The following is a 57,671-nucleotide window of genomic DNA, read 5'->3' as shown; positions in this document are numbered from 1 at the left end:
AGACCGCGAGCTTCCGCCATGCCTTCGTACGCTGGAGCGGCGTGGCACCGAGTCAGTTCCGGCCACACGGTTAAACCGTCGAGGGGCGATATCAGGTCAGTATTTTTGGCCACATCGATCCCCTTTTGGCCTCTCTGGCCGTTCTCCGATTCGCCCCGCGCCGCAACACTGGAGCCAACCGAATCAGCCCCTGCGGAGAACAACAAATGCTGACGATCTACTCTGACGATCACCACCTGCACCATGGCCGCTGCGAATTGATCGACGGGCAACTCAAGCCTTGCTTCGAGATGCCGTCGCGCGCCGACCACGTGCTGCAACGGGTGAAAAACCAAAACCTCGGCCCGGTCGAGGCGCCGAAGGATTTCGGCCTCGGGCCGATCGAGCGCATTCACAGCCGCGACTACCTCGACTTCTTCAAAGGCGCCTGGGCGCGCTGGACCGAATTCAACACCGACGGCGATTTGCTGCCTTACACCTGGCCGGCGCGCACCTTGCGTCAGGTCAAACCGACCAGCCTGCACGGCCAGCTCGGCTATTACAGCTTCGACGGCGGCGCGCCGATCACCGCCGGCACCTGGCAAGCGGCGTACAGTGCGGCGCAAGTGGCGCTGACCGCACAAGCGGAAATCCAGCGCGGCGCCCGTGGGGCTTTCGCCCTGTGCCGTCCACCGGGACATCACGCTGCCGGTGATTTGATGGGCGGTTATTGCTACCTCAACAACGCCGCCATCGCCGCGCAAGCGTTCCTCGATCAGGGCCACAAGAAGGTCGCGATCCTCGACGTCGACTACCACCACGGCAACGGCACCCAGTCGATTTTCTACGAGCGCAGCGACGTGCTGTTCACTTCGATCCACGGCCATCCGGAAGCGGAATTCCCGTTCTTCCTCGGCTACGAAGACGAGCGCGGCGAAGGCGCTGGCGAAGGCTTCAACTTCAACTATCCGCTGCCGGCCGGTTCCGGCTGGGATGTCTGGAGCGCGGCGCTGGATCAGGCCTGCCAGGAGATCGACAACTACGGCGCCGACATCATCGTCGTGTCGCTGGGTGTCGACACCTTCAAGGACGATCCGATCTCGCAGTTCAAGCTCGACAGCCCGGATTACCTGGCCATGGGCAAACGCATCGCGGCCCTCGGCAAACCGACCCTGTTCGTCATGGAAGGTGGCTACGCGGTGGAAGAAATCGGCATCAACGCGGTGAACGTGCTTGAAGGTTTCGAACAATGAGCAGACTCAAGCACCTCATCGCGCCGGCGTTGTGCGCGGCGCTGCTGAGCAGCGCCGCACACGCGGAAGAACGCACCCTGCGCGTCTACAACTGGTTCGACTACATCACCCCCAAGGCACTGGAAGATTTCAAGGCGCAGAACAGCCAGACCAGACTGGTCTACGACATCTTCGACACCAACGAAGCGCTGGAGGCCAAGCTGCTGACCGGCAACTCCGGCTACGACGTGGTGGTGCCGTCCAACGTGTTCCTCGCCAAGCAGATCGAGGCCGGGGTGTTCCAGCCGCTGGATCGCAGCCAGTTGCCGAACTGGAACCACCTCGACCCGAAACTGATGAAGCTGATCGAGGCCAATGACCCGGGCAACCAGTTCGCCGTGCCATACATGTACGGCACCATCCTGATCGGCTTCAACCCGGCCAAGGTCAAGGCCGCGCTGGGTGACAACGCGCCGGTGGACAGCTGGGACCTGATCTTCAAGGAAGAGAACATCAGCAAGCTCAAGCAGTGCGGCGTGGCCCTGCTCGACTCGCCGTCGGAGATCCTGCCGCTGGCCCTGCAACACCTCGGCCTGGATCCCAACAGCAAGAACCCGGCGGACTACGCCAAGGCTGAAGCGCTGTTGATGAAGATTCGCCCGTACGTGACCTACTTCCATTCGTCCAAGTACATGGCCGATATCGCCAACGGCGACATCTGCGTTGCGGTCGGCTATTCGGGCAGCTTCTCGCAAGCCGCCAACCGTGCCAAGGAAGCGAAGAACGGCGTGGTGGTCGACATGCGCCTGCCGAAGGAAGGCGCGCCGATCTGGTTCGACATGCTCGCCATCCCGAAAGGCGCGAAGAACCCGCAGGATGCCTACACCTTCATCAACTACCTGCTGCAACCGCAGGTGATTGCGCCGGTCAGCGATTTTGTCGGTTATCCGAACCCGAACAAGGACGCCACCGAACTGGTCGACCCGGCGATTCGCAACAACCCGAATCTGTACCCGACCGATGCGGCGATGAACACGCTCTACACCCTGCAACCGTTGCCGCGCGATGCGGAACGGGCGCGGACCCGGGCGTGGACCAAGATCAAGTCCGGTACGTGAAACCTGACAACTTGAACAGACCCGCACTCGCGGGTCTTTTTCTGCCTGCAAGATCTATGTACCGCATCGCGCCGTGGCCGGGATTTTAGTGTCCGGGTTTTCCCCGTGGACATGACCATGACTGAATCTGCCACCACTGCTGCACCCAGTGCTTCCCCTCTCCTGCTGAAACAGAGTCGACTGGTCGAACTGATCGGCCAGGGCTACTCGATGCATCAAGTCGCCTCGGCGTTGTTGCGCGAAGCGCTGAGCAAAAGCTATCCCGGGCAACACCTCGATCCGGATCGCACCCTGCTCGCGACGCCCCTGCGTGAATCGGACGCCGCCCGGAACGCTGCCAGGGTCTTTACCTTCGAATCACTGACCCACGCCTTTATCCAGCATTGCCTGCACAAGACCACCGCCGACTACATCGAAGGCGAACACTTCCTGACCCGTACACCCGAAGCGATCCCGCCGATCCTGCTGCCGGTAAGCATGGATGACATCACTTCGCTGGTGAACGACCTCGCACCGTTTCTGTTCCTCGAATATCAGCAGCGCCAACTCGATTACTGGAATGAATCCGCCAATCGCCAGCCACGCTGGCAAGAGCTGTCGGATCTGCTGTGTTCGGCTGCGAATGTGCAGTCGGCCAGCGGCTGGGACGCCGACGAATGTGCATTGGCGCAATTTGTCGCGCAGCATCCCGACCGCAAACAACGCTCGACCGTGAATAGCGATTACGTCGGGCTCAAGGCCTGCCTGATGGACATCGACCTGGTCGAAGACGAGGACAGCGCACACCTGCTCATTGCCGGTGCGCTGGTGCTGACCGCCACCGTCAAACAGCGGCAGCGTGTGTTGATGTACACCGTTGCCGATGGCTATGAGTCATTCGAATCGCTGACCAGGCTGGGCGAAACGCTCCCGCAACGGATCGCCCCGGAGTTGTCCGACCGCTCTTTGAAATGGCGCCTGATCGAGCCTGAAGGAAACATCTTCGATGCCGTCGCACAGGCGCTGATCAGCAACCAGCTCAGCGCCATCGAAGCACTGGATCCCGCCAGCCGGTCGATCAGTGCGCACGCCAGCTCCGGGCGACAAAGCCACGGGCATTTCAGTTCGCGTGAACGAGCCCGGCTCGACCAACTGGAGGAGGCCATTCCCGACTGGTTGCAAGACGGCTCTGTTCATGACCTGCAAGACTACAGTCGCTACATTGCCGAGCTCGCAAACCTGCGCAACGACGCCGAGACCGGCGTATTCAAGGACGACGACTTCCCTCTGCTCAAGCCCTATGCCGAACGTCGCATGCGCGAAGCGATCATCGCCGACAAACGTGCCGAGGGCGCTGCCGACCTGCCGTTGGAACACCTGCGCATCAGCGTGACCAACAGCTTCGAAACCGGTGGCTTCACCCTGCCCAATCCATTTGACCGGTTAACCGAGACCCTGGGCGAATTCGCCCTGCAAAATGCCCCGCCCTATCAGGCCACGATCGCTTTCGACAATGGCCGAGCCGTACCGGCCTGGCTGACCGTGGATTTCCTGACCGCCATCGCGGAGAAGGTCGATATCGGCGGTCATTACCCACAACTGATCAAACGCGCTCTGATCGATGACCCGATCCGCTCGGCTGCGCACAAGACCCGCTACCTGAGCCAATTGCCGACGCTCCTGCCGATGCTCGCGCTGGAGTGCAAACTCAAGCATCGGGGCGGCGTCGATGAACGCGGTTATGCCTACGTCTGCCAACTGATGGATGCCATCAGCCGCAAACTGCCCGCAGGCGAACATCCGGTGACCATCCGGCCGCTGGCGTTTGTCCCTCGCCGCCGCTTGAGCCGGCGCTCGGACGCGGTCGCCAACATGTTCATCATCTGTCCGCGAGACCACACTCAAGGTCCCTGCCTGTTGTACCGGCCACTGCTGGACACGCCGCTGACGCAGTTCGCCTCTTTGCAGAACCTGATGTATGCGCTGTATCAGGCCGGCGAATTGCGCAACTCGGTCCTGGCCTGGCTGGGCAGCGCCGCACTGAGTTTCGAATACTCGCAGTACGCCTTTCCGGTCGGCCTGCCCTCGCCATGGATCGTCACGCAACTGGCCACCGAACCGTTCATGCACCTGGACCTCACGGGCCCGCTCGAACTGGAAAACGCGCCCCTCGAAGGCGACATCCTCGCCGCGTTATACGCGGCAAACAGCCAGGCATTGGTGGACCTCGCGAACCGCCAGTCGCAGTCCAACAGTGAGCGACGCTGGGCACTTCTCGCCGACAGCGGCTGGGCGATCTTCAGCGTTGCCGCGAACTTCATGAGCGGAGCGGCGGGCACCGCCGTCTGGGTCTGGCAGACCATCACGCAGATCCAGCAGGCGCTCGATGCCCATGACCGCGACGACACTCTGGTGACCTGGCAATCCACCGCCGATGTCCTGCTGACGCTCGGCATTATCCTGACCCAACACGTCGTGACGCGACGCAACCGTTCATGGCTGCCGCGCCTGAGCGAGCCGTACGAGGCTGGCGAACGGCTGCCGGAGAACGAGGCGTCAACCGGTTTCCCACCATCCCCCCCCGAGGCCCCACCGTCCGTCACGCTGGATCCGCTGACCACCACCGGCGACGTGCCTGTCGGGCATCTCACTCAACTGGAACCTGACACGTTGCTGCGACCGGACTCCAGCGCACGGTTCATTGCAATGCTCGACCGCTTCAAGATCGCAACACCAGACTTGAGCGATCAACGAGCCTCACCGGTCACTCACCTGTACACCCTCAAGGGCAAGACCTGCGCTCAAGTCGGCACGCGCTGGTTTCAAGTGCTCGCCCCGGCAGACGAGCCGGTTCACATCGTCGATCCGGCCGATCCACAACGAATCGGCATGGCACTGAAATACGACGAGACTGCCGAAAAATGGCACTGGGATCCGAAACTGCGCTTGCGCGGCGGCATGCCGAAAAGCCGGATGGAGGCATTCCGTCGCTCCAAAAAAAGGGCCATGGACGACGCCTGGGCAAAGCTGGAGCAATTCGAAGCACGGGAAACCGAAGCGAAAACACAACTGCTGCGAGCGCTGGTAGCTCTTCCACGGGACACCAGCGAAGCGGGATTCGAGGTCTCCGCAGCCACCTATCTGGGCAGGGCCACAAAGCTGGGCAACGACTACACCCAGGCTCTGGCCCAGCTGGAAATCTGGCGCGAGGCCGGGGGCGGTGGCTCGGTTCATCAGGCCAAGCTGATGAGCCTGACCCTGGGTCAGCACCGGTGCTTCGGCTCGTGGCTGCGGGTCAAAATGCGCATGTACGCGAAGGCCACACAGATATTCGTCGACAGCGCGACTCACCAGACACCGGTACCGCGCAAACGCCAGATCGATATCGCCACCGCTGCCACGGCGTTGAGCGACGAGATGATTGCCAACCTGCAGACGCTGGACAGCTCGCTGCAAATCCTGAACAGCCACTCGGCCAAGGCCAGAGAAGTGGCCACAAGACTGGAGTTGCTGCTGCCGGACTTCAGCCCGCTCGATCTCAAGGCCAATGAAATCGGCATGTCCTACGAACGCTGTGTCGTGGAACAGCCGGGGGCGGCCATGAATGCCGCTCGCGTCGCTATCGGGATCATTACGGCCACGGCTGCCGACGCCAGTCATGAGCTGATTCAGCTGAGCAAAGCAGCGGTGACCGCCGACGGACAACCGGCCCGTATCGAGCGTTTGTCGCAGTGGAACGACCTCTTCGCCAGCCTCGGCGAACAGGTGGAACAGTTGCCTGCCGCCCATCCGGGCCAATTCGTCCAGGCCCGGCTCGACAGGGTGCGCGAGCTGATCGGCGAATTCCACGCGGTAGCTCGCGAACGCCTGACCACGGAGCTACCTGAACCGGAGGAACGACCGGCACCCGCCAGGTCCCAGCCGCAGCCCTCTGCATCGCAGCCCAAAGTGAAGGTCTCCAAGAGCCGTCCACGACCCGAAGTGGATGAGCAGGCTCCCACTGCACCGGACAGCAACTCCGGCACAGAGGCCGCATTCGTCAAACTTTCCACGCAACGGCCCGAACCGAAGGTGCCCACGGATGACGAGGACCTCCTTTCATCGGCCATGCAACTTGAAGCGAACATCTACAACTTCAATAGAAAAACCCGCGAGGACGCCAAGCGGCCAGGGCGTATTCCCGCAGACATCCGCGACATGTTCGAGCAGCAAGTCGAACGACTCAAACAAGCGGCCAGCGACGTCGACGAGGCGATTGTCCGAAGAAAAAGCGCGAAAAAGGATCCATGGCCCGTCGCCTCCCTCAGCGCCAATCTGCGCGAAGGCGCAACCCGCACCCGCGCTGAAGGGATCGAGGCCTACGCGGCCATGCTGAAACAACGCAAACCCCGGGAAACCTATTTCCACTGGCTGCACGACAATGCGCAGGTTGAGGTGATCAAGGACCCGCGCGGCCGTATCCGCACCCGACATCGCGGGGACTTTTTTCAGGAGTACCGGATTCTCGACAAGACCAGCGCCGACAAGCCGCTGTGGGTGGCGCACTTTCACTATGACCAGCTCAAGGATGCGGATGAGCTGTACACCATCGCCCACCTGAAATTTTCCGATGCCTATCTGCAGACGCTCGATGACAAGACCCGGCAGACACTCAACACCTTCGATGCCGTCGACAATGCACTACGGCGCATCGTCGATCCGCAGGTGCGCGATCTGTTCCTCAAACCAGAGCCAGAGGAGCGACCGAAAGACCATTAACGGCACCAGACCTCACGCAGACGGGCCAGAGCCGACTTGATCGCCGGCTCCGGCACCGCCGCAAACCCCAGCACCAGACCGGCGCGCTGATCGATCGGCGTCGTTGAGTCCGGCAGCCAGTATTTGCTCAAGCCGTGGACTTCCACCTCTACGCTGGCGGCTTGCTCGATCAATTGCTGCTCACGGGCCACGCTGTCGACCGCCACGGTGAGATGGAGTCCGGCCGACACCGCCGGCAGTTCACCCACACCCGCCAATCCGTGTGGCCATCCGTTGATCAGGGCGTTACGCCGACTCAGGGCTGCCCGACGCATCCGCCGGATGTGCCGCTGGAAGTGCCCGGCCGCCATGAATTCGGCCATCACCGCTTGAGTACTCACTTCGGAGTGCCGGACATCCACCGCGCGCCGTTGCGCAAAGGCTTCCACCAGCCCCGGTGGCAGCACCAGATACCCCAGGCGCAACGCCGGAAACGCGACTTTGCCGAAAGTGCCGACGTACAACACGCGACCCTGGCGGTCGAGCGCAGCCAGCGGAGCCAGGGGCGCGCCGGTGTAGCGATACTCGCCGTCGTAGTCGTCCTCGACGATCCAGCCGCCGGTGCGCTCGGCCCAGGCCAGCAGTTCGAGGCGTCGCGCCAGGCTCATCACCACCCCGGTCGGGTATTGATGAGACGGCGTGACATAGGCCACCCGACAATCTTCGGCGGCCGCCAGTGCCGCGCAGTCGATGCCCTCTTCGTCCACGGCAATGCCGTGCAATCGACCGCCGGCCAAGGCGAACGCATGACCCGCTGCGCGATAGCCGGGATTCTCGATGCCCACCCCCGCGCCCGGCTCCACCAGCAACTGTGCACAAAGGCTGATTCCCTGTTGCGCGCCACTGGTGATCACAATTTGCTCAGCCGAACACTGCAGGCCGCGCGAACTGCGCAAATAAGCGGCGATCAGACCACGCAGGCGTGCATCGCCCGCCGGGTCGCCGTAACACAGTTGCTGCAAGTCGGGTTTACGCCAGAACGCCGCATTCAGCTTGGCCCAGACGTCGAACGGGAACAGATCGAACGCCGGAACACCCACCCTGAAAGCCCGTGGCGGACCACTCGGCGGCGTTGGCAAATGGTTCTGTTCAAGCCGCTGCATCGCACCGCTGTGGATAACTTTGCTGGATAAATCCCCAGTGGAATTGACCGATTTTGTGGATAATGCTGTGGGTAAGCCTGTTGAAAACCCTGTGGATACTTTTGTGGATAATTTTTTCGTCGGTGTCGTCGATTGGGGCAACTGCGCCACATAAGTACCGTCCCCGACTCGCCCTTCGATGAAACCTTCGGCATACAGCTGATCGTAGGCGCGCACCACACTGTTGCGGGAAATCGTCAATGCCGCCGCCAGATCGCGACTAGCCGGCAGGCGTGTGCCGCTGGCCAGGCGTCCGTCGAGCACCCGCAGGCGCAAGGCCTGATAGAGCTGACGGCTCAGGCCTTTGCGGCGGTCGAGCTCAATGCCGGCAGGGTTGAACGGCAGCGACAGCGTGGTCGAATCGGGCATGGCAATGGACCTATGAAATTGGTCATCAATGGCTCTTACAACAGACCAATAGCCTGCCTACGATGCAGGCATTCGCCAAGGAAAATTTCTCCATGTACACGCCCCGCGCCTTTGCCATCGACGACCTGTCCCAACTGCACGAACTGATCCTCGCCACCCGCCTCGCCATCCTGGTGACCCACGGTGAACAAGGCTTGCAAGCCAGTCATGTGCCGGTGCTGCTGCATCGCGAACAAGGTCCAAACGGCACGCTGTACGGACATCTGGCCAAGGCCAATCCGCAGTGGAAAGACCTGCGCGACGGCGCCGAAGCGATGCTGATTTTTCCCGGTGCCGATGCCTACGTCAGCCCGGGCTTTTACCCGAGCAAGGCCGAGCACGGCAAAGTCGTGCCGACCTGGAATTACGTCGCCGTACACGCCTACGGTCATGCCGAAACCTTCAGCGATGGCGGTCGGCTGCTGGACATCGTCAGCACTCTCACCAATCGCCATGAGGCCGGTCGCGCCCAGCCCTGGTCGGTTGACGATGCCCCGGCCGATTACATCGACGGCATGCTCAAGGCCATCGTCGGGTTTGCCATTCCGATCGACCGGCTCGAAGGCAAGCGCAAGCTCAGCCAGAACCGCAGCGCCGAAGATATCGCCGGCGTGCGCGACGGCCTGGCCGCCAGCCCCGACATCAACGATCAAACCCTCGCTCACTTGATGCGTTAAGGAAATCACCATGAGTCAGATCGACATCCGCCCAGTCAGCGCCGCCGATCACGCGGCCTGGCTGCCGCTGTGGCAGGCCTACCTGCGCTTCTACAACACTGAATTGCCGGACGCCGTCAGCCAGAGCACCTGGCAGCGGTTTCTCGACCCGAACGAACCGACCCACGCCGCCCTCGCCTGGGCCGACGGCAAAGCGGTGGGCATGGTGCATTTCATCTACCATCGTTCGAACTGGAGCATCGAAAACTCCTGCTACCTGCAAGACCTGCTGGTGGAGCCGCAAACCCGTGGCACCGGCGTCGGTCGCCTGCTGATCGAACACGTGTACGCCGCGGCCAAGGCCGACGGTTGCTGCAAGGTGCACTGGCTGACCCACGAAACCAATGCCACGGCGATCCAGCTCTACGAGCGCATCGCCGAACGCCCGGGTTTCATCCAGTTTCGCAAAGCCATTTAAGGAGCCACGTGCATGACGAATTCTCTCGCTGACTGGAAAGGCGTGCCGCCACCCTCCACCACCCTGATCGAAGGCCGCTTCATTCGCCTGGAAAAACTCGACCCGGCGCGCCACGGCGACGACCTGTTCAATGCCCTGCAAGGCCCCGGCGCCGACCCGAAACTCTGGGACTATTTGCCCTACGGCCCGTTTCCGGAGCGCAGCGCCTTCAATGACTGGCTGAACAACCACGCGGCCCACAGCGATCCGTATTTCTTCAGCGTCATCGACCGCGCCAGCGGCCAGGTGCAAGGCATCCTCAGCCTGATGTCGATCGTCCCGGCCCAGGGCCGCATCGAAATCGGCCACGTCACCTTCGGCGCCCCGATGCAGCGCTCGCCGAAAAGCACTGAGGCGGTCTACCTGCTGGCCAAAGAATCCTTCGCCCTCGGCTACCGCCGCCTCGAATGGAAATGCAACAACGGCAACGCCCGCTCCAAATACGCGGCCGAGCGGTTGGGCTTCAGCTTCGAAGGCGTGTTTCGCCAGCACATGGTGGTCAAGGGCCAGAACCGCGACACCGCGTGGTACTCGATTCTGGACTCGGAATGGCCGGCGATTGCGGCGGGGTTCGAGCGCTGGTTGAGCGATGAGAATCAGACGGCGGATGGGCAGGTGAAGGGGTTGGTCGAGTGCCGCGGTTGAAACTCGCTCGACACTAAGCGGGTTGCGGGTTCAGCTGTTGTTTCGCCGAACCCGTACCACGCCCATTTTCAACCCGAACGGGCGGAACACGGCATTCAGGGATTTCAGTGTCTGATTACCCTCGCCGTGTTCGATGTGCACCAGCGTGCGTACCGAAATCTTGCACATCTTCGCGAACTGGGTCTGATGCAGCCCGGTCACCTCCACGCGTAAACGGCGAACGGCTTCACCGATTTCTACGGTTCCTTCAGCCAGCGCTTCTTGAATGCTTTCGATGAGCACGGTTCGCTCGGCGACGGTAATGCTCATTTCAGATCCCACTCTTTCAATCGTTGCTCCAGGTTTTTCAGGTGGACGCCCGGATGATTCATTGTCCGGTCAGGCAAACCGCTGGCGCTCAAAATATCCGACAACTCGGCCAGGCACTGCGCATCTTCACGCAGGCGCTCGAAAGACTCCGGCGCGTCGGACAACCCTGCCAATGGATCATCCGGATCGGAAATATCCGCCAATGCGCGACAAACCCCTCGCCAATCGACATCTCCCGCCCTCTCCAGCTCTTTTGGCCACTTGGTGGTGCGGGTCACACCTTCGTCATCCATGACCATGGGGGCCAGATCATAAATGGGGGCCAGACGATACGAATCCACATCACGAATGATTGCGGTGTTGCGACCGTGGTTATCCGAGTTACCAAGAATTTTGTTGATCAGGTCCCGACGTAAATAGTCCGCCACCAGTGCCGGAACCTGATCCGCTTGCCCCGCATCGCGCCAGAGCTTGGCGAGCATGCGAATGACATCCATATGGTTCATCGCGCTTCCCGGCGTCGTCACTTCGGCCAGCGAATAAATCGACTCCACGGCAAAACGCTCTACCCCACGGCTCGTCACCTGGCGATCAAAACGCTGCATCCACAAGCTGGGCTTATTCGCTTCCTCTAACGCCAGACCTTCTGCCGCGACGGTTTCGATACCCAGTGCCTGAAGCGCCTGGTAGTAGTGGAATTCGCTGCGCAGGATGTCTTGATCGGTTTGACTTCCCTTATTCCGGGCGAACTTCACAAACCAGTGCTGATGGACGTTTTCATCATCCAGCACGGCATCGGGATACAAAAGACCGGCGTGGTCCTCTGCCAGAAGAATCTTGGGAGCCTCACCTCCGGCCCCCGTCGCCCCACCAATCGCAGCCCCCATTTCATAGGCATATTCAAGAAACCGGTGGTCACGACTGACGACCTCCTGACGCTGAAAACCGATGGGCTTGCGCTCATCGACAGCCTCGGCCGATTCTTTTATCCGCATGTTGCCGATCGGAGCTGGAGTGCAGCGACCAAGCAGATAAAGATCGGCACTGATGCCTGCAGGTTTCTCCTGCCCCAGACGTGCAAGAAGAAACCTTTTAGCGGCGCCTGCCGGCGCGATGTCATGCACGAATGCAGGCGTGATGGATCGCCGGCCTTCCCAATCAAGGGGAAACAGCGCACTCACGGCCTTGGAAAAAGGGGAACCGATGGCCTCAATGTTCTCGACCAGATACGCCGACTCGTAGCCAAAGCTGCAGCGGCTTTCGAAGCCTTTTCCGGGCGAGTCGAAACTCAACACCATCGCGTCGTGCCATTTGCCGGCGTCGAATATCTGCAAAGTCAGATTGTGCATGAGGCTCTCATCTGCAATTAAATGCATTACTGCGGTCGTTTGGTGAACCATAAGTGCAATATAGTGCATTTCAGAAGAACGAGAGACCGGTAAACATGCAATAAAGTGCAGATAAAGGGTTTAAACCTCGAAATAAACGCAAAATAATGCAGATGCCGCTGAGTACGCCATGGACATCATTCTGTAAAAACCCTCCGCTATACAGGACGCCCCGCTTATAACAAAAAGGACGTTCTCCCCATGCCCTTCCCGCCCCAGCGTCTGTCGCTCGCCATTACCCTGCTGATCGCCACCAGTGCCGCCCACGGCAAGACCGTACAGATCGACACCGCCACCACCGCGTCGCAGACATTGGGCGGCAAAGACACCCTGACGATTTCGGCGCCGGGCAGCATCACCAACAGCGGCAAGGCTGTGAGCCTCAAGGACGGCACCAGCGGTGTCGGCGTGATCATCGACAACGCCGGCAAGATCATTTCTACCGGTGGCCGTGCCATCGACAGCAGCGGCGACCTGACTCAGGCGCGCAACTACGCCATCTATAACCGCAGCGGCGGGCAGATTCTCGGTTCCAACGACGCGATTCGCATCGACAGCAACTTCGTCAGCGGCAGCCTGTTGATCGACAACAGCGGCATCATTCGCTCGACCACAGGCCAAGGCCTGGATCTGGATGCGTTACGCAGCGACGGGGTCAAAACCACGATCATCAACCGCGCGGGCGGGCTGATTCGTGGCGACGCCAGCGACGGCATGAAAACCGGCGCCAATGCGACCATCAGCAACTACGGCGAGATCTCCACTGGCGACTCACACAACGCCGATCAGAAGTTCGACGGCATCGATATCGACACCGCGACCGGCGTCAGCGTGACCAACTACGGCGTGATTTCGGGCGGGCGCCATGGCATCACCACCGACCTGGGAGCGACGCTGGTCAACTACGGGCAGATCACCGGGCGCAACGGCTCCGGTTTCGGTTCCGATGGCGACGGCACGGTGATCAACCACGGCACCATCACTGGTGCGTATTCCGGGTTGCAAGCCAATGGCGACGGCGACGGCGTGGACATCGACAAAATCGCCCACATCGAAAACTACGGCACCATTCAGGGCGTCGGCGCCGGTGGTGTGGACAAGGGTGGCTTCGCCAATGGCAGTGAAGGCATTGCGCTGGGCGGCGGTTACATTCTCAACGCCAAAGGCGCCCTGATCAGCGGCGCCAACAGCGCCATTCTGGTGGACGACGGCAGCGGTGGTTCTGGGCTGGCAGCCACCACGCTGGAGAACTTCGGCACCATCCAGGGCCTCGACGGTTTCGGCGTGAAGTTTGTCGGTGAGTTCGCCGACAACGTGATCAACGGCGGCACCATCAGCGGCAGCAACGGGCTGGCGCTGGATCTGGGCGGTGGCAACGACAGCCTGACCCTGCGCAGCGGCAGCCGCTTCGTAGGCACTGTCGATGGCGGCAGCGGTTATGACCGCGTGGTGATGGACGACGCGGCGGGTGGCAGCTTCGGTGCCAGCCGCAACTTTGAATGGCTGGAAGTCAAACAAGGCGCCTGGACGCTCACCGGCAGCGGCGACTTCAGCGACGGCGGCGCCGTGCGCAGCGGCGCCACGCTGATCAACCAGGGCGGTATCGCCGGCAACCTGACCGTGGACACCGGAGGTGTGTATGCCGGCGGCGGGTCGGTAGGCAACCTCAACGTCAATGGCACGTTGCGCACCGACACCCGTCTCGGCACCGCAACCATCGTGCACGACTTGAACATGAGCAGCGCATCCACCCTCGCCTACGGCGTCAACGCCGATGGCAGCAGCGCGCCGGTCCAGGTCGGCGGCACGGCCAACCTCAACGGCGCAACGTTGGCGGTCAACCCCGGCAGCGGCACTTATCCGTGGCAGAGCCATTACACGGTGCTACAGGCTGCGCGGGTCAACGGCACGTTCGGCGCGGTCACCAGCGACTACGCGTTCCTCACGCCGACCCTCGCTTACACGCCAACGCAAGTCGACCTGACTTACACCCGCAATGACGTGGCGTTCAATGAATTCGCCGCCACCGGCAACGGCAGCAACGCCGCCAACAGCCTGGCCTCGGCCGGCAAGAACAATGCGCTGTACAACGCCCTGCTCAACACCACTCAAAGCAGTGCAGGCGCGGCCATCGAGCAACTGGCCGGCGCCAGCAACGCCAACCTGACCAGCGCCACCCTCGGCGCCAGCAGCCAAGTCGGCAGTAGCATGCTCTCGGCGATGCAGCAGATGGGCGGCAGTCCAGGCTTGATGGTCGGCCTCGATCAGCGCGACACACCGATCCTCGCCGCCAACGGCGTACCGTCTGAAGCGCGAAACCTGAATGATCCGAACGCCCGGGGCCGGCTCTGGCTGCAGGCCATTGGCGGCTACGGCAAGCTCGATGGCGAACACGGCAGCAGCGGTCTGGAACAACGCACCAAGGGCAGCGTGCTCGGTGCCGACTGGGCACTCAATCCGCAATGGCGTCTGGGCGTGCTCGGCGGCTATTCGAAAACTGACCTGGACGCCACCGGTGTCGATGGCAATGTCGAGAGCTGGCACGCCGGTGTTTATGCGCTGCATCAAAACGGCCCGCTAGCCTTGCGCCTAGGCGCCGCGTACAGCGGCCATCAGGGCGAAAGCAAGCGCACCATCGAATTCAATGGTTTCAGCGATCGTCCCAAGGGTGATTACGACGCCGACAGCCAGCAAGCGTTCGCCGAACTCGGCTACGCCATGGGCAGCGGCCGGCTCAGCGCCGAACCGTTCGCCAGCCTCGGCTACCAGCGCTATCACCGCGACCGCTATCAGGAAAAGGGCGGCGCGGCGGCGTTGCAGGTCGACAGCCAGACCCAGGACAACTTCAGCAGCACCTTCGGCGTACGCCTGGCGCACCTCAGCTCGCTGGAAAATGGCATGAGCCTGACTCCACGGATGGCAGCAGGCTGGAAGCACACCTACGGCGATGTCAGCAGCTCGACCCGCCAAGCGTTCGTGGTCGGCGGCACCGCATTCAGCGTCGATGGCAGCTCGCTGGATCGCGACAGCCTCGTACTCGAAGCAGGGCTGGATCTGGGCATTTCCGCGCGACATACGCTGGGGCTGGGATACAGCGGCGAGATTGGCAGTAACAGCCGTAATCACGGGTTGATCGGGCAGTGGCAGATGAGTTTTTGAGATTTCGCCAATCCGGATTTCAGCGGGAGTTGTAGGTAAAGGCGCCTGGTCGATTGGGTAATCATGGCGGGTTCATTACCTGCCAGCGCCCGGGCTACAAAAGCAGACGCCATCGCCTGCACACGGTTCGGAATTGCCCGGCATCGGCGCACCGGCATCGACTTTTACAGTTTGGCCTCATTTCACATGAGACGAACTGAATGCCCATTCAATGCAAATACAAGCTCCAACATCTTGTCCTGGCGGTTGCTCTGGCAGTCGGTTGCGTGGAATTTTCTCTGGCAGAGCAGTCGGAGCCCGACGCGCCCGTCGTGAAAGAGGTGAAACCCAAGAACCCGCGCAAGCCTAGGGAGAAACCTGCTCCGCTTAATCTCGCTGAAGAAACAGTGCGTGAGGAAAGTATCGCTCCGCCACTGGAAACAATCCCCGTCAGCACTGAGATCCCAGCGGTACCCGCTCATACATCCGACGACATTCCATCCAGGAAAGTCGCCACGACAGAGAGCGGCAGCGCTCTCGAAGAAAGCCTGGAAAAACCAGCGCCCTTAACGGAACCGGTTCTGGCTGAAACGTCCGCAGCTCAACAAACCCAAGTGGTTGACCAGCCACAGTCAACGGATTCCCCTCCACCTTCAGGCAATGCAGCCATTGCAGCCCTGCTCGTTACCGACGAGACGACAGCTGCCTTTGCCTATGATCAACTGGCCGGCGGCAGCAACGCCAACCTCGCCAAGGCCACCTTGAGCAGCGTCACACCGGTCAGCGCCAGCCTGCTGTCGGCCATGCACCAGCTCGATAACCTGCATGACACCCAACCAAACGCACCCCGCCACGCGGCCGGAAACGCCGACAGCGGCCGGGTCTGGCTGCAGGCCCTCGGCCACAGCGGGAAACTGGATCGCGATGTAGAGCCCATGCAGCATTCCACCAAAGGGCTGCTGCTCGGTGCGGACTGGCGCCTCGACGAAGAATGGCGCCTGGGTTTGATGGGAGGCACCTCTGACACGCGCATGGACAGTAAGGAGCTGGACGGCGACCTCGACAGTTGGCACCTCGGCGCTTACGCATTGCGCCAGTCCGGTCCGCTGTCACTTCGGTTAGGCGCGGCCTGGAGCAACCATGAAGGCAGTACCCGCCGCGAAGTCGCGTTCGGCCGCTTCCACGACCGACTGAAAGGCAGCTACCAGGCCACTACCCAGCAAGCGTTCATTGAGTCGGGATTCAACCTTGGGCGGGCCAACGTCAGCATCGAGCCATTTGCCAGCCTCGGCTACCAACGCTACCAGCGCGACGGCTACACCGAGAAAGGCGGGGCGGCGGCGCTCAGGGTGGATGATCAATCCCAGGGCAACTTCAACACCACCGTCGGCCTGCGCATGGCGAAAGTCAGCACGCTGGATAACGGCATGCGCCTCACGCCACGATTCAGCGCGGGGTGGAAACACGTTTATGGCGAGACCCACACCAGCACCCGGCAACGTCTGGTCACCGGCGGCCATGACTACACCGTTTACGGCGCAGAGCTGGATCGCAACAGCCTGACGCTCGACACCGGGCTGGATCTGGCCGTCTCGTCCAGCCACACACTCGGTGTTGGCTTGTCGGGTGAGATCGGTACCGACAGCCGAAACCACGGCGTGTCAGGCCAGTGGCGAATGGCGTTCTGAGTTCAGACTGGCTGCTGCCGCACGTTGCGGCAGCACCTTGAAAGCAAAAAAAAGGGGAGCACATGCCCCCCCGAGGTTTAAAGCGTTGTATCGGGGCCGTTATCTCAGCCTTCGATCTCGATCAGGATTTCGCCCGGGTTCACCCGGTCGCCCTTGGCAACGTGAATGGCGGTGACCTTGCCGGCAATCGCGGCCTGGACTTCGGTCTCCATCTTCATAGCTTCGGTGATCAGCACAGCCTGGCCCGCCTTGACGGTGTCGCCTTCCTTGACCAGCACATCGACGATGTTGCCCGGCATGGTGGTGCTGACGTGGCCGGGAGCCGAAGCCTGCTTGCGCTTGCTGCTGCCGCCGCCGACGAATTCGTTGAGTGGTTCGAACACCACTTCTTCCGGCATGCCGTCGATGGACAGGTAAAAGTGACGCTTGCCTTCAGCCTTGACGCCGACACCGGTGATGTCCACGCGGTAGGTTTCGCCGTGGACGTCGATGACGAACTCGGTCGGTACGCCTTCGCCACCAGCCGAAGCCACCTTGCCCGCTTCCGGGATCGGCAGCAGTACTTCCGGAGTGAGGGTGCCGGCGGCACGCTCTTCGAGGAACTTGCGGCCGATGTCCGGGAACATGGCGAAGGTCAGCACGTCTTCTTCGGACTTGGCCAGTGCGCCGATATCGGCACGCAGTTTGGTCATTTCCGGCTTGAGCAGATCGGCCGGACGTACGTCGATCACCTCTTCGCTGCCGATGGCCTGACGACGCAGCTTCTCGTTCACGGTGCCCGGCGCCTTGCCGTAGCCGCCTTGCAGGTAGAGCTTCACCTCGTTGGTGATGGTCTTGTAGCGCTCGCCGGCCAGCACGTTGAAGAACGCCTGGGTGCCGACGATCTGCGACGTCGGGGTCACCAGCGGCGGGAAGCCGAGGTCTTCACGCACGCGCGGGATCTCCGCCAGCACTTCGCCCATGCGGTTCAGAGCGCCCTGCTCTTTCAACTGGTTGGCCAGGTTGGAAATCATCCCGCCCGGTACCTGGTTGACTTGAACACGGGTGTCGACGGCGGTGAATTCGCTTTCGAACTGGTGGTACTTCTTGCGCACGGCGTAGAAGTACAGGCCGATTTCCTGCAGCAGCTCCAGGTTCAGACCGGTATCGAACTCGGTGCCTTTGAGCGCAGCAACCATCGATTCGGTACCAGGGTGGCTGGTGCCCGAAGCGAAGCTGGAGATCGCGGTGTCGATGTGGTCGGCACCGTTTTCGATCGCCTTGAGCTGGCACATGGTTGCCAGGCCGGCGGTGTCGTGGGAGTGGATAAACACTGGCAGCGACTGCTCGGCTTTCAGTGCACGTACCAGCTCACCGGTGGCGTATGGGGTCAGCAGACCGGCCATGTCCTTGATCGCCACCGAGTCGCAACCCATGGCTTCCATTTGCTTGGCCTGGGCGACGAACGCATCGATGGTGTGCACCGGGCTGGTGGTGTAGGCGATGGTGCCCTGGGCGTGTTTGCCGGCAGCTTTCACCGCTTCGATCGCCACGCGCAGGTTACGCACGTCGTTCATCGCGTCGAAGATGCGGAACACGTCGATGCCGTTGACCGCGGCCTTGGCGACGAACGCTTTGACCACGTCATCGCTGTAGTGGCGGTAGCCCAGCAGATTCTGGCCGCGCAGGAGCATTTGCAGACGGGTGTTGGGCAGCGCGGCGCGCAGCTGGCGCAGACGCTCCCACGGGTCTTCCTTCAGGAAACGCACGCAGGCGTCGAAGGTCGCGCCACCCCAGCACTCCAGCGACCAGTAGCCGACTTTGTCGAGCTTGTCGCAGATCGGCAGCATGTCTTCGGTGCGCATGCGGGTGGCGAGCAGCGATTGGTGGGCGTCGCGCAGGATGGTGTCGGTTACGAAAATCTTTTTAGTCATTGTTCTATTCCTCACAGGCCTGCGTGGGCGGCGATGGCGGCGGCGATGGCCAGGGCCAGCTCTTCGGGTTTGCGCTTGATCGAGTAGTTGGTCAGTTCAGGGTGGCTTTCAACGAAGCTGGTATTGAACTGGCCGCTACGGAATTCCGGGTTGCGCAGGATTTCCTGGTAGTACGCGGCGGTGGTCTTCACGCCTTGCAGACGCATGTCGTCGAGGGCGCGCAGGCCACGGTCCATGGCCTCTTCCCAGGTCAGCGCCCAGACCACCAGTTTCAGGCACATCGAGTCGTAGAACGGCGGAATGGTATAGCCGGTGTAGATCGCCGTGTCGGTACGCACGCCAGGGCCGCCGGGGGCGTAGTAGCGCGTGATCTTGCCGAAGCTCGGCAGGAAGTTGTTTTTCGGGTCTTCGGCGTTGATCCGGAATTGCAGGGCAAAACCGCGATGCTGAATGTCTTCCTGCTTCACCGACAGCGGCAGGCCTGAGGCGATGCGGATCTGTTCGCGGACGATGTCGATCCCGGTGATTTCTTCGGTGATGGTGTGTTCCACCTGCACCCGGGTGTTCATCTCCATGAAGTACACCTCGCCCTCGGCGAGCAGGAACTCCACGGTGCCGGCGTTCTCGTAGCCCACGGCCTTGGCTGCGCGCACCGACAGGTCGCCGATGTAGGCGCGCTGTTCCGGGGTCAGCTGCGGGCTCGGGGCGATTTCGATCAGCTTCTGGTTGCGGCGCTGAATCGAGCAGTCACGTTCGAACAAATGCACGACGTTGCCGAAACTGTCGCCGAGGATCTGCGCTTCGATGTGCTTGGGATTGACGATGCATTTTTCCAGGAACACTTCCGCCGAACCGAAGGCCTTGGTGGCTTCGGAAATGACCCGGGGGAAATTCTGTTCGAGTTCTTCGCGGCTGTTGCAGCGACGGATACCGCGACCGCCACCACCGGAAGTGGCCTTGAGCATCACCGGGTAACCGATGCGGTCGCCCTCGCTCAATGCTTCCTCGATGCCCGAGACGTTGCCTTCGGTGCCCGGCGTGACCGGTACGCCGGCCTTGATCATGCTGCGGCGCGCTTCGGTCTTGTCGCCCATGCGGCGGATGACTTCCGCCGACGGGCCAATGAATTTGATGCCGCGTTCGGCGCAGATGTCTGCCAGCTCGGCGTTTTCCGAGAGGAAACCGTAGCCGGGGTGCAGTGCATCGCAACCGGTTTCCACGGCCAGGTTCACCAGCTTGCGCGGGTTCAGGTAACCGGCCAGTGGCTCGGCACCAATGCTGTGGGCCTCGTCCGCACGCTTCACATGCAAGGCATGCCGGTCGGCGTCGGAATAGATCGCGACCGAGCGGATGCCCATCTCGGCGCAGGCACGCACGATTCGTACGGCAATCTCACCACGGTTGGCGATCAGGATCTTTGTTATCACTTGGAGGTTCCCTTGAGCCGGTGGCACCACGACCTGCTAGACCCAGGTCGGCACGTGACCAAATGTTTCAATCTGGTCTCGGCTCCACACTAGCGCTGACAAGGGATTAACAAAAATGAATAAAAATTGGGTCAGGCATAAGTAAAGACTTATAGTCAACGCATCAGCCCGCGGCCAGAGTCAGTAGAAAATGCGTAAGTCCTTGATGCGTATGACATTGCGTCAATTGCAGATCTTCAACGAAGTGTGTGATTTGCGCTCCTACAGCCGCGCCGCCGAGGAAATGTCACTCACACAACCGGCCGTCAGCCTACAGATTCGTCAGCTCGAAGAGCTGATCGGCCAGCCATTATTCGATTACGTGGGCAAAAAACTCTACATGACCGAGGCCGCCGAAGCACTTCAGCGCGCCAGCCGGGACATTTTTGGCCGGCTGGAAAACCTCGACATGCAGCTCTCGGACATGCAGGGCTCGCTGCAGGGCCAATTGAAGCTGGCGGTGGAATCCAGCGCCAAATACTTCGTGCCGCACCTGTTCGCGGCGTTCAAGCGCCAGCATCCGGAAGTGAATCTGCAACTGACGGTGGTCAACCGTGGCCAGGTGATTCGCCGGCTCTCCGACAACCGCGACGATCTGGTGATCATGTCGATGGTGCCGCAGGACATGGGCCTGGAATTCCTGCCGTTCCTCAACAACCCGATCGTCGCCGTGGCGCGGCCGGATCATCCGCTGGCGCACATGGGCCCGCTGCGCTTGCAGGATCTGGAACCTTACACCCTGCTGATCCGCGAACCCGGTTCGGGTACGCGACTGGCCTGCGAGGAGTATTTCAAGGAGAAGCGCGTGCACTTCACCCAGACCCAGGAAGTGGCGTCGGCCGAAGCCCAGCGTGAATGCGTGGTGGCGGGTCTGGGCCTGGCGCTGTTGACGCGCCACGCCCTGAACCTGGAGCTGGCGACCGGCGGCCTGGTGGAGCTGCCGGTCGAAGAATTGCCGCTGTTTCGCAGCTGGTGCCTGGTGCAAGCCAAAGCCAAACGGCTGTCACCGGTGGCGCACGCCTTCCTGGCGTTTATCCGCAGCGAACGGGTGCAGATCAGCGCGCTGGTTGAGCGCTTCGACGGGAAGCTGCCGGTGCTGCCTGCCAGTGATTGATGTCCTCGGGAAAATCGCCGATTTCTGCCTGAAGCTGGCGGAGTTCGAAGCGATCTTCGATAGCGCGGCGAAATTCCATGCGGCGCTGGTCTTCCTGCTGACGACGGGTTTTCGCGGCGCTGTTGCGTTCTTCGTAAGGCTGAGCCATTTCGAGTCTCCCAAGGCGATTACGGGAGTTTCACGATAGGCGCGGTGGATGACGATTTGGCTGCGTCGGGGTTACAGGCAGATGAAGATTGCCGTCACCCCATCACGATCAATCGTCCAGCGCTTTCACCGATTTTGGCGACAGCCGCAAGCTGCGCAGGCTGCGCTTGACGCTCTTGAGGTGGTTGACCAGGCTCGGCCCACGCGCCATGGCCACGCCCATCGCCAATACGTCGATCACCACCAGGTGAGCGATACGCGAAGTCAGCGGCGTGTAGATTTCGGTGTCTTCGTGAACGTCGATCGCCAGGTTGACGGTCGACAACTCGGCCAGCGGTGTCTGGCTCGGACACAAGGTGATCAGCGACGCACCGCTCTCGCGAACGAGGTTGGCGGTGATCAGCAGGTCTTTGGAGCGGCCGGACTGGGAAATGCAGATCGCCACGTCAGTCGGCTTCAGCGTCACCGCCGACATCGCCTGCATGTGCGGGTCAGAATACGCCGCGGCGGTCAGCAGCAGACGAAAGAACTTGTGCTGCGCATCCGCCGCCACCGCGCCCGACGCACCAAAACCGTAGAATTCGACGCGCTGGGCCTGGGACATCAGCGTCACCGCGCGTTGCAGCTCCAGAGGATCGAGCTTCTCACGAACCTCCATCAGTGTGTGCAACGTGGTGTCGAAAATCTTCAGGCTGTAGTCGGCAACGGAATCGTCTTCATGGATCGCGAACTGACCGAAGCTGGCGCCGGCCGCGAGGCTTTGCGCGAGCTTGAGTTTCAGATCCTGGAAACCGGAACAACCGATGGCCCGGCAGAAGCGCACGATGGTCGGCTCGCTGATGCCGACGCTGTGGGCCAGGTCGGCCATGGAACTGTGCATCACTGCCGCAGGGTCAAGCAGCACGTGGTCGGCGACCTTGAGCTCCGACTTGCGTAACAGGTGACGTGACTGGGCGATGTGTTGCAGCAGATTCAAGGGGCTGGACTCTTGTTATGGAAAGATGTGCTTTGGCCAGATGCCGGGGATGTAGCAAGCTTGTAGTTATACTACATGAATCGGCTTTTTGCCTGCTCAATGCGTAACTCGATCCCCCCGGATCAGGCGACATGCGCTGCATGTAGCCCTCTACAGCGGTTTTTCCTGTTCACGCAGCAATGCGGCAAGGCCGACCGCCTCCACCGGACGGCTGATCAGATAGCCCTGCACCTCGTCGCAACCTTCAGTTTTCAGAAACGCCAGCTGCTCGGATCGCTCGACACCTTCGGCGACAACTTTCAGTGACAGCCCGTGAGCCATCGCAATGATCGCCCGGGTGATCGCCGCGTCCTCGCTGCCCTCGCCCAACCCGCGAATAAAGGCCTGATCGATCTTCACGTAGTCCACCGGAATCCGTTTCAGATAGCTCAGCGATGAATAGCCGGTGCCGAAATCGTCGATGGCCAGCTTCACCCCCAGATCCCGCAACTGCTGGAACGTGGCGATGATGTGTTCGACGCTGTCGAGCAGCTGGCTTTCGGTCAGTTCCAGTTCGAGGTAGTGCGGCGCCAGGCCGGTTTCCTCCAGCACCTGACGCACCAGGCTGACCAGTTTGCCCTGGCGCAGCTGATGCACCGACAGGTTCACCGAGACCCGGATCGGCGCCAGCCCCTGACGCTGCCATTCACACGCCTGCCAGCAGGCCTGGCGCAGGACGAATTCGCCGATCGGCCCGATCAGCCCTGTTTCTTCGGCCAGACCGATGAAATCTCCCGGCGGCACCCGGCCCATGGTCGGATGATCCCAGCGCACCAGCGCTTCCGCCGCGTTGAGACGGCCGGTCGCCAGGCACAGTTTCGGTTGATAGAAGACGTTGAGCTGCTTTTCCTCGATGGCTTTGCGCAGCTGGTTTTCCAGTTGCAGGCGCTCCAGCGTGCTGGCCTGCAGACTGTCGGTATAAAACTGGAAGTTGTTGCCGCCCAGGTGCTTGGCATGTTGCATGGCCATGTTCGACTGGCTGACCAGCGCGGAAATCTCCCGGGCGTTATCGGGCAGCATGCTGATGCCCATCGAAGCACTTACTACCAATTCGTGCCCTTCCACGGTCAACGGCAGTCGCAGCTTGGTCGACAGCCGCGTGGCGACCCGCGCCAGGCTCGACAGGTTGCCGTAGGCGTCGAACAGCACTGCGAACTCGTCGCCGGACAGCCGGGCAATGGTGTCGGCCTCCGGCAGCGCGTTGACCAGACGACGGGACATTTTTTGCAGCAACTGATCGGCGATCTCGTGGCCGAGGCTGTCGTTGAGCAGCTTGAAGCGATCCAGATTGATATGCAGCAGCGCCAGACTCCGGCGCCCGCCCTGCCGCACGCGCTGATGGGCTTCGTGCAGGCGTTCGCGGAACAGCGAGCGGTTGGCCAGACCCGTGAGTTCGTCGTAGTGGGTCAGATAGCGCATGCGCTCCTCGGATTCGCGGCGCGCCGACAGATCGGCGAAGAAGCCGACGATATGGCTCACATTTCCCCGACTGTCGCGTACGGCATTCAATTGCAGCCACTGAGGATACAGCTCGCCGTTCTTGCGGGTTTCCACCAGTTCGCCCTGCCAGCTGCCGTGCTGTTCCAGCGCGTGGCGGATCGCGACGTAGTGCCGGCGGGCGTCGCGGCTGCACGGCAATTCGACGACGTTGCGCCCGAGCATGTCGTCGATGTCATACCCGGTGACCCGGCTGAAGGCCTGATTGATGGCGATCAGCGAATAATTCGGGTCGAGGATCACGATGCCTTCGCTGGCGGCCTCGAACACCGTCGCCGCCAATTGTTGCTGGGCTTCCAGGCTTTTGCTGACGCTAATGTCGCGGCGGGTGCCGACCATGCGGATGACCCGCCCGTTCTCGTCGCGCTCCACCGCTCGCCCACGGTCTTCGATCCAGACCCAGTGGCCGTCGCCGTGGCGCACGCGGTATTCGATCTGATAATCCTCGGTGCGCCCCTTCAAGTGCTCGATCAACGCCCGTTTGAGCGGCGGCACGTCTTCCGGGTGCAGGCGTGGCCGCAGATGCCTGAGCAGCCCGGTGACGTATTCCGGGTCAAGTCCGAACAGCTCTTGAATCTGCGTGTGGTGAACTTCGTCGGTCTGCAGGTTCCAGTCCCACAGCCCCAGCTCACTGGCCTTCAACGCCAGGGCCAGGCGCGCCTCGCTCTTGCTCAGGGCCTGGTTCGCCACGTCGAGCTCCCGGCTGCGCTGGGCGACCCGGTCTTCCAGCTCGACCTGTGCTTCACGCAGCTTGCCCTCGGCGCAGCGCCGGTGCTCGATTTCCTTCGCCAGCTCCTGATTGAGCTGTTCGCTGCGGGTTTGCGTTTGTTGCAGGTGTTCGATCAGGTGCTGGTTCTGGAAGCGTCGCAGCAAACCGCGATCGATCAGCCGATTGACCTGCCACGCCACCACACTCAGGGAGCCGAGCAGGATCAGCCCGAGCCAGCCCCAGCCGCGCGCCAGTTCGTCACCGCCCCAGAACAGGTAGCCGATGGCCGGCAGCAGGCACGGCAAGGTAAAGGAAAGGAAGGCCGGAATGCTCACGGCGTAGGCCACACTGGCCGACAGGGTTGCGGCGCCGATCAGGCCGAACACCCAGGCCTGCTGCATGAAATTGTCGGCGGGGACCAGAGCGATGCCGGCGCCAGCGAGGGTCAGGCCGGTCATGGTCGAGCCGAGCAGGAACATCCGCCCCCAGATCGGCTGGGCCTGGCGATCGGGAATCGCCGAGTCGAAGGCCGCGACCTGAATCACCCGCAACGCCACCAGCGACAGCAGCCACACCAGCCAGACGCTGACCACGAAGTAACGCTGCGGGCTCCAGAGCAGACCGGCGCAGACCAGACCATTGATCAACATGAACAGGGTGGGCAACAGCGAACCCTGATAAAGAAGGCGCGTGCGCTCGACCGCCATCTGGGTGGCGTAATGCTTGCGGATTACCCGGGGTTCCACAGAGGGTCCCGACAGGTCGAAGCTGAGGGTCATAGGCAACGTTCTTGTTCTTATAAGTGTGAGCATGCGCCCGGAAACGTGGACGGAGCATACACAAGCCGAACCACTTGCCAAACTGCCCCAGATCATAATTTCACCGAAACTTTTCCACCGCTCGTCACCCGCCAAAGCCCCGACGCCAGGCGGGCCAACGCCTGTAGCCGGTGACCGACCGGTCGTCACGGGCGGCACTTTCATCGGCTAATGCAAAGCTCGGTTTGCCCGGGCCTGCGGCGCACCCTAGAATGCCCCGATGCGCGATGATCTCTCCCTTCTGCTGAACTCCCTCAACGATGCCCAACGCCAGGCCGTAGCGGCTCCCGTTGGTCGTCAATTGGTCCTGGCCGGTGCCGGCTCCGGCAAAACCCGAGTGCTGGTGCACCGTATCGCCTGGTTGATCCAGGTCGAAAACGCCTCGCCCCACTCGATTCTGTCGGTGACCTTCACCAATAAAGCCGCTGCCGAGATGCGTCACCGCATCGAGCAATTGCTGGGCATCAACCCGGCCGGCATGTGGGTCGGCACCTTCCACGGCCTGGCGCACCGCTTGCTCCGGGCGCACTGGCAGGAAGCCGGGCTGAGCCAGACTTTCCAGATTCTCGACAGCGACGACCAGCAACGGCTGGTCAAGCGGGTGATCCGCGAGCTGGGGCTGGACGAGCAACGCTGGCCGGCCCGTCAGGCCCAGTGGTTCATCAACGGGCAGAAAGACGAAGGTCTGCGTCCGCAACACATTCAAGCCAGCGGCGATTTGTTCCTGGCCACCATGCGCGGCATTTATGAAGCGTACGAGGCCGCGTGCCAGCGTGCCGGCGTCATTGATTTCTCCGAACTGCTGCTGCGCGCCCTCGACCTGTGGCGCGACCACCCGGGTCTGCTGGCGCACTACCAGAAGCGTTTCCGACACATTCTGGTGGACGAATTCCAGGACACCAACGCCGTGCAGTACGCCTGGTTGCGTCTGCTGGGCAAGGGCGGCGACAGCCTGATGGTGGTCGGCGACGACGACCAGTCGATCTACGGCTGGCGCGGCGCGAAAATCGAGAACATCCACCAATACTCTTCCGACTTCCCGGATTCGGTGACCATCCGTCTGGAGCAGAACTACCGCTCCACGGCCGGCATCCTGAAAGCCGCCAACGCCTTGATCGCCAATAACACCGGGCGCCTGGGCAAAGAACTGTGGACCGATGGCGGCGACGGCGAAGCGATCAACCTTTACGCCGCGTTCAACGAACACGATGAAGCACGCTACGTTGTCGAAACCATCGAAAGCGCGCTGAAAACCGGCCTGGCTCGCAGCGATATCGCGATTCTCTACCGCTCCAACGCCCAATCGCGCGTTCTGGAAGAAGCCTTGCTGCGTGAACGCATTCCGTACCGCATCTATGGCGGCCAGCGCTTCTTCGAGCGGGCGGAAATCAAGAACGCCATGGCTTACCTGCGATTGCTGGAAGGTCGTGGCAACGATGCGGCGCTGGAACGGGTAATCAATGTCCCGGCTCGTGGTATCGGCGAAAAAACCGTCGAAGCGATCCGCGACCATGCGCGCCACAGCGATGTGTCGATGTGGGAAGCCATGCGCCAGCTGGTGGCCAACAAAGGTCTGACCGGTCGCGCCGCTGGTGCACTGGGCGCGTTTATCGAACTGATCGAAAACCTCGCCGCCAAGTGCGCCGAGATGCCGTTGCACCTGATGACCCAGACCGTCATCGAGCAATCCGGACTGATCGCCTACCACGAAGCGGAAAAAGGCGAGAAAGGCCAGGCCCGGGTGGAAAACCTTGAGGAACTGGTCAGCGCCGCGCGCAACTTCGAGAACACCGAAGAAGACGAAGAGCTGACGCCACTGGCGGCGTTCCTCGGCCACGCTTCGCTGGAGGCCGGCGACACTCAGGCCGACGAGCACGAAGACAGCATTCAGTTGATGACCCTGCACAGCGCCAAAGGCCTGGAATTCCCTTACGTGTTCCTGGTGGGCATGGAAGAAGGCCTGTTCCCGCACAAGATGAGCCTGGAAGAACCGGGACGTCTTGAGGAAGAACGGCGTCTGGCCTATGTCGGCATTACCCGGGCGATGCAGAATCTGGTGATGACCTATGCTGAAACCCGACGTCTGTACGGCAGCGAAACCTATAACAAGGTGTCGCGTTTCGTACGGGAAGTACCGAAAGGTTTGATTCAAGAAGTGCGCCTGTCCAACAGCGTCAGCCGACCGTTCGGCGGCAACCAGTCGATGGGTGGCAGCAACCTGTTCAGCGGCAGCGAGATTCCGGAAACCGGCCTGAGCCTCGGCCAGGCTGTCCGTCACTCGATCTTCGGCGACGGCGTGATCCTCAACTTCGAGGGCGCCGGCGCCCAGGCCCGGGTGCAGGTGAACTTCGCCGAAGGCAGCAAGTGGCTGATGCTCGGGTACGCGAAGCTGGAAGCCATATAAGTCAACGTTCGTTCCCGCGCCCAACGCGGGAACGGGCACTGGAGGCAGCATCCATGGGCTCGGGCTTCTTTTCTTCCTGGACGTTCTGGGCCCTGCTCTCGGCCACCTTCGCCGCGCTGACGGCCATCTTCGCCAAGATCGGCATCGAAAACGTCAACTCCGACTTCGCTACCCTGCTGCGCACAATCGTCGTATTGGTCAGTCTGGCCTTGATTTTGTACGCAACGGGCCAATATCAGTCCTTGGGATCGATTTCCGCCAAGAGCTACCTGTTTCTGCTGTTGTCGGGCCTGGGTACCGGTGCTTCGTGGCTGTGCTACTTCCGGGCGTTGAAAGTCGGCCCGGCATCGCTGGTCGCCCCGGTGGACAAGCTCAGCGTGGTCTTCGTAGCGGTGCTCGGTGTGGTCCTGCTGGGCGAGAAACTCGACCTGCGCCAGTGGAGCGGTATCGGCCTGATCACCGCTGGCGTGGTGATGCTGGCCTTGCGGCGCTGATCCATTTCCTGCTGAACCTATCTCCTTTTCCTACAGACAAAAGTACATGGCCTTATTGCCCCGACCGAGCTGAACGTAACCTGTCAGGCAAAAGCCCGAAACACTCTCTCGCTAGCCAGTAACACTTCAGCTGTGCAACATGGCGCGCGTGTCTCCACAAACGGGAATTCCCTTTATGAAACGTTTTCTTAGCATCGCCATGGCGTTGTGCATCGGCCTGACGATGAGCCTCGACGCCAACGCCAAGCGCTTTGGTGGTGGCAAAAGCGCCGGCGCTGCGCCGACGCACCAGACCAGCCAGATGGCTCCTTCTTCCCCAGGCATGGGCGGCGCTGCGGCGACCGCTGGTGCTGCCGGTGCCGCGGGCGCTGCGGCCAAGGCCGGCGGTGCTTCGAAATGGCTCGGTCCTCTGGCCGGCATCGCGGCCGGTGGCCTGCTCGCTTCCATGTTCATGGGCGGCGGCTTCGAAGGCATGCAGTTCTTCGACATCCTGATCATGGCCGTGATCGCGTTCGTGATCTTCCGCTTCATCGCCGCCCGTCGTCGCAAGCAGCAGGAGCAGTTCGCTCCGGCCGGCGCGCCGATGCAGCGTGAAGTGTTCGAACAGAAGCCAGCAGCCATGGGTTCGATCTTCGGTGGTTCGGCCGCACCTGCTGCCGCCCGTCCGGTGATCAATGCACCGGCCTGGTTCAACGAACAGCGCTTCCTTGAAGCCGCCCGCAGCCACTTCCAGGCTCTGCAGCAGCACTGGGACGCCAACGAAATGGACAAGATCGCCGAGTTCGTGACCCCGCAAATGTTCGAGTTCCTCAAGCGCGAGCGCGCGGAACTGGGTGATGCATTCCAGTCCACCTACATCGACAACCTCCAGGTACAACTGGATGGCGTGGATGATCGTGCGGACAAGACCATCGCTACCCTTACCTTCAACGGCGTGTCGAAGACCTCGCGTTTCGACCAGCAGGGCGAAGTGTTCAGCGAAAGCTGGAACATGGAACGTCCACAGGGCGACAACCAGCCTTGGCTGGTCGCCGGTATCCGCCAGAACGGCTGATCACCTCCGACGTTTTACCCGCAGTAATGAAAACCCCGGCCTCGGCCGGGGTTTTCTATTTCGCGGTTGCATCTATAGCGAGCTACTGTATAAACCGCCCCATATAAACCGCGCCATTCAAGCAAGAGGATCCCGGACGTGGAAGAAATCATCGAACAACTGCGCGAAGCCAACGAACCCGTACCGGTTCCCCTGGAGTTGCCCGACGAAGACCAGTTGGTGGAAATCGAAGAAGAGCTCTTCATCAACATCCCGTTCGTCTTCAAAGAGTTTCTGCTGACCGTCAGCGACGTGGTTTACGGCAGTCTGGAGCCGGTGACCGTCACCGACCCGCAATCCCACACCTACCTGCCGGACGTCGCTGCCAATGCCTGGGATGCCGGCGTGCCGCGCGACCTGATCCCGATCTGCCAAGACGGTGACGACTACTACTGCGTCGAAGAAGACGGCACCGTGGTGCTGTGGTCCGGCGAAGAAGAACTGATCACCGAAGAGTCCTGGGAATCGGTCTGGCACTGGGCGCGGGACGTCTGGCTGGAAAGCTGAAACGCCCCACACCCTGGGTGGTCAGTGCCCCGACGGCTCCTTGTGGTTGTCGAGGGTTTCCAGCAGGGCCACCTGCATCCGCGTGTGCACCCGGATGAACCAGCGCCAGAGCAGCGCCGCCACGGCGGCCGCGACCACGGCGATCAGCACCAGCAACTTGTTGGTCGGCAAGATACTGGCCGACAAGGCTGCCAACAGTAGGAAAATCACCAGCAGCGAGATGATCGGGATCACTTCGGAGATCACCCGGCGCACTCGCTGTGTGTGACGCCCGGCCATTTCCGGCTTCACGCCCATCTCCGCCAGCAGCATCGACAGCGCCTTGAGCTTGCGATAGGCCGCGATCAGGAACGGCAACGACACCAGCAGCGCCCCGCCCCAGATCAACGCCTTCTGCCAGCTCGGATCGCTGATCCAGTCCTGCATCCAGATCGAGAGACGCCCGGCAAAAAAAGCGCCAGCAAAGAAGATCGCGATCACCAGCGCCAGATTGACCCCGACCTGCAGCAGGATTCGCCGGATCATCGAGGCCAGCATCGCGCCCTCACCCTGCGGCTGAATGCTGCGCAGCCATTCGCCGTACATTCCGAACACTCGACCGACTCGCTGCGGCATGGCGGCAGACAGTTTGATCGACAGCGGATCGGCAGCCCGGATCAGGTACGGCGTCAGCAACGTGGTAATCACCGAAACCGCCACAGCCACCGGATACAGGAAATTGCTGGTGACCTGCAGGGTCATCCCCAGCGCCGCGATGATGAAGGAGAATTCGCCAATCTGTGAAAGCCCCATCCCGACCCGCAGTGAGGTGCGTCCGTCATTCCCCGCGATAAACGCCCCGAGGCCGCAGGACAGCATCTTGCCCAGCACCACGGCGACCGTGATTACCGCAATCGGCCACGCGTACTGCAGAAGGATCATCGGGTCGAGCATCAGGCCGATGGCGACGAAGAAGATCGCGCTGAACAGGTCGCGAACCGGCTCGATCAGGCGCTCGATTTTCAACAGTTGCCGCGACTCGGCCATGATTGCGCCGATCAGGAACGCCCCGAGCACCATGCTGTACTCGAGTTTGACCACCAGCAGGCAGAATCCGAAACACAGGCCCAGCACGGTGATCAGCAGCATCTCGTTGCTTTCGAATTTCGCCACGTAGGCCAACAGTCGCGGCACCAACAGAATGCCGACGACCAAGGCGACGATCATGAACAGTGAGAGCTTGCCGACGGTAGAAAACACTTCGCCGGAGCTCACCGTGCCGCTGACAGCGATGCTCGACAGCAAGGCGATAATGCCGATGCCGAGAATGTCCTCGACGATCAGCACGCCGAAGATCAGCTGCGCGAAGCGCTCGTTTTTCATTTTCAGGTCGTTGAGCGCCTTGACGATGATGGTGGTCGAGGAAATCGCCAGGATCGCGCCTAGGAACAGCGAATCCATGGTGTTCCAGTCGAACCAGCGGCCGATTTCGTAGCCGATCCAGATCATCAGCACGATTTCGAGAAACGCTGCGATGAAGGCCGTGGCGCCGACCTTGAACAACTTGCGCAGGCTGAACTCCAGGCCCAGGCAGAACATCAGGAAAATCACCCCCAGCTCGGCGAGGGTCTTGATGGTTTCTTCGTCGTGGATCAGGCCGAAGGGTGGTGTGTGCGGGCCGATAATGAAGCCGGCGACGATATAGCCGAGCACTACCGGCTGCTTGAAGCGGTGGAACAGCACGGTCACCACACCTGCGACCAACATGATCACCGCCAGATCCTGAATAAAGCTGATGGCATGCATGGTGTGGGCTCCTTGAATGACGAGGCTCACGCAGGCATGGGAAATGTCTGGGCGAGCTGAGTAAAAATCCGCTTTGGGTGTAGGAATCGCCCTTGGGGAGGCGCTTTTGCAGGGTAACACCGCGACTTCCGGCTGAAAGGCGGTGCAATATATGGAAACAGATCGATTCGGGCGTGACGGCGGCCAGTTGCCTGGCGTCCCGATAACGGTGCTTTTGAAAAGCGACCAGGCACCCGCAGAGGTGTTTCTTCCAGCAACCCTGCCTTGACCCGTGAGAACGTTATGGAACCCGGAAACGCCCAGCTGTCGATGACGGTACTGATGACCCCCGACATGGCCAACTTCTCTGGCAATGTCCACGGCGGCACCCTGCTCAAATACCTCGACGAAGTGGCCTACGCCTGCGCCAGCCGTTATGCCGGCCGCTACGTGGTGACCCTGTCGGTGGATCAGGTGATTTTCCGCGAGCCGATCCATGTCGGCGAACTGGTGACTTTCCTGGCGTCGGTGAACTACACCGGCAACACCTCGATGGAAGTCGGCATCAAAGTGGTGACCGAGAACATCCGCGAGCGCTCGGTGCGCCACACCAACAGCTGCTTCTTCACCATGGTCGCGGTGGACGATCAGCGCAAACCCGCCGCCGTACCGCCGCTGCAACCGCAGAACAGCGAAGACAAGCGCCGCTACATGCAGGCACAGCAACGCCGGCAGATCCGTCAGGAGCTGGAAAAGCGCTATCAGGAAATCAAGGGCGACGCCTGAGATTTGTAGCGATCTGACGACCGCTATCGCGAGCAGGCTCGCTCCCACAGGTGATGTCTTATCCGTGGGAGCGAGCCTGCTCGCGATTGAAGCCGACGCGGTATCAGAGGCTGATCGGCGTGGCTTCGAACTTCACCCGCGGATGCGCAATCCGGTCCTGCGCCCGAACCAGTTGCAGCTCGTAACTGGCGCAGGCCTGGGTTTCCAGCAGCACTTCATGCACCGCTGCTGCGGTGAATTCAAACGCCGCCACCAGGCTATCCCCGAGCAGCACACGCGCCAGGAACAATCCGGACGTCAGATCGCCCACTCCCACCGGCTGACGCGGAAACGCCAGCAGCGGACGACGCAGATGCCAGCTGCCCTCGGCCGTCACCAGCAACATTTCAAAACCATCCGCCGGTTTGCCCGGATAATCCAGATGTTTGACCAGCACCGCTTTCGGCCCGCGTGCCAGCAGCGCCCGCGCCATCGCCAGGCAATCGAACAGAGACTGCGGCTTGCGCCCGGAGAAGCTGTCCAGTTCCAGCTGGTTCGGGCACATGAAGTCCGCAACGGCAGCGGCTTCTTCCAGCAGGAAATCACTGACTTCAGCGGGAACGCTGCAACCCTTTTCCGGATGCCCCATCACCGGGTCGCACAGATAAAGGGCTTTCGGGTTGACTGCCTTGATCCGCTCGATGCCACTGAGAATCGCCCGGCCCTGCGCCGCGCTGCCGAGATAGCCGGACAGCACCGCATCGCAATTGCCCAGCTCACCGATGGCGGCGATGCCTTCGACCAGTTCGGGGATCCGCTGCGGCGCCAGCACTTCGCCGGCCCACTGGCCGTACTGCGTATGGTTGGAAAACTGCACCGTATTGAGCGGCCAGACATTCACCCCGACCCGCTGCATCGGAAAAACCGCAGCGCTGTTGCCGGCGTGGCCGAACACCACATGGGACTGGATGGCGAGCAGATGAGGCGTACGTTTCATTCGGGTTTTTCCGTAAAACGATTGAAATTCAAGCCGCGCAGTATGCGACGAAACGCAGCCTGTACGACAGACCGGCGACGCAGTTAAGCTGACGCCATCATTTGGAGTTTCGTGTTGATGCTCACCCTGGAAAACATTTTCGTGCTGATGCTGTTCGCCGTCGCCGGTGCGTGGCTCTGGCACAACCACGGCTTGCGCGAGCGGGCGCTGGAGCGGGTCAAACAGCATTGCGTGAATGTCGGCGTCGAGTTGCTCGACGGTAACGTGGCGCTGAAGAAGATCGGTCTGATCAAGGACGCCAGCGGTCGGCGACGTCTGGCCCGGGTCTACAATTTCGAATTCACCGTGACCGGCGAAACCCGGCACAACGGCACCATCACCCAGTTCGGTGCGCACAGCGCGCAGATTGAACTGGCGCCCTACCCGGCGCCATTCGATGACACACCGCCCGTGGTGGAAGTGACCAAGCCGCGTGGTGAAGTGATCGAGCTGAGCCAGTGGCGTCAGGAACACACCAAGTGGAAGCCTTGAATCAGCCTGCCTGAAGCCGACACCGGGCCAGTCCGGCCTGTAATTCACCGACCGCCTGCGGCTCGTCGAAAATCAGCTCGATGCGGGAATCCTTACGCCATTCACTGGACAGCCAACTGAGCTCGGCATTGTCCAGCGCATTGGCTGACTGCCAGCCGTCCGGGCTTTGAATCACCAGTTTGGCCCGCCGCCAGTTCAGGCTTTTCAGCCATTGGGTTATCCCCGATACATCGAATACCTGGCTCGGATGCCAGCGCCAACCGATGCTCCAACCACCCTCCTGCGCCTGACTCAGGCATATCGGCAACGCCGGATCGCTCCAGATGGCCGGCATCTGCGCCAGCCCTTGGGGCACGATCAACTTATCCACACCTGCTTGCGCCTGCACCGCCAGACCCGGCAACTCGCTGAGCGGCAACATCGCCTGCTGCGTCCAGATCAATCGTACAGACGGCAATTGCTGGGTGATTCGCTCACGCGTGGGCTCGTCGAGGCTTTCTGCCTTGTTCAACAGCAGCAGGCCTGCGCTGGACAAGGTTTCCTGCTGCGCGTCCGGCAGCGCTTTGCCCGCGACGAGAGCCTGGGCGTCCAGCACTAGCACGCAGGGTTGAATGGCGAGTACGCCTTGCCACGGCGCCTCGTTCAGTTGCTTCAGCAACTGCGCCGGATGCCCGAGCCCCGAGGGCTCGATGAACAGGCGATCCGGCCGCGCCTTGCGCAACAAACGCCCCAGACCAATCTGGAACGGCGCACCGTTCACGCAACACAAACAGCCCCCGGCCACTTCGCCCAGTGCGATACCATCGGCGTCGCGGGTCAGCAGCGCAGCGTCGAGCCCGATCTGGCCGAACTCGTTGATCAGCACCGCCCAGCGCTCGCCCGCCGGTCGCTGGGCCATGAGCTGGCGGATCAGGCTGGTCTTGCCCGCGCCCAAGGGACCGGCGATGACGTGGGTGGGAATGTTCTGCAACATGATCAAGGTTTTCTGGAGGTCGAAGATGCGGTGGATGGGATGGTCGTTGCTGCTGACACTGGTGTCGGGCGAGGCATTGGCACAGGCTTGCGTGGTACACAGTCAGGCGGAGCGGCTCGACGTGAAGGTCTGCCAGCAGAACCGCAACATCCCGGAAAAACTGTTCAACGACGGCTTCTGCCAGCCGACCCTGGCCGGGCAGAAAGTCGAGGTTCAATACGTCGACCAGTGCCCCGCCGGCGCATTCGGCGTGTGCAGCAACGCGCAAGTCGCCAATATGCCTTATCGCCAGGATATCCACTATTACGGCGTGGCCACCGATGCGGCGTATTTGCAGCCCTATTGCGAGGCCCAGAGCCAGGGGAAATGGCTCAAGCCCTGAGGCGCTATCCGAGCCAGTCGAGGGTCAGCATCAGCCGCCGCTCACCAGGCGCCGGTTGCGGCGAGCGATGAATCAGTCCGAAACCTTCGTTGCCGTGCCATTTCTCGCCCTTGAGCAATGCCACTTCGCCCCGATTCAATTGCTGAATCCGAGACGCTTCCTGCGGCTCGGCTTGCGGCTTTCCCAGTTGCCGACGATCCATCTCCCCTTCCCTTAGCCATTCACTGCCGACACCGGCGTATGTCGTGATCAACCGCACCGGCACATGATCGACGTGAAAACGCGGACACATGGCCTTGTCCAGCACCCGCAGGCGCAAGCCGATCCGTCGCGCCCCCAGCAGGCAGGCGAAGGCACTGACCAGCCATTTCAGGTCGGCGATAAATCCTTCGTAGCCTTCCAGATCGCGAAAGCCGCTGGCCAGTCCCGTGAGATCCGGTTCTGCGTCTTCGTCCGGCAATTCCAGGCACAGCACCTCGGCGTAAGGCTCGTTCAGAGACAGCAACAAGTCCGCGAATTCGGCAATGTGCAGCGGAAGCTGTCGTTGCCAGACCGCGAGGTTGGTCTCGTCGTCAAGAATGTGCGCCAGCGCCTGCGGGGTCTGGCCGAAAGACTGATGACGTGTGTTGCCTGGCAGCGGTTTCAGGGCAAGCATCAGGCCACCTCGTCGTGCCAGGAGCCAAAAGGATCACGTAGCTGTAGCCAGCCTTGAGTACCAAGCGCCATTTCATCATCGGTCAGCAGGCAATCATCGAGTTCCGACGACAGCTGTGCGATATCGATGTTCTGCCCGATAAACACCAGCTCCTGGCGACAATCGCCTACGCTGGCGATCCAGTTTTCCATGATCGCGGCGGTACTTTCCTGATCCTGCGGCCACTGTTCTTTCGGCACGAAGCGCCACCAGCGTCCGGCGAAACCGTGGCGCATCAGGCCACCTGCCTGGGACCAGCTACCGGCGTCGGTGGGTTTGCTGGCCAGCCAGAAGAAGCCTTTGGAGCGCAGCAGTTTGCCGTTTACCCAAGGGCGGTCGATGAAGTCGAAGAAACGCTGTGGATGAAAGGGCCGGCGTGCCCGATAGGCCGTGGAGGCGATGCCGTACTCCTCGGTTTCCGGCACGTGTTCCCCACGCAATTCCTGCAACCAGCCCGGGGCCTGGGCGGCCTTTTCGAAGTCGAAGCGACCGGTATTGAGAATTTTCTCCAGCGGTACCTCACCCATGACCATCGGGATGATCTCGGCCTGAGCGTTGAGGCGTTTGAGAATGGCCATCAGCTCTTCCCGCTCGCGGCTGCTGATCAAGTCGATCTTGCTGATCAACAGGACGTCGGCGAACTCAATCTGTTCGATCAGCAGATCGGTGATCGAACGCTCATCTTCTTCACCGAGGAATTCACCACGGGACGCGAGGTTTTCAGCGGCCTGGTAGTCCGGGAGGAAGTTCATGCCGTCGACTACAGTGACCATGGTGTCGAGGCGAGCGATGTCGGCGAGGCTTTGCCCCTGCTCATCACGGAAAGTGAACGTCTCGGCCACTGGCAACGGCTCGGAGATTCCCGTGGATTCGATCAGCAAGTAATCGAAGCGGCCTTCGCGGGCCAGCTGGCTGACCTCTTCAAGCAGGTCTTCGCGTAACGTACAGCAGATACAGCCATTGCTCATTTCCACGAGCTTCTCTTCAGCACGGTTCAGGCTGACATCACGCTGGACTTCGCTGCCATCGATATTGATCTCGCTCATATCGTTGACGATAACAGCGACACGCAGATCGTCTCTGTTACGTAGTACGTAATTCAAAAGTGTACTTTTTCCGGCGCCGAGAAAGCCGGACAAAACGGTCACGGGAAGTCGGGAAGACATTGGATAAACCTCATCAGACGGTCGCTAAACAGCGCTGGAGGCTCTCCGGGCTAGCGTTCTTGGGTTTCGATGGGGTCACCAGGGAAACGGACGCTTGAAATGGAAGCCACGGAAAGCCTTATCCGATTAATGTTATAGTATAACAACAAAATCAATCCACTCTCTTCTTGCCCAAAGTGACGAAGGGCCGGAAGCTGTAATCAGGTCGTCGCCGAGTTACGTCATGAAAACCGCGTTGAAATACTCGTTTATCTGCCTGGCATTGCTGACGCTGACTGCCGAAGCACAAGTGCCGGGGCTTGCCAATTGCACGCGCAGCGCGAACCTTTTGGCGTGCATCGATGGCAACGGCAACGCCTATAGCGTCAACACGGTCGGCAGCACGATTTACCTGCGCGGATTCGAGAAAGCAGGCAACCGCTACTGGGCACAAACCAACAGCCGCTACGGCCAACTGACATTCTTCACCGGCATCGCTTCCGATGGGGAAGCCTGGGTTGGCTACAATCGCCGCGTGGGTTGGACGACGATCAATCGGTTCTCCAGCTCAGGCGGCGGCAGTGCGAAGTTCACCTGCAGCCGGATCACTGGCTGCTAAACCTGTGATCCTTTCTGCTCTTGTTGCCAGGCCATATAGCTGTCGACGGGGGGATTTTTCTGGAAATAGCGCTGCAAGCCCTCAAACAAACCGTCTGCCACGGCCTGCTGATGACGCGCGGTCACCAGGCGCTGACTGTCCCGTGCGTTGGAAATGAACCCGGTTTCCACCAGGATTGACGGCACATCCGGCGATTTCAGAACGGCAAATCCAGCCTGTTCCACGCGCTTTTGGTGCAGCGTGGTGATGCCGGCCAAGCTGCCCAGCACTGTGCTTCCGAGTTGCAAACTGGCAGCGATGGTTGCGTTCATCGACATGTCGAGGATCACGCCAGCGAGCATCGGATCCTTGTCCTTGAGATTGAGCAGGCTGGTCGCGCCGAGCAGATCCACACCGTTCTCACGCTGCGCCATGAACCGCGCAGTCGCGGATGTTGCGCCGCCTTCGGACAAGCAATACACCGACGCCCCAGAAGCCGTCAGACGAGGCGCAGCATCGGCGTGCACCGAGATGAACATGTCAGCCTTGTGCTGACGCGCAATCTCCACACGCTTGCGTAACGGGACGAAGAAATCGTCGTTACGAACCAGCTTCACATCAAAGCCTTTTTCTCGCTTGAGTCGACGCGCAAGCATCTGCGCGATGGACAGAACCACATCCTTTTCGCGCTCGCCTTTAGCACCGATTGCACCCGGATCTTTCCCGCCATGCCCTGGGTCGACCACCACCATGATGTCGCGCTTGGGGTGAGATTTTTCTTGGGGTGTTTCACGTGGAACGCTCGCCGGGAGTCCTGCTGAAGCACTCATCAGATCCAGAACCAGGCGATGCCCTTGCCCGTCCTGAGGCGCCAACAAGAATGAATTCAGCTGAACCGGGCTGCTTAGATCCAGCACGATCCGGGTGTTCCCTTGGCCAAAATGGCCGGAGCGGATCGAATGAATAGGAGTGCCAGATAACGTCAATTGGCTGAAGTCCCCACTCAGGCTGGCGCCGTTCAAATCGATGATCAACCGCTCTGGTGCACTCAAGGTAAACGTCTTGTAGCTCACGGCACCACTCAGATCGAACACCAGCCGAAGCTTGTCATCCGAACGCCAAAGCCGCGCATTGCGTATCTGCGTAGCGGACACCGAGAAAGGCAAAACAAAGGCCGCGCTGGCCAGCATCAGGTTGAGCAAGTGGCGTCTGTGCATATGAAAGCCTGTTCATGAAAAAGGCATCGTGGTTTGAATTGTTATAATGTAACATCAAATTCAATCACCACGATGGAACTGCTCATGAACGCGCTGACTTTGCCGGATGTCGCGGCTCAAGCCGCCCGCCAGGCCCTGCCTCTCGAATGGGTGGGGATGTGCGGCATCGCTTTACCTGTGTTTATCGAAGGCCAACGCCTGGCTGCCAAAGCGGATGCAGGCGTCAGTCTGGATGATGGAGACGCACGCGGCATTCACATGTCGCGGCTCTATCTGGGGCTGGAAGCGCTGGAACAGCAGAACCTTTCTCCCGCGCTTCTGCGAAAAGTTCTGCAGCGTTTTCTGGACAGCCACGAAGATTTGTCCGAAGCCGCCTATCTCAATATCCACACCGATTTACTCCTGAGAAGGCCCGCGTTGGTAACTCCTTTGGCGGGATGGAAAACCTATCCCGTCACTGTTTCAGCCCAGCTAGAAAACAAAGTGTTCCACGTGGAACTGAAAATCGACGTCGCGTATTCCTCAACTTGCCCGTGTTCCGCAGCATTGGCGAGGCAGTTGATCCAGCAACAATTCGTCGACGACTTCGCCAACAAGCCACTGCAACACGCCGATGTGTTGGCGTGGCTCGGTTCGACCCAAGGCATCGTGGCCACACCTCACAGCCAGCGCAGTACTGCCCAGCTGCATTTGCACCTGGATGAATTCGTCGACGAACTACCCCTGACGTCCATCATCAACGACGCCGAAGCAGCCCTCGGCACCGCCGTTCAAACCGCTGTGAAACGCGCTGACGAACAAGCCTTCGCCCTCGCCAATGGCCAGAACCTGATGTTCTGCGAAGACGCTGCCCGCCGCCTGAACCTGGCACTGCGTCGCTCACCCGGTATCAGCGAATTCAACGTAAGAGTCATCCACGCCGAAAGCCTTCATGCTCATGACGCTGTCGCCGAGAGTCATTGGCGCCGGGAGCAGCCATGATTCGCTGCCACAACCTGAGTTGGGGGATACCCGGCCAACCGCTCACTGCACCGCTCAACCTGAGATTGGAAGGTGGCAGCCTGACGGCCATCATCGGCGTCAACGGCAGCGGCAAAAGCAGCCTGCTCAAAGTCATCGCCGGTTTACAGCGACCGCTGTCCGGCAAGGTCGAGTTGGGTGTTCCACGCCAAAGCGGTTTGTCCTTCCTGCCTCAACAACAGCATCTGGATCGACAGTTCCCGATCAGTCTCCAGGAATTGGTGGCAGCCGGCTTCTGGGGACGCCGACTGTCGTCGCAACTGAGAGCCCAACGTCTCGAATCCGCACTGGAAGACTGGCACCTGAGCGGACTGGAACATCGTCCCTTGATGGCCCTCTCCGGCGGGGAACTGCAACGCGCCCTGCTCGCCCGATTGAGTCTGGCCGACACTCCGCTGCTGCTGCTCGACGAACCCCATGCCGCACTCGACGAACTGGGTCAGACACTGTTGTGGCAACACCTCCACGCCTGGCATGAACAAGGACGAACCCTGGTCGTGGTTTGCCATGACCTCGCCGCCGTGCGCCAACACATTCCACAGACCTTGCTGATCAAACAGAGCGGCTGCGCATTCGGCAGCAGCGTCGATCTCATCCAGCAAACGCCTCACACGCAGGTGGCCTGATGCTGACGCTCACCCATCTATGGCAGCCGTTCCACGAGTTCGTCTTCATGCGTCGCGCCCTGCTCGGCGGTCTGGTATTGGCGTGCAGCACAGCACCACTGGGCGTTTTTCTGATCCTGCGCCGGATGAGCCTGATCGGCGACGCCGTCGCCCACGGCATCCTCCCCGGCGCCGCGTTGGGGTTCTGGTTCGCCGGGCTGAGTCTGCCGGCACTGACCCTCGGCGGGCTCGGTGCCGGCTTGAGCATGGCCGGACTCGCCGCGTGGATCACCCGACGCACCGGCCTACGCGAAGACGCCAGCCTCGCCGCGATCTATCCCATCTCGCTGGCCAGCGGCGTGCTGATTCTCGGCATCGCCGGCAAGCGACTGGATTTGCTGCACCTCCTGTTCGGCTCTGCTTTGGCGGTGGACGGCCCGACCCTCAACGGCATGTTGTGGGTATCGGCACTCAGCCTGATGGCCATGGCGCTGATCTACAAACCGTTGCTGCTCGACACGCTCGATCCGTTTTTCCTGCGCACAGTCAGCCGACTCGGCCCCGTCGCCCATGGCGTGTTCCTGACGCTGGTGGTGCTCAATCTGGTGATCGGCTTCCAGGCGATCGGCGCCTTGATGGTAGTCGGCCTGATGATGCTGCCCGCCGCCGCCTCTCGTTTCTGGAGCCGGCGCCTGCCGATCCTGATTGCCATCGCCGCGCTCATCGGTTGCGCCTCGGTATGGCTCGGCCTGTTGCTGTCGTTCTACTACTCGCTGCCCAGCGGCCCGGCCATCGTGCTGGTCGCCGGCGCCGGCTATTTGCTGTCCGTGGTGTTCGGACCGGTTCACGGTCTGTTGCGCCGCCCGCCTTTGCTCACATCCCAATGAGGTGTTTCCCGATGCGCGCTCTACTCGTGCTGTTCAGCCTGATGCTGTCGATGTCGTTATCGGCGGCGGAGAAACTGCCGGTGGTCACCAGTTTCAGCATCCTTGCCGACATGGTGCATCAGGTCGGCGGCGAGCATATCCAGATCACCAACATGGTCGGCCCTGACGCCGATGCCCATACTTACGAACCGACGCCGGATGACGCCAAGGCCCTGCTCAAGGCGAAGCTGATCATCAAGAACGGGCTGGGTTTCGAACCCTGGCTGGATCGGCTGGTTGCCAGCACCGACACCAGAGCCCCGGTGATCAGCGCCAGCCGCGGCGTGATTCCGCGCTCGCTGGATGAGGACGGCGAAACCGTCCCCGATCCTCACGCCTGGCACAACCTGGCGAACGCCGAGCTCTACGTCGCCAACATCACCAAGGCGCTGATCGCTGCTGACCCGGCAAACAAAGCCGACTACGAGCGCAACAGCCAAGCCTACCTGAAACAGATCTACGCCCTCCTCGCCCAAGCGAAAGCCAAGCTCGGTTCACTGCCGCCGGGTAACCGCAAGATCGTCACCAGCCACGATGCCTTCGGTTATCTCGGTCAGGCCTACGGCATCGACTTCATGGCGCCACAAGGCCTGTCCACCGAACGCGAACCTTCCGCTGCCGAAGTCGCCGCGCTGATCACCCAGATTCGCCAGGCCAAGGTCAAAGCGGTGTTCATGGAAAACATCAAGGACGCGCGCCTGCTGAAACAGATCGCCGACGAAAGCGGCGCGCACATCGGCGGCACGCTGTACTCCGACGCCCTCGCCGCCAGCGGCCCGGCCAGCACCTTCACCGGGCTGTTCGAATACAACCTCAACACTCTTTACCAAGCCCTGAGCCAACCATGATCCGTAAAAATCCTTCCGGTGATTTGCCGCAGATTGCCGAGTCTGCCTACGTCGATAAAACCGCGATCATCTGCGGCAAAGTGGTGATCGGAGAAAACGTGTTCGTCGGCCCGTATGCGGTGATCCGCGCCGATGAAGTGGACGCCACGGGCGAGATGGAGCCGATCATCATCGGCGCCAATTCGAACATCCAGGACGGCGTGGTGATCCACTCCAAATCCGGCGCGGCGGTGACCATCGGCGAATTCAGCTCCATCGCCCACCGCTCGATCGTGCATGGCCCGTGCACGGTCGGCGACCGGGTGTTTATCGGCTTCAACAGCGTGCTGTTCAACTGTGTGGTCGGCAACGGTTGCGTGGTGCGGCACAACTCGGTGGTCGACGGTCGGGATCTGCCGGACGCGTTCTACGTGCCCTCCACCACCCGCATCGGCCCGGGCACCGACCTCTCGCAATTCCCGCCGGTGAGCGTCAGCGCTTCGGAGTTTTCCGAAGACGTGGCGCGTACCAACGTTGATCTGGTGCGCGGCTACAAAGCCCTGCAGAACGAGTTCTGAATCATGAGCAGTGTGCTGATTCGCAATGCGCGGCTGGTGAACGAGGGGCGTGAATTCGACGCCGATCTGTTGGTCAGCAACGGGCGCATCGTCAAGATCGCCGGCAGCATCGAAGGTGAAAACGCGATCCGTGAAATCGAAGCCAACGGCCAATGGCTGCTGCCGGGAATGATTGACGACCAGGTGCATTTCCGTGAGCCGGGTGCGCCGGCCAAGGGCAGCATCCATACCGAATCACGTGCGGCGGTAGCGGGCGGAATTACCAGCTTCATGGACATGCCCAATACCAACCCTGCCACCCTGACCCTTGACGCGCTGGCCGACAAAAAGCGCCGGGCAGCGATCAACTCGGTGGCCAACTACGGTTTTCATTTTGGGGTCAGTCACGACAATCTGGACATTGTTGCGGCGCTGAATCCGAGCGAGGTGGCCGGTGTGAAAGTGTTCATGGGCGCGTCGACCGGCAACATGCTGGTGGACGACCCGCACACCCTCGAGCGCCTGTTCGCTGAAGTGCCGACGATTCTGCTGGCCCACTGTGAACACACGCCGAGCATCGAAGCGAATGCCGCGAACCTGCGCGAACGCTTCGGCAACCAACTGCCACCCGACGCCCATGCGCAGATCCGCAATGCCGACGCCTGCTTTCGCTCATCGTCTCTGGCGGTGGATCTGGCCAGACGTCACGGCACTCGTCTGCACGTCCTGCACCTGACCACGTCGCGCGAGCTGGCCCTGTTCGAAGACAAGCCGCTGTCGCAAAAACGCATCACTGCCGAAGTCTGCCTGCATCACTTGCTGTTTGATGACCGTGACTATCCGAACCTCGGCAACCTGATCAAATGCAATCCGGCGATCAAGTCCCAGGCCGATCGTGACGCCCTGCGCCAGGCATTGCTGAGCAATCGACTGGACGTGATCGGCAGCGATCACGCACCGCACACCTGGGCGGAAAAACAGCAAGCGTATGAACAGGCACCGTCCGGGCTGCCCCTGGTGCAACACGCGCTGCCGGCGTTGTTGGAACTGGTGGCGGATGGCGTGTTGCCGATCACCACGCTGGTGGCCAAGACCAGTCACCGGGTGGCGGATCTGTTTGCCATTCCGGACCGCGGTTATTTGCGTGAGGGGTATTGGGCGGATCTGGTGTTGATTCAACCGGAGCCCAAAGGTGTCGCGGTGTCACGCCAACCCGTTCTGTCGCAATGCGGCTGGACGCCGTTCGCTCAGCGCAGCTTTCGGCATCGGGTCAGCACGACGATGGTATCGGGGCAGATTGCATGGCATGACCAACGGATCCATGACAACTGCCAGGGATTGCCGCTGCGGTTCATGCGCTGAAAAAAAACCGCCTCCACTCGATGTGGAGGCGGTTTCGATGGTGACGTTACGCTCGCGGTTTGACCGTGCCGCAATCCTGACCCAGCCAGACTGCCCGGGTTTCCAGACTGCCCTTCTGGTTGATCCCGATGGCATTGAAAGTACCGTTGGCGACGGTGGTGAACTCACGGTCACTGAGGAACGTCGCAACACCGGTGCCTTGAGCTTTCGGGCAACTGAAGCGGAATTTCCACTGGTTGCCGACACGCTCGGTGATCTGCTGCTTGCAGCCCGACTGCGGATCCGCCAGCGGAATATCGTTGGTCGCCACCTGCTGCGGCGTCAGGCAGGCGCGGATGCCCTTGCCGCCGATGTTGATCCCCTGCTTCTCCAGTTCAGCCCGTTGCTGAGGGGTGATCTGGCCCTGAATCTGGCCGAGGATCGATTGCACATCCATCACCTGATCATCGACCTTCACATTGCTCGACGTCATTTCCCACAACCCCGGCTGCAGCATTTGCGCCTGAGCAACCACCGGCAAGGCCAAACCCAGGCCCAGCGCCAAACCCAGCAGACGAACGTTCATTGAAAAACTCCTGATCAGTAGTGGCCGTTAGACGCCGGCCGCCTGTTTCGGTTCATGGCGGGCGCCGGCGGCTTGAAAACAAATAGCGACAATCGCCATGGAACATGGTCTGTTAAGCATTGAATCTTCAGGAGCAAGGTTGCCCCATGGATTATTTCGGACCGCACATTTTCGGTTATCTGATCGCCCTGATACACACCCTCGGCTCGATCGCCGCGATCCATGCCGTATTGACCGTACGCACCGCTCAAGGCTCGATCGCCTGGGCGTTGTCGCTGATCTTCATTCCCTACCTCACCCTCATCCCGTATCTGGTGTTCGGCCGTAGCACCTTCGATGGCTACATCAAGGCCCGCCGCCAGGCCAACGAACAGATGCGCCAGGCGATTTCCGAACTCAACTGGCGGCCGTGGGTGGAAGAAGCCCTGACTGCCCGCGCCTCGAATGCTTATGACTCGTTACGGGCGATGCCGAAGCTGGGGCGCATGCCGTGCCTGGCCAACAATGAAGTGCGATTGCTGATCAATGGCGCAGCCACCTTCGAGGCGATTTTCCACGCAATCGACCAAGCACGGGAAGCGGTGCTGATCCAGTTTTTCATCATTCACGACGATCGTCTCGGTCAGCACCTGCGTGACCTGCTGCTGAAGAAAGCGGCCGAAGGCGTGGTGATTCATTTGCTTTACGACCGCATCGGCAGCCACGCCCTGCCCCACAGCTACGTGCAGGCGCTGCGCGACGGCGGCGTCGAGGTCAAGGCGTTCGCCACCCGCAGCGGCTGGCTCAATCGTTTCCAGGTGAATTTCCGCAACCACCGCAAGATCGTGGTGGTCGACGGGCTGATCGGGTTTGTCGGCGGCCACAACGTCGGCGACGAATACATGGGTGAAAAACCACCGCTGGCACCGTGGCGCGACACCCACGTCCAGGTGCGCGGCCCGGTGGTGGCGTGCATGCAGGAGTCATTTGCCGAAGACTGGTTCTGGGCCGCACGATCGTTGCCGCCGCTGATCCTGCCGGACGCCTACCCGGAGGATGGCGTGCTTTGCCAATTGCTCGCCAGCGGCCCGGCGGATGCTTACGAAACCTGCTCGCTGTTCTTCGTCGAAGCCATCCACGCCGCCACCGAGCGCGTGTGGATCACCAGCCCCTACTTCATTCCCGACGAAGCCGTGTTCGCGGCGTTGCGCTTGGCAGTTCTGCGCGGAGTCGACGTGCGCCTGTTGCTGCCTTCGCGTCCCGACCACCGCATTGTCTACGCCGCCTCCAGCCTTTACGCGTTCGAAGCGGTGCGCGCCGGCGTGCGGGTGTTCCGCTACGAGCCGGGTTTCCTGCATCAGAAAGTGGTGTTGATCGACAGCGAAATCAGCGCCATCGGCAGCGCCAATCTGGACAACCGTTCGTTCCGGCTGAATTTCGAAGTGATGCTGCTGACTGTCGACAGCGAATTCGCTGCCAGCGTAGAACAGATGCTCAACGATGACTTCGCCCAGGCCTATGAAGTCGCCAAAGAAGAAAGCCGGGAGATCCACCGCCTGCAACAGGTCGGCATGCGGATCGCCCGGCTGATTTCACCGATTCTCTAGGTTCAAGGGTTGTAGATGTCGTCCCTCGTCCACGGCAGTTCATGGCTGCCGTCGGCATGGGCCTTCACGGCGAGGATCTGGTGCAGATTGATCCAGCCGCGGGCAAATGCATAAGCGCAGCCCGCCAGGTACAGACGCCAGATGCGCAGCGCCTGATCCGGCACCAGTTTCGCGGCGGCCTCAAGGTTGTCCTCCAGCCGTTCGCTCCAGTGGTCCAGGGTGCGCGCGTAGTGCAGGCGCAGACTCTCGACGTCGACGATCTCCAGACCCGCTTCGCTGATCTCGGCCGAGATCATCGCCAGGTGCGGCAACTCACCGTTGGGGAACACGTACTTCTCGATGAAGTCCCCGGCACCGCGTCCGACCGGACGGCCATCGGTGTGCTTGGCAGTGATACCGTGGTTCATCACCAGACCGCCCTCTTTCACCGCGCCGAACAGGGTTTTGCAGTATTCGGCGAGATTGGCATGACCAACGTGTTCGAACATGCCGACGCTGACCACTTTGTCGAAACGCCCGTCCTGGGGCAGATCGCGATAGTCGAGCAGTTGCAGTTCGATCTGATCTTCAAGGCCTTCGGCTTTGACCCGCTCGCGGGCCAGGGCCAGTTGTTCCTTGCTCAGGGTGATACCGAAGACCTTGGCGCCAAATTCGCGGGCGGCATAACGCGCCAATCCGCCCCAACCGCAACCGACGTCCAACAGATAATCGCCTGGCTGCAAACGCAGCTTGCGGCACAGATGCCGGAACTTGGCTTGCTGGGCTTGCTCCAGGGATTCGCTGCCGGTTTCGAAATACGCGCAGGAATACGCCATGTCGCTGTCCAGCCACAGCTGGTAGAACGCGTTGGACAGGTCGTAGTGATAGGAGATGGCCTTGGCGTCGGTTTCCTTGTCGTGGAGCGTGCGCACCGGCTGACTGTCATCGTCTTCATCGAGCAGCGCCGTGCTCAGCTCATCGCACACCCGGATGACTTCGCTGATCGAGCCCTCCAGTTCGAGCTTGCCCTCGACGAAGGCCGCACCCAATGCGTCCAGACTTGGATGGGTGAACTGGCTGACCATCTGCGGGTCCTTGACCACAATGGTGACGCTGGGCGTAGGGCCCAGATTGAACTCATGGCCGTCCCAGAGTCGCAGGCGAAGCGGAAGCTGCAGATTCTGTAAGGCCGGTGGAAGTTGCGCGAGCATGGAATATCCCCCTGGTTTCAGACGTCTGATCTGAGGGTAGACCATCCTTGAAAATTAGCAGGCTATCGATTTGATAGTCGCCGACTATCAGCCGCAGAGGCTGTAATGACGCTGTCATCCTTGCTTCAGTGCGCCTTCTCAAATGACTGCGAGAGCGGCGCACAGTTCGAAAAATGATCAATCCGACGCTTTCAGCTTCAGCAGCGGTTCCTGAAACCGCAGCAGGCGCCCGGCATTGCCCAGCACCAGCAACGTGCTCAGGTTGTGCAGCAATGCAGCGATCATCGCGCCCGCTGCCCCGAGCCAGCCGAAGGCTGCGAATACCACGATGGCCAGCGTCCAGCCCAGACCGATGATCACGTTCACCTGCAAGGTGCGTCGGCACTGACGACTCAGGCGCACGCAGGTGCCGAGCCGACGCAGGTCACTGCCGATCAGCACGATGTCGGCGGAAGCCAGCGCAATGTCCGCGCCACCCGCTCCCATCGCGACACCGACGACGCCCGCCTTGAGCGCCAGCGAATCGTTGATCCCGTCGCCGACCACCATCGGCCGGAAGCCGTTGTCGATTTCCTTGAGCACTCGATTGAGTTTGTCTTCGGGCAACGCCTGGGCTTCGACTTCGTGCAGGCCGACATCCTTGGCCAGGGTCTGCGCGACGCTTTGCCGGTCACCGGTCAACAGCAGTTGCCGTCCGAGCCCGAGGTCACGCAGCTCACTCAGTGCAAATCGCGCTTCCGGTTTGACGGTGTCGGCCAGCAACAGCCAGGCAAGGAATTCGCCGTTCAGCGCCAACCCGGCAATCGGGCCGTCGTGTTCGGGGATCGCCGTGGTCGGGATGCCCAACTGCGCAAACAGCTCCGGGCGCCCGAGCGCGGCCTCGCCTTGCGCGGTTTTGGCCACTACGCCCAACCCCTGCCGCTCATGAATATCGGTCAGCACCAGCACCTGTTCCGCGCTGACCAGTCCCGCCAGCGCGCGGCTGACCGGATGGCTGCTCGCCGCACCCAGGCTTGCAGCCAGCGCCATCACCGCCCCGTGATCCGCTCGCGGGCTGTTGATCGACTGCAAGCGCAGCGTGCCGTAAGTGAGGGTGCCGGTCTTGTCGACGACCAAGGACGTAAGATCGGCCAGCTCCTCAAGGAACGCCGAGCTGCGGATCAGAATCCCGTGCCGAGCCGCCACCGCTACCCCGGCAATCGCCGTGGCCGGCGCCGACAGCACCAATGCGCAAGGGCATGCCGCCACCAGCACCGCGAGCATCGCCTGCGCATCGTTGGTGATGAACCAGGTCACCGCCGCGAGCAACAACACCAGCACCATGTAACTGCCGGCATAACGTTCGAGCAAACGAGTGATCGGCGGCTTGGAGCGTTCGGCGTTCTGCATCAGCGCGATGACTTTGCCGAGGGTGGATTCATCCCCGGTACGGGTCACTTCAATTCGCAGCAGCCCGTCGAGGTTGATCGCGCCGCCGAACACCGCCATGCCGACGCCCGCTTCCACCGGCACCGACTCACCGGTGATCGACGCCGTATCGAGGCTGGCCTGGCCGGATAAAACCCGACCGTCCGCCGGCACCCGATCCCCGGCGCGCACTTCCACTTTGTCGCCAGCCTTGAGCGTGCCGTTGTCGACTTCGATGATCGAGCCGTCCGCCTGCACCTTGCGCGCATGGCTGCGGGTCAGTTGGCCGAGGGCATGAATCGCTTCCTGGGAGCCGATCACACTGCGCTCTTCCAGCACGTGGCCGAAGATCATGATGATCGGCAACAACGCCGCCGTGAGCAGATCGCCGGTGGCCCAGGCCCCGATCATCGCCAGGGCGATCAACTGATCGGTGATGCCGTGCAGGCTCGGATAACGCAGGCTGAACCACGCCGAACGCATCACCGGCACCGCGACTAATAAAGAAGCGAATCCGAGCAACAGCTGACTGACGCCGGTTTGCTCCGGCATCAACCAGCGCCAGATCAGCCCCAGACCGAGCAAACCGAGGGCGAGCATCGCCAGGGTCAACTGGCGCGCGGCGCGGCGTTGTTCGGCCGAGGACAACAGGCTCGGAGATGAGGTGGTGGCAGTCATTTGCTGGCTCCCTGAATGATCAGGCGTGAATCGTCTTTCGGATCGACCGTGGTGACCGAACCGGCCTGACCGAGAATCTTCGGCATCCGCTCACGGTACAGACGCAACAGCATTTGCGGGTCCGTACCCTGCTGTTGCGCCTTGGCCAGACTCAACACCGTCGCCGTGTCGGCGGAGGCTTTGGCCAGGCGCTCACCGGCCTGGGCGTGGGCGACTTGCAGCGTGCGGTCGGCCTGTTCGTTGGCGGACTGGGTGAGTTTCTCGGCCTCGGTGCGGGCATTGGCGACCGCCTTGTCAGCTTGCTGGCTGGCGGTGAGGACGGCGTTGAACGCACTCACCGCCGGCTCCGGCAGACTCGATTGCACATCGACCCGCGCCACTTCGATGCCGATGCCCTGCCCGCTCGCCTTCAACTCGGCGAGACGTCGGTTGATGCCTTGCACCAGATCGCCACGTAGCCGTTCGCGACGTTCGGCGGCCTGATTATCAGCGCCGATCAGTTCCGGCCGAGCCACCAGAATCGTGTCCAGATCTCGCGCCGCCGTCAGTGCGACGGCGCTTCGCGTCACTACTCGATCCAGCGCAGGCAACACATGCTCGCCTTGCAGTACGAAGTCATAAGGATCGGTGACCTTGTAGAACACCCGCACATCCAGTTGCACCACTCCGGCATCACCGGTGAGCAGATAACCGGAGCCGGCCAACGCGTCACTCAGCGGCGTGGCGAAGGTGGCGACACGATCCGCTTGCATGGCCTGATCACTGCGCAGCAGATTTTCCACCCGGCGTTCAATCACCCGATCCGCCGCCGGCAACAAAACCACCTGTTCGAACGGCTGCGGCCAGGCCAATAACAACCCGGCATTCTGAATGCGATCCAGTGCTCCAAAGTGCAAAACCACCGCCCGGTTCTGCGGATCGATCTGCCGAACATTGGAAAACGCCCAGGCTAATGCCGCGAGCACGGTTACCGCATACAGCGCGAAAAACGCCAGACGTCCCGCCTGAATCCACGGACTGTTCAGCGAATGTGTTCCACGTGGAACTTCATTCATGGCTGCGATCCGCTTTTGCTGTCGAGATTCGGCGGTCCGTCGACCAACACCCGGAATGGCGCGGCGTCGGTGCGCAGGATCAGTTTGGTATCCGGCGAAACGATGGTGCCGAGGGTGTCCAGCGAGCGTAGCAAGTTGTACAGCTGCGGTGAGCCTGCGTAAGCGCGCCCGTAAATCTGCGCCGCTTCCACCCGCGATTGAGCTTCGATATCGGCGGCTTTCACCGTGGCGTCGGCTTGCACGATGCGCGCATCGCGTTCGGCGGCGGAGCGGATTTGCGCCGCTTCACGTTTGCCGATGGCGGTGCGTTCGGTGGCGATGGTTTCACGCTCGGCGCGCATCCGGTCGACCGTTGCGGTGAGGGTCACCGATGGCAATGTCAGACGCTCGATGCCCACCTGCACCACGCGCACGCCGTAAGTCGCGAGCAGTTGCTGATCGATTTGCTGGCGCAACTGCGCTTCGAAATCGGCGATGCGAACCTGGCTGGCATCGGTGTTCACCAGATTGGCCAGATCGAAACTGCTGGCCGTGGTTTCCAGTGCCGAGCCGACAAACGTCCGAATCTGCCGCGCCGCTTCGTCCGGCTGATTCTGCACGGCGCGCATGAAGCGCTGCACGTTGTCAGGATCGCCCTGCACCTGCCAGGCCACATACGCTTGAACGATGATGCGCAAACCGTCGCGGGTGCCGACGTCCTGCAAGCCGCTGGAGGTCGTGCGCAAACGCAGATCCACCGGAATCGCCGCTTCGAACGGTGCCGGCCAGCGCCAGCTCAGGCCAGGTTCCAGCAACACGCGAGATGGGTTGCCGAAACGGGTGATGACCGTGGCCTCACCGGAGCGCACTTGCACCAGGCTCGCCGCCGCGATGGCGAACGCCACCAGCAACGCTGCCCAGCCCATGCGTTTCCACGGAAAAGGCCCCGCCTCTTCCGGCGCACCGTGGTGATGGTGATGATGCCCGTGATGGTGATGACCGCCGCCATGAGCATGATCGTGGCCGCTGTGGTCATGGTGATCGTGAGTGTGCGACTGGCTCAATGGGTGGCTCCTGGCTGAGCGGTGGTGCGCGCCGGATCTGCCGGCAGCGTGAACGTACGCAGGTCGATGGTCGGTGCGTTACTGCTGCCGCCCAGACGATGGTCGAGTACCAGCAGTTTGGCTTTGCTCAAACCCTGGCTGAGTTGGCTGAGGTATTGCTCCAGCACGAAGGCCTGGCCGGCGCTGGCGTAGGCCTTCTGTTCGGCGCTGAATTTCAGATCCGCCGCCCGGGCGGTGGCGTTGATTTCATGGGCGTTGGCACTGGCCTGATCCCGAGCGAGGCTGGCCTGCAACTGCGCCTGATTACTCGCTTCGGCAGCGGCGCCGCGCTCGCGGGAGATCAACGCCTGAGCGCCGATCTGTGCCGCTTGCACGCTGTGATAGGCATTGGCCGCGCCTGCCGGCGGGTGAATCGCTTCGACCACCGTGGCGAGAATTTCCACGCCGCTGTCGAGTTTCTGCAGATCGCTTTGTACGGCGCGGCCGATTTCTTCGGCGAGCCCGGTCCTGTCCTCGCCGAGCAATCCGTCGAGGGTACGCGAGGCAAAGTCATGCACCAGAATCCGGCTGGCGGTGCTGCGGATCAGCGTGGGCACATCGGCGCTGTTGTAGGTGGCGGCCAACGCAGCTTGATCGCTCAGGCCGATGCGGTAGACGAAGCGCACGTCCATGTTGACGATCTGAAAGCTCTGCTGATCGCCACGGCTGCTGGCGATAACCTGGGACTTGTCGTTCACGTGGCTGGCGTCCCACAAACGGTTGGCGGTGAATGGCGCCGGGCCTTCTGCCGGATCCAACTGTACGGGTGACGGGTTCTCACCGACGCTGGTCGCCAGTTCATGCACCACGCCGTTTTCAACATTCAGTACACGCCCCAGCGGCCAAGGCAAACCGGCGTGTAAACCCGGCCCGAACACCTGCACCGGTTTGCCGAAGCGCTCGTAAATGCCACGGCTTTGCATCGGTATTTCGTGAAGGCCGGTGAGCAACCAGCCTACCGCCGCCACCAGCAACAACACCGGCAAGAAGGCGCGGCGCATGTAACTGAAGGCCCAGATCTGACGCAGATCGATGCCGAAGCGGTTGTGCAATTCGTGCTGCAACGCGAGCAGAGGTTGTGGCGGCCAGCGCAGCAGATCGGCAACGAAACTGCGGGCCAGCAACACCGGTTCGAGTTGTTCGCGGCGCGGGCTGAACAGCGACAGCAGCGCGCGCAACAGCAATTCCAGGGCAACCAGCCCCGGCAGAATGCCGATCAACACTGCCAGACGCACCGGCCAGATTGCACTGTCACTGGCAAACAACAGGCACAACGCACCCAGCACCAGACTGATGATTGCCACCCGCGTCAGTTGCGCCAGCGCTCCGGCCTCGGGCCATTGCGCCGGGTTTTCCTGCGCCAGTTGCCGCTCCAGTACCAGCAGAGCGAACGCCAGCAGCAACGCGATGGCCGCGCCGACCGTAGCGGACAACCCCACACCCGCCGCCGGCAGCGTCAGATTCCACATTTGCTCGATGCTTAACAGCGCCAGCAACGACCACCCGCCCAGCCACAATGTGGCCGCGCCGATCTGCCCGAGCAGGTGCAGACTGCGCTGGCTCATCCGATCCAGCAGCCGTTCGTACCAACCCTCTGGCGCAGGTTCCTCAGCAGCCGTAACCGGCACGACGGGATTGATCACCCGTGCCCGCCATTGCGTCACCCACCACGCCGATTGCAGCCCGGCCACCAGCACCAGCAACGCCGCGCTCTGATTGACCAGCAACGCGGGCCACAGCGATTGCGGTGCAAACAGCCCGACAAAAAATGCCAGTATCCACCCTGCCCCGGCCAACACGCCCAGACCGATGGCCAGGCGACGCAATCGCCGGCCCTGCGTTGCCGCTTGCTGAAAGCGCGGCAACCCGGTCACCGGCGTGCCTTCATCCAGATCGACTTGCATATCCCCCCAAAACCCTTGGCTCACTGCACATATCGTTACGATATAACGAAAGTCGTGAAATATTTGTACTCATTTGCGCCATTCAAAGATGTGCAACCTGTCGCTTGCCTGAAGCCTTGACCGAAATGTCCGGAAACGCACATATTACGTTCGTAATTTTCAGTGCGAACTACTTTTACCGATCCGCATCCTTCAGCCAGGAGTAAGAGCATGAGCAACTATGACGTGGTGATTCTGGGCGGTGGCCCCGGCGGTTATAACGCAGCGATCCGCGCCGGCCAGCTGGGCCTCAAGGCCGCGTGCGTCGAAGGCCGCGCCACGCTGGGTGGCACCTGCCTGAACATCGGCTGCATGCCGTCCAAGGCGCTTTTGCATGCGTCAGAACTATATGAAGCGGCGCTGGGCGCGGAGTTCGCCAACCTCGGCATCGAGGTCAAACCCACGCTCAACCTTGCGCAAATGATGAAGCAGAAAGACGAAAGCGTGAGCGGCCTGACCAAAGGCATCGAGTTTCTGTTCCGCAAAAACAAGGTCGACTGGATCAAGGGCTGGGGCCACATCGACGGCCCCGGAAAAGTCAGCGTGACCGGCGATCAGGGCAGCCGGATCGAGCTCACCGCGAAGGACATCGTCATCGCCACCGGCTCCGAGCCCACTCCCCTGCCCGGCGTGGAGATCGACAATAAGCGCATCCTCGACTCGACCGGTGCGCTGTCCTTGAGCGAAGTGCCCAAGCATCTGGTGGTGATCGGCGCAGGCGTAATTGGCCTCGAACTCGGCTCGGTCTGGCGCCGGCTCGGCGCGCAGGTGACGGTGGTGGAATACCTCGACCGCATCTGCCCCGGTGTCGACGGCGAAGCCGGCAAGACTCTGCAACGCTCACTGAGCAAACAAGGCATCAGCTTCAAGCTGAGCTCGAAAGTGACCAGCGCCACCTCCTCCGACACTGGCGTACAGCTCAGCGTCGAACCTGCCGCTGGCGGCAGCGCGGAAATCCTTGAAGCCGATTATGTGCTGGTGGCCATCGGACGTCGTCCGTACACCCAGGGCCTGGGCCTGGAAAACGTCGGCCTGAGCACCGACAAACGCGGCATGCTCGCCAACAAACAGCATCGCACCGAAGCACCCGGCGTGTGGGTGATCGGTGACGTAACATCCGGGCCGATGCTCGCGCACAAGGCCGAAGACGAAGCCATGGCCTGCATCGAACAGATCGTCGGCAAGGCCGGCGAGGTCAATTACGACCTGATTCCCAACGTGATCTACACCCGCCCGGAGCTGGCCAGCGTCGGCAAGACTGAAGAACAGCTGAAGGCCGAAGGCCGGGCGTACAAGGTCGGCAAATTCCCGTTCACCGCCAACAGCCGGGCGAAGATCAATCACGAGACCGAAGGCTTCGCCAAAGTCATCGCCGATGAGCGCACCGACGAAGTCCTCGGTGTGCACCTGGTCGGTCCGAGCGTCAGCGAAATGATCGGCGAGTATTGCGTGGCCATGGAATTCAGCGCCTCGGCCGAGGACATCGCCCTGACCTGTCACCCACACCCAACCCGCTCCGAAGCGTTGCGTCAGGCGGCGATGAATGTCGAGGGGATGGCGACGCAGATGTAAGCACTGTGCGAATACTTCCCGCGCAATGCGGGAAGTATCAGGACGGCAGATGCCCCAGCGGCAATGCGCCGGGCGTTTTCACCGTGTGGATCGCAAAATTGCTGCGGATATCGCTCACCCCCGGCAGCTTCAACAGGCAACCGGTGAGAAAGCGGTCGTAGGCGCGCAGATCCGGCACCACTACTTGCAGCAGAAAGTCCGATTCCCCGGACACCAGAAACGCCGAAATCACCTCTGGCAAAGCCGTCACCGCCCGGTGGAATGCCTCGGCCTGTTCGTCGTTGTGGCGCTCGACCTTGACCCCGACAAACACCGTCAGCCCCAACCCCACTTCATCGCGATCCAGATTGGCCTGGTATCCGCGAATCACCCCGGCCTCTTCGAGCATCCGCACCCGGCGCAGACACGGCGACGCCGACAGACCGATTTCGTCAGCCAGCTGCACATTGCTCAGGCGCCCGTCCCGTTGCAGCGCGGCGAGAATCTTGCGGTCGAAGGCATCCAGTTTCATGGTTGGCAGATCCTGATGGTTTACACGGTGAAAGAGCGCAGATTATGCCAATTCAGCGGCCTTTAGAAGCTGACTACGCAACCACCTGCCCTGCCCTTCGGCCCTAGACTGAGGCGACCGAATCGACAACGAAAGGGGTGCGACATGGCGAGTCTCTGGCTGTTTTTCCTGGCTTTGGCGGTGGTCTATCTGCTGCCCGGCCCGGACATGATCCTGCTGTTGCAGACCGGCGCCCGCCAGGGTCGCGGCGCGGCGCTGGCCACGGCGGTGGGCCTGGCGATTGCCCGAGCTTGCCACGTCGCGCTCGCAGCATTGGGGCTGGCGGCCCTGTTCAAGGCGGCGCCGTGGACGTTCGATGCCGTGCGGATTGCCGGCGCGGCGTACTTGCTGTGGATCGGCATTCAATGCCTGCGCACCACGCTGCTGCCGGATCTGAACGCCGACACCGTGACGGACAGTCATGCGCAGTGGTACGCAGCCATCCGTCGCGGCCTGCTGACCAACCTGCTCAACCCGAAAGCGTTGCTGTTCTGCTCGGTGCTGTTGCCGCAGTTCATCGTGGCAGATGGCGCACCGGTACTGACCCAATTCGCCGTGCTCGGCGCGATGCTAGTGGGCGCAGGCCTGCTGTTCGACAGTGCCTACGCCCTGACCGGCGCCGCGCTGGGCCGCTGGCTGAAACACAGCCCGACGGCCCAGCGAGTGCAGCAGTGGTTGTTCGGCAGCCTGTTGATCGGCTTTGCCGTGCGCCTGACGTTCGTCCAGCAGGCTTAGGTTTTGCGGACCTTGCGCTGGCGGCGGGTAATGATTACCAGCGCAATGACGGTCAACCCGACAATGGTGCCGATCTGTACTGCACGCTTATAGGGTCGCAACACTCCGCGTACAGCATCCACAACCTGGGTGACGTAGCGTTTGTCTGCGTTGGCGAAATCCGGATAAGGACATTGCTGGCCGAAATAGCCGCCCCAGCCCATGTACGGACCTTCTTTCACATATCGCTGATACAGCGCGCTTTGCTCTTGCAGGCTGCTATTGAAACCGGCTGCCGAGCACAACACCGCAGCAAACGCCTGACTGGTGTGCGGCAGATTATCCGCTGCACGACTGGCCAGCGCCGTGGCGACAAAACGGTAGTGATAACGCTCGTCCGGCTGCGCTTCACTGGCCTTCTGACGTTTCACCTCGGCTTCGCTCACCAGCGGCCCGACTTTCAGCTCGGTGTTTTCCAGACTGAAGTTGCCACCGAATGTCGCGTAATCCGGGGCCATTTCGTAGCCCAGGATGTCCATGCCCCACTCGCGGGCCGTCCACGCCGCATTGAACAGCGCGCTGGCACGCTTGGTCGGCCACCATGCCGAGTCGGCCTTCAGGCGTTGCTCACCATAGAGCCGGGCCTTGTTCTGCAGATCGGCGCTGTCGAAATAACCGACCGCTTCTTCGTAGTGCCCCTCACGCAACAAGCGCCGACCCAGCAGATTGCGCAGGCTGGCGGCCACCGGCAGAGGCACGTAATTGTCACGATCCTGCTGGCTCAGCGCAGGGG

General features: G+C 61.5%; 49 protein-coding genes (2 of these 49 running past the window's edge). 27 read left to right on the top strand and 22 right to left on the bottom strand.

The window, feature by feature from the left end:
* The 4 genes from PMI24_RS12305 to PMI24_RS12290 all read left to right on the top strand — a co-directional run.
* A protein-coding gene (locus tag PMI24_RS12305; RefSeq protein WP_007954280.1) for an AraC family transcriptional regulator crosses the window boundary here: on the top strand, positions 1–74 show its 3' portion. It extends 925 nt beyond the left edge of the window; only the last 74 of its 999 coding nucleotides appear in the window; the start codon falls outside the window, past its left edge; the stop codon is at positions 72–74.
* A 132-nt stretch (positions 75–206) separates the two neighbouring features.
* Positions 207–1,232, top strand: a complete 1,026-nt coding sequence (locus tag PMI24_RS12300) for a histone deacetylase family protein (RefSeq protein ID WP_007954279.1) — start codon at positions 207–209, stop codon at positions 1,230–1,232.
* A complete protein-coding gene (locus PMI24_RS12295; protein ID WP_007954277.1) occupies positions 1,229–2,329 on the top strand; it encodes a polyamine ABC transporter substrate-binding protein in 1,101 nt (366 codons plus the stop codon). Before PMI24_RS12300 ends, PMI24_RS12295 begins: the two co-directional genes overlap by 4 nt.
* A 117-nt stretch (positions 2,330–2,446) precedes the next feature.
* Positions 2,447–7,066 carry a dermonecrotic toxin domain-containing protein gene (locus tag PMI24_RS12290; protein ID WP_007954275.1) on the top strand — a complete coding sequence of 1,540 codons (4,620 nt, stop codon included), beginning with the start codon at positions 2,447–2,449 and terminating at the stop codon, positions 7,064–7,066.
* On the opposite strand, the gene pdxR is transcribed toward PMI24_RS12290, so the two are convergent.
* Positions 7,063–8,616, bottom strand: a complete 1,554-nt coding sequence (pdxR, locus tag PMI24_RS12285; RefSeq protein ID WP_007954273.1) for a MocR-like pyridoxine biosynthesis transcription factor PdxR — start codon at positions 8,614–8,616, stop codon at positions 7,063–7,065. The genes PMI24_RS12290 and pdxR overlap by 4 nt on opposite strands.
* Positions 8,617–8,708: 92 nt before the next feature.
* Here pdxR and PMI24_RS12280 point away from each other — a divergent pair, with 92 nt between their 5' ends.
* The 3 genes from PMI24_RS12280 to PMI24_RS12270 are packed head-to-tail and all read left to right on the top strand — an operon-like array spanning position 8,709 to position 10,473.
* Complete coding sequence (locus tag PMI24_RS12280; RefSeq protein ID WP_007954271.1) at positions 8,709–9,332, top strand: FMN-binding negative transcriptional regulator; 624 nt, start codon at positions 8,709–8,711, stop codon at positions 9,330–9,332.
* A 10-nt stretch (positions 9,333–9,342) separates the two neighbouring features.
* Complete coding sequence (locus PMI24_RS12275) at positions 9,343–9,789, top strand: GNAT family N-acetyltransferase (protein ID WP_007954270.1); 447 nt, start codon at positions 9,343–9,345, stop codon at positions 9,787–9,789.
* A 12-nt stretch (positions 9,790–9,801) separates the two neighbouring features.
* Positions 9,802–10,473, top strand: a complete 672-nt coding sequence (locus PMI24_RS12270) for a GNAT family N-acetyltransferase (protein WP_007954269.1) — start codon at positions 9,802–9,804, stop codon at positions 10,471–10,473.
* 30 nt (positions 10,474–10,503) lie between these two features.
* Here the strand turns inward: PMI24_RS12270 and PMI24_RS12265 are convergent, their stop codons facing one another.
* Both PMI24_RS12265 and PMI24_RS12260 read right to left on the bottom strand, forming a co-directional pair.
* A complete protein-coding gene (locus tag PMI24_RS12265) occupies positions 10,504–10,782 on the bottom strand; it encodes a helix-turn-helix domain-containing protein (protein WP_007954268.1) in 279 nt (92 codons plus the stop codon).
* Entirely contained in the window at positions 10,779–12,131 is a 1,353-nt protein-coding gene (locus PMI24_RS12260) for a HipA domain-containing protein (protein WP_007954266.1), read from the bottom strand. Before PMI24_RS12260 ends, PMI24_RS12265 begins: the two co-directional genes overlap by 4 nt.
* Before the next feature lie 240 nt (positions 12,132–12,371).
* On the opposite strand from PMI24_RS12260, the gene PMI24_RS12255 reads away from it, so the two are divergent.
* Positions 12,372–15,329 (top strand): autotransporter outer membrane beta-barrel domain-containing protein, encoded by a 2,958-nt coding sequence (locus PMI24_RS12255; RefSeq protein ID WP_007954264.1) that lies wholly within the window; start codon positions 12,372–12,374, stop codon positions 15,327–15,329.
* A gap of 593 nt (positions 15,330–15,922) precedes the next feature.
* Complete coding sequence (locus PMI24_RS12250; protein ID WP_443200795.1) at positions 15,923–16,996, top strand: autotransporter outer membrane beta-barrel domain-containing protein; 1,074 nt, start codon at positions 15,923–15,925, stop codon at positions 16,994–16,996.
* A gap of 104 nt (positions 16,997–17,100) precedes the next feature.
* Here PMI24_RS12250 and oadA read toward each other — a convergent pair whose 3' ends face one another.
* Positions 17,101–18,909, bottom strand: coding sequence for a sodium-extruding oxaloacetate decarboxylase subunit alpha (gene oadA / locus PMI24_RS12245; protein WP_007954260.1), 1,809 nt, complete (start codon positions 18,907–18,909; stop codon positions 17,101–17,103).
* An 11-nt stretch (positions 18,910–18,920) separates the two neighbouring features.
* A complete protein-coding gene (locus tag PMI24_RS12240) occupies positions 18,921–20,336 on the bottom strand; it encodes an acetyl-CoA carboxylase biotin carboxylase subunit (RefSeq protein ID WP_007954255.1) in 1,416 nt (471 codons plus the stop codon).
* A 190-nt stretch (positions 20,337–20,526) separates the two neighbouring features.
* Here PMI24_RS12240 and PMI24_RS12235 point away from each other — a divergent pair, with 190 nt between their 5' ends.
* Positions 20,527–21,489, top strand: a complete 963-nt coding sequence (locus tag PMI24_RS12235; RefSeq protein WP_007954252.1) for a LysR family transcriptional regulator — start codon at positions 20,527–20,529, stop codon at positions 21,487–21,489.
* Here PMI24_RS12235 and PMI24_RS28840 read toward each other — a convergent pair.
* From PMI24_RS28840 to PMI24_RS12220, 3 genes are all read right to left on the bottom strand, one after another.
* Positions 21,431–21,637 carry a PA3496 family putative envelope integrity protein gene (locus PMI24_RS28840; RefSeq protein WP_007954251.1) on the bottom strand — a complete coding sequence of 69 codons (207 nt, stop codon included), beginning with the start codon at positions 21,635–21,637 and terminating at the stop codon, positions 21,431–21,433. The genes PMI24_RS12235 and PMI24_RS28840 overlap by 59 nt on opposite strands.
* A gap of 108 nt (positions 21,638–21,745) precedes the next feature.
* Positions 21,746–22,612 carry a transcriptional regulator HexR gene (gene hexR, locus PMI24_RS12225; RefSeq protein WP_007954250.1) on the bottom strand — a complete coding sequence of 289 codons (867 nt, stop codon included), beginning with the start codon at positions 22,610–22,612 and terminating at the stop codon, positions 21,746–21,748.
* A 150-nt stretch (positions 22,613–22,762) separates the two neighbouring features.
* On the bottom strand, positions 22,763–25,636 hold the full coding sequence (locus tag PMI24_RS12220; protein WP_007954249.1) for a putative bifunctional diguanylate cyclase/phosphodiesterase: 2,874 nt from the start codon (positions 25,634–25,636) through the stop codon (positions 22,763–22,765).
* Positions 25,637–25,895: 259 nt separating this feature from the next.
* Here PMI24_RS12220 and uvrD point away from each other — a divergent pair, with 259 nt between their 5' ends.
* From uvrD to PMI24_RS12200, 4 genes are all read left to right on the top strand, one after another.
* On the top strand, positions 25,896–28,079 hold the full coding sequence (gene uvrD, locus PMI24_RS12215; RefSeq protein WP_007954248.1) for a DNA helicase II: 2,184 nt from the start codon (positions 25,896–25,898) through the stop codon (positions 28,077–28,079).
* Positions 28,080–28,132: 53 nt separating this feature from the next.
* Positions 28,133–28,573 (top strand): EamA family transporter, encoded by a 441-nt coding sequence (locus PMI24_RS12210; RefSeq protein WP_007954247.1) that lies wholly within the window; start codon positions 28,133–28,135, stop codon positions 28,571–28,573.
* A gap of 175 nt (positions 28,574–28,748) precedes the next feature.
* Positions 28,749–29,627: a Tim44 domain-containing protein gene (locus PMI24_RS12205; RefSeq protein WP_007954246.1), complete on the top strand. Its 879-nt coding sequence runs from the start codon at positions 28,749–28,751 to the stop codon at positions 29,625–29,627.
* Between the two features lie 138 nt (positions 29,628–29,765).
* On the top strand, positions 29,766–30,173 hold the full coding sequence (locus PMI24_RS12200; RefSeq protein WP_007954245.1) for an SMI1/KNR4 family protein: 408 nt from the start codon (positions 29,766–29,768) through the stop codon (positions 30,171–30,173).
* A 21-nt stretch (positions 30,174–30,194) separates the two neighbouring features.
* On the opposite strand, the gene PMI24_RS12195 is transcribed toward PMI24_RS12200, so the two are convergent.
* Positions 30,195–31,958, bottom strand: a complete 1,764-nt coding sequence (locus PMI24_RS12195) for a cation:proton antiporter (protein WP_007954244.1) — start codon at positions 31,956–31,958, stop codon at positions 30,195–30,197.
* Between the two features lie 282 nt (positions 31,959–32,240).
* On the opposite strand from PMI24_RS12195, the gene PMI24_RS12190 reads away from it, so the two are divergent.
* Positions 32,241–32,723, top strand: coding sequence for an acyl-CoA thioesterase (locus PMI24_RS12190; protein ID WP_003229693.1), 483 nt, complete (start codon positions 32,241–32,243; stop codon positions 32,721–32,723).
* Positions 32,724–32,826: 103 nt separating this feature from the next.
* Here the strand turns inward: PMI24_RS12190 and pdxY are convergent, their stop codons facing one another.
* Positions 32,827–33,699 (bottom strand): pyridoxal kinase PdxY, encoded by an 873-nt coding sequence (gene pdxY, locus PMI24_RS12185; protein WP_007954243.1) that lies wholly within the window; start codon positions 33,697–33,699, stop codon positions 32,827–32,829.
* A 117-nt stretch (positions 33,700–33,816) separates the two neighbouring features.
* Here pdxY and PMI24_RS12180 point away from each other — a divergent pair, with 117 nt between their 5' ends.
* A complete protein-coding gene (locus PMI24_RS12180) occupies positions 33,817–34,230 on the top strand; it encodes a DUF3301 domain-containing protein (RefSeq protein WP_007954242.1) in 414 nt (137 codons plus the stop codon).
* Between the two features lies 1 nt (position 34,231).
* On the opposite strand, the gene PMI24_RS12175 is transcribed toward PMI24_RS12180, so the two are convergent.
* Positions 34,232–35,203: a CobW family GTP-binding protein gene (locus PMI24_RS12175; protein WP_007954241.1), complete on the bottom strand. Its 972-nt coding sequence runs from the start codon at positions 35,201–35,203 to the stop codon at positions 34,232–34,234.
* A gap of 25 nt (positions 35,204–35,228) precedes the next feature.
* On the opposite strand from PMI24_RS12175, the gene PMI24_RS12170 reads away from it, so the two are divergent.
* A complete protein-coding gene (locus tag PMI24_RS12170; RefSeq protein ID WP_007954239.1) occupies positions 35,229–35,585 on the top strand; it encodes a hypothetical protein in 357 nt (118 codons plus the stop codon).
* Positions 35,586–35,589: 4 nt separating this feature from the next.
* Here PMI24_RS12170 and PMI24_RS12165 read toward each other — a convergent pair whose 3' ends face one another.
* The gene (locus tag PMI24_RS12165) at positions 35,590–36,240 is read right to left on the bottom strand and encodes a DUF1826 domain-containing protein (protein WP_007954237.1); all 651 of its coding nucleotides are present in this window, start codon (positions 36,238–36,240) and stop codon (positions 35,590–35,592) included.
* The gene (gene zigA, locus PMI24_RS12160) at positions 36,240–37,445 is read right to left on the bottom strand and encodes a zinc metallochaperone GTPase ZigA (RefSeq protein WP_007954235.1); all 1,206 of its coding nucleotides are present in this window, start codon (positions 37,443–37,445) and stop codon (positions 36,240–36,242) included. Before zigA ends, PMI24_RS12165 begins: the two co-directional genes overlap by 1 nt.
* 223 nt (positions 37,446–37,668) lie before the next feature.
* Between zigA and PMI24_RS12155 the strand changes: the two genes are divergently transcribed.
* Positions 37,669–38,043 (top strand): hypothetical protein, encoded by a 375-nt coding sequence (locus tag PMI24_RS12155; protein WP_007954233.1) that lies wholly within the window; start codon positions 37,669–37,671, stop codon positions 38,041–38,043.
* On the opposite strand, the gene PMI24_RS12150 is transcribed toward PMI24_RS12155, so the two are convergent.
* Positions 38,040–39,239 (bottom strand): N-acetylmuramoyl-L-alanine amidase, encoded by a 1,200-nt coding sequence (locus PMI24_RS12150; RefSeq protein ID WP_007954231.1) that lies wholly within the window; start codon positions 39,237–39,239, stop codon positions 38,040–38,042. The genes PMI24_RS12155 and PMI24_RS12150 overlap by 4 nt on opposite strands.
* An 84-nt stretch (positions 39,240–39,323) precedes the next feature.
* Between PMI24_RS12150 and folE2 the strand changes: the two genes are divergently transcribed.
* The 6 genes from folE2 to PMI24_RS12120 are packed head-to-tail and all read left to right on the top strand — an operon-like array spanning position 39,324 to position 44,536.
* Positions 39,324–40,220, top strand: a complete 897-nt coding sequence (folE2, locus tag PMI24_RS12145) for a GTP cyclohydrolase FolE2 (protein ID WP_007954230.1) — start codon at positions 39,324–39,326, stop codon at positions 40,218–40,220.
* Positions 40,217–40,885, top strand: coding sequence for a metal ABC transporter ATP-binding protein (locus PMI24_RS12140; protein ID WP_007954228.1), 669 nt, complete (start codon positions 40,217–40,219; stop codon positions 40,883–40,885). Before folE2 ends, PMI24_RS12140 begins: the two co-directional genes overlap by 4 nt.
* On the top strand, positions 40,885–41,751 hold the full coding sequence (locus PMI24_RS12135) for a metal ABC transporter permease (RefSeq protein WP_007954226.1): 867 nt from the start codon (positions 40,885–40,887) through the stop codon (positions 41,749–41,751). The genes PMI24_RS12140 and PMI24_RS12135 overlap by 1 nt, the downstream gene beginning before the upstream one ends.
* 11 nt (positions 41,752–41,762) lie before the next feature.
* Positions 41,763–42,638: a metal ABC transporter substrate-binding protein gene (locus PMI24_RS12130; RefSeq protein WP_007954224.1), complete on the top strand. Its 876-nt coding sequence runs from the start codon at positions 41,763–41,765 to the stop codon at positions 42,636–42,638.
* Complete coding sequence (locus PMI24_RS12125) at positions 42,635–43,195, top strand: gamma carbonic anhydrase family protein (protein WP_007954223.1); 561 nt, start codon at positions 42,635–42,637, stop codon at positions 43,193–43,195. Before PMI24_RS12130 ends, PMI24_RS12125 begins: the two co-directional genes overlap by 4 nt.
* Before the next feature lie 3 nt (positions 43,196–43,198).
* The gene (locus tag PMI24_RS12120; RefSeq protein WP_007954221.1) at positions 43,199–44,536 is read left to right on the top strand and encodes a dihydroorotase; all 1,338 of its coding nucleotides are present in this window, start codon (positions 43,199–43,201) and stop codon (positions 44,534–44,536) included.
* A 46-nt stretch (positions 44,537–44,582) separates the two neighbouring features.
* On the opposite strand, the gene PMI24_RS12115 is transcribed toward PMI24_RS12120, so the two are convergent.
* A complete protein-coding gene (locus PMI24_RS12115; RefSeq protein WP_007954220.1) occupies positions 44,583–45,101 on the bottom strand; it encodes a DUF3617 domain-containing protein in 519 nt (172 codons plus the stop codon).
* Positions 45,102–45,247: 146 nt separating this feature from the next.
* Between PMI24_RS12115 and cls the strand changes: the two genes are divergently transcribed.
* Complete coding sequence (gene cls, locus PMI24_RS12110; RefSeq protein WP_007954218.1) at positions 45,248–46,687, top strand: cardiolipin synthase; 1,440 nt, start codon at positions 45,248–45,250, stop codon at positions 46,685–46,687.
* A gap of 2 nt (positions 46,688–46,689) precedes the next feature.
* Here the strand turns inward: cls and cfaB are convergent, their stop codons facing one another.
* The 5 genes from cfaB to hflK (PMI24_RS12085) all read right to left on the bottom strand — a co-directional run bounded on the left by cfaB (position 46,690) and on the right by hflK (PMI24_RS12085) (position 54,003).
* Positions 46,690–47,877, bottom strand: a complete 1,188-nt coding sequence (cfaB, locus tag PMI24_RS12105; RefSeq protein WP_007954216.1) for a C17 cyclopropane fatty acid synthase CfaB — start codon at positions 47,875–47,877, stop codon at positions 46,690–46,692.
* 177 nt (positions 47,878–48,054) lie between these two features.
* Positions 48,055–49,962, bottom strand: a complete 1,908-nt coding sequence (locus PMI24_RS12100; RefSeq protein ID WP_007954214.1) for a heavy metal translocating P-type ATPase — start codon at positions 49,960–49,962, stop codon at positions 48,055–48,057.
* Positions 49,959–51,017 carry a protease modulator HflK gene (gene hflK, locus PMI24_RS12095; protein ID WP_007954212.1) on the bottom strand — a complete coding sequence of 353 codons (1,059 nt, stop codon included), beginning with the start codon at positions 51,015–51,017 and terminating at the stop codon, positions 49,959–49,961. The genes PMI24_RS12100 and hflK (PMI24_RS12095) overlap by 4 nt, the downstream gene beginning before the upstream one ends.
* Positions 51,014–52,060, bottom strand: coding sequence for a protease modulator HflC (hflC, locus tag PMI24_RS12090; protein WP_045121726.1), 1,047 nt, complete (start codon positions 52,058–52,060; stop codon positions 51,014–51,016). Before hflC ends, hflK (PMI24_RS12095) begins: the two co-directional genes overlap by 4 nt.
* Positions 52,057–54,003, bottom strand: a complete 1,947-nt coding sequence (gene hflK / locus PMI24_RS12085) for a protease modulator HflK (RefSeq protein WP_007954208.1) — start codon at positions 54,001–54,003, stop codon at positions 52,057–52,059. The genes hflC and hflK (PMI24_RS12085) overlap by 4 nt, the downstream gene beginning before the upstream one ends.
* A gap of 210 nt (positions 54,004–54,213) precedes the next feature.
* On the opposite strand from hflK (PMI24_RS12085), the gene lpdA reads away from it, so the two are divergent.
* On the top strand, positions 54,214–55,614 hold the full coding sequence (lpdA, locus tag PMI24_RS12080) for a dihydrolipoyl dehydrogenase (RefSeq protein ID WP_007954206.1): 1,401 nt from the start codon (positions 54,214–54,216) through the stop codon (positions 55,612–55,614).
* Between the two features lie 37 nt (positions 55,615–55,651).
* Here lpdA and PMI24_RS12075 read toward each other — a convergent pair whose 3' ends face one another.
* Positions 55,652–56,125, bottom strand: a complete 474-nt coding sequence (locus PMI24_RS12075; protein ID WP_007954205.1) for an Lrp/AsnC family transcriptional regulator — start codon at positions 56,123–56,125, stop codon at positions 55,652–55,654.
* Positions 56,126–56,269: 144 nt separating this feature from the next.
* On the opposite strand from PMI24_RS12075, the gene PMI24_RS12070 reads away from it, so the two are divergent.
* Complete coding sequence (locus tag PMI24_RS12070) at positions 56,270–56,899, top strand: LysE family translocator (RefSeq protein ID WP_007954204.1); 630 nt, start codon at positions 56,270–56,272, stop codon at positions 56,897–56,899.
* Here PMI24_RS12070 and PMI24_RS12065 read toward each other — a convergent pair.
* A protein-coding gene (locus PMI24_RS12065) for a hypothetical protein (protein WP_007954203.1) crosses the window boundary here: on the bottom strand, positions 56,896–57,671 show its final stretch. Its footprint extends 1,363 nt past the window's final position; 776 of the gene's 2,139 nt are visible here — the last part of the coding sequence; its start codon lies off the right edge, out of view — the gene reads right to left on this strand; its stop codon occupies positions 56,896–56,898. The genes PMI24_RS12070 and PMI24_RS12065 overlap by 4 nt on opposite strands.

It is taken from the genome of Pseudomonas sp. GM25 (assembly GCF_000282255.1).
Taxonomy (GTDB): domain Bacteria; phylum Pseudomonadota; class Gammaproteobacteria; order Pseudomonadales; family Pseudomonadaceae; genus Aquipseudomonas; species Aquipseudomonas aphyarum.
This window is presented reverse-complemented; position numbering and strand designations above follow the sequence as displayed.

Excerpts from the sequence above, each read along its gene's own strand:
- PMI24_RS12300 (WP_007954279.1), top strand. The coding sequence starts at position 207 with ATGCTGACGATCTACTCTGACGATCACCACCTGCACCATGGCCGCTGC.
- PMI24_RS12295 (WP_007954277.1), top strand. The coding sequence starts at position 1,229 with ATGAGCAGACTCAAGCACCTCATCGCGCCGGCGTTGTGCGCGGCGCTG.
- PMI24_RS12290 (WP_007954275.1), top strand. The coding sequence starts at position 2,447 with ATGACTGAATCTGCCACCACTGCTGCACCCAGTGCTTCCCCTCTCCTG.
- pdxR (WP_007954273.1), bottom strand. The coding sequence starts at position 8,616 with ATGCCCGATTCGACCACGCTGTCGCTGCCGTTCAACCCTGCCGGCATT.
- PMI24_RS12280 (WP_007954271.1), top strand. The coding sequence starts at position 8,709 with ATGTACACGCCCCGCGCCTTTGCCATCGACGACCTGTCCCAACTGCAC.
- PMI24_RS12275 (WP_007954270.1), top strand. The coding sequence starts at position 9,343 with ATGAGTCAGATCGACATCCGCCCAGTCAGCGCCGCCGATCACGCGGCC.
- PMI24_RS12270 (WP_007954269.1), top strand. The coding sequence starts at position 9,802 with ATGACGAATTCTCTCGCTGACTGGAAAGGCGTGCCGCCACCCTCCACC.
- PMI24_RS12265 (WP_007954268.1), bottom strand. The coding sequence starts at position 10,782 with ATGAGCATTACCGTCGCCGAGCGAACCGTGCTCATCGAAAGCATTCAA.
- PMI24_RS12260 (WP_007954266.1), bottom strand. The coding sequence starts at position 12,131 with ATGCACAATCTGACTTTGCAGATATTCGACGCCGGCAAATGGCACGAC.
- PMI24_RS12255 (WP_007954264.1), top strand. The coding sequence starts at position 12,372 with ATGCCCTTCCCGCCCCAGCGTCTGTCGCTCGCCATTACCCTGCTGATC.
- oadA (WP_007954260.1), bottom strand. The coding sequence starts at position 18,909 with ATGACTAAAAAGATTTTCGTAACCGACACCATCCTGCGCGACGCCCAC.
- PMI24_RS12235 (WP_007954252.1), top strand. The coding sequence starts at position 20,527 with ATGCGTAAGTCCTTGATGCGTATGACATTGCGTCAATTGCAGATCTTC.
- PMI24_RS28840 (WP_007954251.1), bottom strand. The coding sequence starts at position 21,637 with ATGGCTCAGCCTTACGAAGAACGCAACAGCGCCGCGAAAACCCGTCGT.
- PMI24_RS12220 (WP_007954249.1), bottom strand. The coding sequence starts at position 25,636 with ATGACCCTCAGCTTCGACCTGTCGGGACCCTCTGTGGAACCCCGGGTA.
- uvrD (WP_007954248.1), top strand. The coding sequence starts at position 25,896 with ATGCGCGATGATCTCTCCCTTCTGCTGAACTCCCTCAACGATGCCCAA.
- PMI24_RS12210 (WP_007954247.1), top strand. The coding sequence starts at position 28,133 with ATGGGCTCGGGCTTCTTTTCTTCCTGGACGTTCTGGGCCCTGCTCTCG.
- PMI24_RS12205 (WP_007954246.1), top strand. The coding sequence starts at position 28,749 with ATGAAACGTTTTCTTAGCATCGCCATGGCGTTGTGCATCGGCCTGACG.
- PMI24_RS12195 (WP_007954244.1), bottom strand. The coding sequence starts at position 31,958 with ATGCATGCCATCAGCTTTATTCAGGATCTGGCGGTGATCATGTTGGTC.
- PMI24_RS12190 (WP_003229693.1), top strand. The coding sequence starts at position 32,241 with ATGGAACCCGGAAACGCCCAGCTGTCGATGACGGTACTGATGACCCCC.
- pdxY (WP_007954243.1), bottom strand. The coding sequence starts at position 33,699 with ATGAAACGTACGCCTCATCTGCTCGCCATCCAGTCCCATGTGGTGTTC.
- PMI24_RS12180 (WP_007954242.1), top strand. The coding sequence starts at position 33,817 with ATGCTCACCCTGGAAAACATTTTCGTGCTGATGCTGTTCGCCGTCGCC.
- PMI24_RS12175 (WP_007954241.1), bottom strand. The coding sequence starts at position 35,203 with ATGTTGCAGAACATTCCCACCCACGTCATCGCCGGTCCCTTGGGCGCG.
- PMI24_RS12170 (WP_007954239.1), top strand. The coding sequence starts at position 35,229 with ATGCGGTGGATGGGATGGTCGTTGCTGCTGACACTGGTGTCGGGCGAG.
- PMI24_RS12165 (WP_007954237.1), bottom strand. The coding sequence starts at position 36,240 with ATGCTTGCCCTGAAACCGCTGCCAGGCAACACACGTCATCAGTCTTTC.
- zigA (WP_007954235.1), bottom strand. The coding sequence starts at position 37,445 with ATGTCTTCCCGACTTCCCGTGACCGTTTTGTCCGGCTTTCTCGGCGCC.
- PMI24_RS12155 (WP_007954233.1), top strand. The coding sequence starts at position 37,669 with ATGAAAACCGCGTTGAAATACTCGTTTATCTGCCTGGCATTGCTGACG.
- PMI24_RS12150 (WP_007954231.1), bottom strand. The coding sequence starts at position 39,239 with ATGCACAGACGCCACTTGCTCAACCTGATGCTGGCCAGCGCGGCCTTT.
- folE2 (WP_007954230.1), top strand. The coding sequence starts at position 39,324 with ATGAACGCGCTGACTTTGCCGGATGTCGCGGCTCAAGCCGCCCGCCAG.
- PMI24_RS12140 (WP_007954228.1), top strand. The coding sequence starts at position 40,217 with ATGATTCGCTGCCACAACCTGAGTTGGGGGATACCCGGCCAACCGCTC.
- PMI24_RS12135 (WP_007954226.1), top strand. The coding sequence starts at position 40,885 with ATGCTGACGCTCACCCATCTATGGCAGCCGTTCCACGAGTTCGTCTTC.
- PMI24_RS12130 (WP_007954224.1), top strand. The coding sequence starts at position 41,763 with ATGCGCGCTCTACTCGTGCTGTTCAGCCTGATGCTGTCGATGTCGTTA.
- PMI24_RS12125 (WP_007954223.1), top strand. The coding sequence starts at position 42,635 with ATGATCCGTAAAAATCCTTCCGGTGATTTGCCGCAGATTGCCGAGTCT.
- PMI24_RS12120 (WP_007954221.1), top strand. The coding sequence starts at position 43,199 with ATGAGCAGTGTGCTGATTCGCAATGCGCGGCTGGTGAACGAGGGGCGT.
- PMI24_RS12115 (WP_007954220.1), bottom strand. The coding sequence starts at position 45,101 with ATGAACGTTCGTCTGCTGGGTTTGGCGCTGGGCCTGGGTTTGGCCTTG.
- cls (WP_007954218.1), top strand. The coding sequence starts at position 45,248 with ATGGATTATTTCGGACCGCACATTTTCGGTTATCTGATCGCCCTGATA.
- cfaB (WP_007954216.1), bottom strand. The coding sequence starts at position 47,877 with ATGCTCGCGCAACTTCCACCGGCCTTACAGAATCTGCAGCTTCCGCTT.
- PMI24_RS12100 (WP_007954214.1), bottom strand. The coding sequence starts at position 49,962 with ATGACTGCCACCACCTCATCTCCGAGCCTGTTGTCCTCGGCCGAACAA.
- hflK (WP_007954212.1), bottom strand. The coding sequence starts at position 51,017 with ATGAATGAAGTTCCACGTGGAACACATTCGCTGAACAGTCCGTGGATT.
- hflK (WP_007954208.1), bottom strand. The coding sequence starts at position 54,003 with ATGCAAGTCGATCTGGATGAAGGCACGCCGGTGACCGGGTTGCCGCGC.
- lpdA (WP_007954206.1), top strand. The coding sequence starts at position 54,214 with ATGAGCAACTATGACGTGGTGATTCTGGGCGGTGGCCCCGGCGGTTAT.
- PMI24_RS12075 (WP_007954205.1), bottom strand. The coding sequence starts at position 56,125 with ATGAAACTGGATGCCTTCGACCGCAAGATTCTCGCCGCGCTGCAACGG.
- PMI24_RS12070 (WP_007954204.1), top strand. The coding sequence starts at position 56,270 with ATGGCGAGTCTCTGGCTGTTTTTCCTGGCTTTGGCGGTGGTCTATCTG.